The sequence below is a fragment of the Mucilaginibacter glaciei genome, assembly GCF_014773245.1.
Classification (GTDB): Bacteria; Bacteroidota; Bacteroidia; order Sphingobacteriales; family Sphingobacteriaceae; genus Mucilaginibacter; species Mucilaginibacter glaciei.
Genome location: NZ_JACWMX010000003.1, coordinates 230,687 through 288,357, shown reverse-complemented (window position 1 = coordinate 288,357; position 57,671 = coordinate 230,687). Strand labels below are relative to the sequence as shown.

The following is a 57,671-nucleotide window of genomic DNA, read 5'->3' as shown; positions in this document are numbered from 1 at the left end:
TCGTGGTAATCTTTATCGGCAATAATGGGTGCATGCCCGGCCGACTCATGGATGATATCCGGCGCGGGTGTGTATTCAATATGTTTTAACTGCCGGATGTCGGCTGCAATTACCAGCACTTTATAAGCCTGGTATTCCATAAAGGCGGCGGGCGGTATAAAACCATCTACCGTAACCGCACCCCAGCCAATTTTGGCCAGCGCGTTATTCATATCCTGCAGATCGGGGATTTTTTCAATAGTCAGCCCTGCTTTTTGTAGTCCGGGTATGTAAGGATAGTAGGCAACATCTTTCAGGTAACTGTAGTTCTGGCGCATTACGTATCGCCACACCGCATGATCTACCGGGGTATAATGTTCGTAATGCTGGTTTACTATAAACTGCTTTAAATGGCGGGGCAATGCCGCAACCTGCGGGTTATTAAAATCATTAAAATCGCTCATGCCGTAGCTCTTAGGTTTTATTTAGAAAACGTAAAACTATGGATTATGGTTTAACTAAATCAAGCTTTTAACCGATAAAATGACAAAACAACGTGCTTTATTGGGAGTTAAAAATAGGCTGACAAATTAAATATCTTTATCATTGCCAATTTCCAAATTTACTTCGGCTTTAGATAACCCATCCTCTAAACGGCTGGGGCGAAGTACATAATAAACGCCCAGTAGCGCCACTAATATGGAGATGAGATAAAAGGTACCCGGTAAGAAAACGGTAAGGCTTTTTTCCATTGGAAAGAAGCGGCTAAGCCAGGTAAAAACTGTCTCCCGCACGCCCGCACCACCAATACTGATGGGGATAACCGTAGCCAATGCCGAAATAAGGAATGAAAGCAGGTAGGGCGAAAACTTGCCGGTAAAATCTTGTCCTAATAAAATAAACACAATGGCCGATACCTGTAAGGTTTGTACCACAACTGCCTTGGCATGCGCCGCGAAAAAGTACCGGGTGTATTCTCTGAAGAACTTATAAGCCACGAAATAGTAAATAATAGAACCACCGATGAAAATACCTAAAGGTATGCCGATATGGATATCTATCTGCGGGATCAGAAAGATAAGGGCCACAATGATTAACCCGATGGCCCAAAGGCCGCTCAACCTATCAAACATGATAGCCCAGAAAACCTTTTTAGCAGGCAGTTTATACGTTTTATTCAGCAGATATATCTTGTAACCATCGCCGCCTATCCCGCCCGGGAGCAGGAAATTATAGAACAAACCCAGCAGGTAAAGCCGGAAGTTGAATCGGGCATCTAACTTCAACTGGATTGACTTGAAAAAACTGGATAACCGCCAGGACGATATTACAATAGATACAAAAAAACTCACCAGCGCAGCCAGCATCCACCAGTAATTAGCATGGATTAGCCGGTATTTTACCTGCTGAAAATCAACTTTACGAAAAACAAAGTATAATAAAACCGAGGTAACCCCGAATTTAAGCAGCACTTTAGTTATGCTCCACACCCTGTCTTTCCAGGTTTTGGGTTTTACAAGCTGCTCCGCTTCGTCTTCCTCTATTTGTGCCATGTTTTTCATTCAGGTGCAAAGCTATGCTTTTTTTAGATTACCCTGTTTTTGTTCCTGTCTATTTCACAGTTTTTAACAGTTACGGGCTAATCATCATCATGTAACCATGTCATTAAATCCTAAAATCTACAATCCGATATTTCAATAATTGCTAACTTTGCGCCATGGCTAAAGTACAAGTAGGTATTGTGCAAATGACTTGCACCGCAAACAAACAGGAAAACCTGGATAAGGCTATTGTAAAGGTACGTGAGGCTGCAGCAAAAGGCGCGCAGATTGTTTGCCTTCAGGAGCTTTTTACATCGTTATACTTTTGCGATGTAGAGGATTACGACAATTTCGCACTGGCAGAGTCTATCCCCGGCCCATCTACCAATGCTTTATCGGCTGTTGCGGGTGAATTGGGCGTAGTGATCATTGCCTCCCTGTTTGAGAAACGGGCACAGGGTGTTTACCATAATACTACCGCCGTTTTAGATGCCGACGGCCAATACTTGGGTAAATACCGCAAAATGCACATCCCCGATGATCCCGGTTTTTACGAGAAATTTTACTTTACCCCCGGCGACCTGGGCTACAAGGTTTTCAAAACTAAATTCGCCACTATAGGCGTGTTGATCTGCTGGGACCAGTGGTACCCGGAAGCTGCACGCATCACGGCCTTAATGGGTGCCGAGATCTTGTTTTACCCAACCGCCATTGGCTGGGCAACCACGCAGGACGAGGCTACCAACATAGAGCAATACAATGCCTGGCAAACAATCCAACGCTCGCACGCGGTGGCTAACGGCGTTTACGTGGTTAGCGTAAATCGTGTAGGTGAAGAGGCCGGCGTTAAATTTTGGGGAGGATCATTCTTTGCCAATCCGTTCGGCGCTTTAATGCACCAAACCACGCCCGATCAGGAAGAGATTGTAGTAATGGAGCTGGATCTTGATAAATCAGATTACTACCGCAGCCACTGGCCGTTTTTGAGGGATCGTCGTATCGATTCATATCAACCGATAACGAAGCGTTTAATAGATGGCGATTAACTTAACCTATGTCATTGCGAGCGATAGCGCGGCAATCTCAGCATATCTGCATAGCTATGAGATTGCCAAGTCGTTCCGCTCCTTGCAATGACATGGTAGTTTATAAATAATAAAAAGACCGACCAACCCCGTCATTGCGTGGTAAGAGGCAATCCCCGATACGCAGATCCGCTCTGTATGTTTGGAATTACTTTGTACCTAGCCATAACGGTTTAGATAAAACCCCATAATGAACACTATCAACATACCAACCGGATTTCATTTTCCTGCCGAATGGGCTAAACAAACCGCTATGTGGTTAAGCTGGCCGCATAAAGAGGCATCATGGCCGGGAAAACTCCCGCTTATCTATCCCAGATATTGTGAGTTTATAAAAATAGTGTCCGAAGGTCAGCTGGTGCGCATAAACGTTGCCGGTGAACAGATGGAAGTATTTGCCAAACAACAATTGTTAGCCGCCGGGGTGGACCTTAAAAAAATTGAATTTTATCATTTCCCAACCAACGATGCCTGGTGCCGCGATCACGGCCCCGCGTTTTTGGTGAATTATGAAACTAAAGAAAAAGTAATTGTCGATTGGGGGTATAATGCCTGGGGGGATAAATATCCTCCGTATGATCTGGACGATGTGATCCCTACTAAAATAGGCGAACACTTGGGCTTGCCGGTTTACTATCCGGGTATTGTGATGGAAGGCGGCTCTGTTGATTTTAATGGCGCAGGCACCTTGCTAACCACTACTGCCTGCCTGCTCAACAAAAACCGCAACCCGCATTTAAACCAGCAGCAAATAGAAGGGTACCTGCAAAATTACTACGGTGTGGAACAGGTGCTTTGGCTGGGCGATGGCATCATCGGCGACGATACCGACGGCCATATAGATGATATTACCCGCTTTGTAAACACCGATACGGTTTTGACCGTAGTAGAGCAAAATAAGAACGACGAAAACTACCACATCCTGCAAGAGAACCTGCAAACCTTAAAAACCATGCGCCTGCTTAACGGAAAGCAATTGAATATTGTGGAATTACCTATGCCCGAGCCGGTGGTCTATGAAGATCAGCGGCTGCCGGCATCATACGCTAACTTTTACATTGGAAACGCGGCAGTGGTTGTACCTACCTTCCGCTCACATCATGACGATAAAGCTTTAGACATTATCCAGGATTGTTTCCCCGACAGGAAGGTAGTCGGCATCGATTCAACGGATATTATCTGGGGACTGGGGAGTTTTCACTGCCTGAGCCAGCAGGAACCGGCGGTGTAGTTATTGGGGGATGTAATACCAAGGGATATTAAGGCCCCCCCTTTTTGAATTGACCTTTATTGTTGAGCCAATTTGCACCTGTTCATAAAAGCTATTTAGAATTTTGATTTCGCCCGATTCTTTGTAACTCCCCCAATCACTTATTTTAACGTAAGGCACATCCTTAGTTTTATACTTGTCTACAACTGTTGCATCAAATATTTGGGGTGCAGATTGATCAAAACCACAATTGATCATCAGCGTACTACCATATCCATAAAACAAGGCAATAACCAGTAGAATAACAAATTGCGCTGCTCCACCTTTTTTAGTGATGCCTTTAATACTTATCACAATTATTAAAACCGAGCTTATCAATAAAAAGGGAACCCAAACATCGCTGTGGTTAATGATATGATAATCAATTATGGTGACGATCAACAATACCATGCTTGGGATATACATGCCAACATATACCGATGGTAAGGGACTATTATTCTTTGTAAAAAATTTGATCAACCCTTTACCGGAAATAATTAAGAATATCCCTATTAAAGGGTAAAAAAAAGTCATCAAACAAACTATAAAACCGTAATTTCTAAAAAAACAACCAACAAATAAAACACCACCGCCGATATTAAATATCAGGGCTTTTCTCTTCGCGCTTTCAAGCTTTTCATTGCGTTCATTTTCAGAATAGCCTAAAGCATTATCGTTTAAGATAAGTCCCATTTCTTGTTGATATTCTACAGTATCTAAATCTGGGCACAAATTACTTAGTTGAGCTATCATTTCTTCGCTCTTGTCCATGAGTTGCGGTCCATATATCCGCAATTTCTTTCTCTCGCCGTTAATCAAATAAATGATTAAAAGTTTATCCATGACTCTAAAGCCTTTTATACCATCGGCATACACCTTGCAGCTTCCAAATAAGCTTATCACCTCTACAGCATCTTCTGCTATTATAACTCTCTTCATTTTTAGGTATAGTGTCCAAACAGCACCTATAACGAAAGCTAAAACACCACTTATATAGTTAGATGTTGAATGATGTTTTTTCAGACCCTCGCTTGTTAGGAACACCGCAAAACCAAATATTATGGTTATAAATATCCCATACACAATCTTATATAGAACGCTAATCTTATACTCTTTTTCCATTACAATAATTTAGGTTTTTAAATATAGAAAATCCCTAAACTATATTCTTCACTCTTTTCACCGACAATTCCCCCACCCTTACCGACTTCTTTAAATGTATTACCAATTATAGGTTTGCATATGTGTTTTCTTACATTAGTTTTGGTCAAGATTAAAATTAAAACATACCATGTTCAACAATATAGATAACGCAACAAAAACCCCTCGCGGCAAAGTAATGGCCGGGGGCATATTACTGGCAGTAGGCTGTTTCTTACTGCTCAAGCAATTCGATATAGATATCATCCCCGATTCTATCGACCTTTGGCCTTTATGGCTAATTTTCTGGGGCCTGGTGATCGGTGCCCGCAGCAACTTCCAAAAATCATCGGCCATTGTGCTGATCGGCTTAGGCGGTATTTTCATGCTGACAGAGAACCTGCACAACGTGGGCGGCTTTGTCTGGCCGGTAGCAATCATCGGTTTAGGCTTGTGGATCATCTCTAAAAGAGGCTCGCACCATAACCCTGCCGCCGTTAACAGCGATTACTGGGACAGCAAATACCAGGCAACACCTGCCGATAAGCCTTTGGCCAACTTTGGTGATGCGGATTATGACTCGGCAAACGTACCACCGGTAGATCCTTTGAATCCCGGCAGCACCAATGTGCCCCCGCATTCTTACGACGATATTTTGAATGCTACGGCCATATTTGGCGGGGTTAACAAAACCATCTTCTCCAAAAACTTTCGTGGTGGCGATATCACCAATATATTTGGCGGTACAGAGCTTGATTTTACCCAGGCCGATATTCATGGCCGGGTGGTGATCGATATTACCCAGGTATTTGGCGGCACCAAAATAATTGTGCCGGTCAACTGGCAGGTAGTGCCAGATCTGGCCGCAGTATTTGCTGCCGTTGATGATAAGCGCATCAAAAACCCATCGGCCATTAACCACAATAAGGTATTGGTATTAAAAGGTGTATCCTTATTTGCCGGGGTAGATATCCGCAGCTATTAATTTAACCTATTTATCAACTCAATATTTTTATTATGAACTGGTACGTAGCAAAATTAATTTTTAGGGTGATTAGCGGCAACGGCGAACATAACGCGCAGTTTGACGAGCAGCTGCGCCTGATCAACGCCGATACTGAAGTACAGGCCTATGAAAAGGCCAGCAACATTGGCCATGCCAACCAGGACAGCTTTTTGAACGCACAAAAGCAAACTGTTAAATGGCAGTTTATTGATGTGGCCGAGCTAAACGCCATAAACGGACTTGCCGACGGAACCGAGCTTTATTATAACATACACGAAGCACAAGACCCAGACCTGTATATTGCCTGGGCGCATCATAAAAGTGCCCTGCTGGGTGTAAAAAACTAAACCTTACCTAAACAAACAAAGCTTTGGCGGCATCACATATATCGCAATCAAAATTATTAGGGGCTTTTGCTATCTGTGGGTTGGTTTGGGCCGCCCTGCAGGCTTATATCATCCATAGTTTTGGCTTTGTATGGTTTACGGCTATAGTTGATGCTTCTCTTAGCGGGATCTTGCTATCGTTGGCTTGCTGGTTAATTAATAATAACCTGCGGTACTACCAGCCCGATAAAGAAAGCTACGTGTACCTGCTCATCTGGTGCGCCGCCCTTGCCGCCGCCTGTGTCGCCGGTTGTCGTTACCTGTTGCCATTATTTGATATGGGGCAGGTTTATCAAAACTTTTTGGTGCAATCATTAGTGATCAGATATTTCACGGTGTTTTTAGCCATTGGCTGGATGGCCATGATCAGCGCGCTATTTTACTCGCAGCTCGATCATAAAAAAACTGAACTGCGCAAAACAGAAGCCGAAAAACTGGCCCGTGATGCTGAACTTTATAACCTGCGCCAGCAACTGCAGCCACATTTTTTGTTCAACAGTCTAAATTCCATTAATGCCTTGATCGGTTTTAAGCCTGATGAAGCAAGGAAGATGATCCATCAGCTATCGGACTTTTTACGCGGCACCTTGAAAAAGGACGATCAGCTATTGGTGCCCCTCACGGACGAACTATCGCACCTGAACCTTTACCTGGAAATAGAGAAGGTACGTTTTGGCCACCGCCTGCAAACCGAAATAAGCTGCGATAATGCCTGCGGCGAAAAGTTGCTGCCCTCGTTATTATTACAGCCATTGGTTGAGAATGCCATTAAATTCGGCTTGTATGATACCATTGGCGACGTTACCGTAAGCATCCGTGCCGAAGTGGAGGAGCAATACCTGATCATCATGATCCAAAACCCGTACGACCCTAAAACCTCGCGGCCGCGTAAAGGCACCGGTTTCGGCTTAAGCGGGGTGCAGCGCAGGCTTTATTTGATATTTGCCCGTAACGATCTGATGGAAACTCACGCAAATGATAATATATTTACAACCATTATAAAAATACCGCAGCTATGATAACGGCTTTAATTATTGACGACGAGCCCCTGGCACGTATGGTTGTACTGGAATATTTGCAGAATTTTAAGCAGATTGAAGTTTTGCAGGAATGCGGCGATGGTTTTGAAGGGCTTAAAGCCATTCAGCAGCACCAGCCCGACCTGATCTTTCTGGACGTGCAGATGCCCAAGATCAACGGCTTCGAGATGCTGGAACTGGTAGATAACCCGCCCGCTGTGATCTTCGCCACAGCATTTGACGAGTACGCTATTAAAGCCTTTGAAGCACATGCGGTTGATTACCTTTTAAAGCCATTCAGCAAAGAGCGTTTTAACAAGGCGATAGAAAAACTGTTAGCGCAAGCCCCCGCAGGCCCTACGCCGGTTACCAAAACCAACCCGTTGTTGGAAGAAGCCGCACAATCGCCCGCACAAAACGAGCGTATTGTGGTAAAAACCGGCACCAAGGTAAAGATCATTTCGGTATTGGATGTGGAATACCTGCAAGCCGATGACGATTACGTAAGCGTAATCACCGCTGAAGGTTCGTTCCTGAAGAACAAAACAATGGCATTTTTCGAAAAGACTTTAGACCCGCGCCAGTTTGTGCGTGTACACCGCTCGTACATCATTGCCATTAACCAAATTACCCGGTTAGACCCTTATGAGAAGGACAGCCACCTGGCCATTTTGAAATCGGGCGCCAAGATCCCGGTAAGTAAAACCGGCTACGTGAAGTTGAAACAAGTACTGGGCATTTAATCCATTACGATGAATAACTTATTCCTGGGTACTTATATTATTTGGTTTATATCCGAGTTGGTGCTTAACCGCCTGCTCAAATCCAACTATACGGATAAGCAAGGCGAGGATAAGCATTCCCTGCTGTTTATCTGGGTGGTAGTTGTGGCTGCGATCATGGCGGCGCTCTTTACTTCCGTAAGTTTTACAATGGCTATTGCCGAGGATTATATCCGCTATGTGGGGTTGGCGGTAATTATTATCGGCATCATCCTCCGCATTGTAGCCGTTTATACCCTGGGTAAGTACTTTACGGTGGACGTGACTATCCGCGAAGGTCATCAATTGGTGAAAAAAGGATTGTACAAAAACTTCAGGCACCCGTCTTACACGGCATCATTCATCACCTTTATCGGTTTTGGCCTGTCGCTTAACAATTGGTATAGCTTGCTGATCGTAGTAGTTGCAGTATTGGCCGTTTTCCTGATGCGCATCCGGATAGAAGAAAAAGCCCTCACCGGGCAGTTTGGCGATGCTTACCTGCAATATAAAAAAGAAGCTTGGGGATTAATTCCTTTTGTGCATTAATATCACTTCTCCATCTGCCAAACCTTCTCTACCACTTCGGCAGCTGCCATTTCCTTTTTAAATTGGGAGCCACTCTTAAACTGTAAGGTTGAAAGCACACGCGTTTCCAGGCTCAAACTAAAGTTCGTCTCTTCAAACGGCCATGGGTTAATGCTGAGTGATCCGTTTGGCTTTCGCATCAATTTATACTGTTGGGCATCCGGCCCCTGGCTAACTTCAATAACGCGGCTTTCGGGCTGTAAATCGTGCTGGGCAAGCAATAAAGAAAATGCGTCGCACCATTCCATTAATCCGTAAACCCTTTTAATTTCTTTTTGGGTGAGGTTTAATTCTTTACGCCATTTTGCCTGGAGCTTTTTCTGTTCCGCTAAAAACGGTTTTACCGCCGGATTATCTCCTGCCTCGGCTTCATGTAAAAAACACATATGGATAGAAGTAAGCAAAGCGATATAACGGCTTTTGGAGACTGAAAAATCGTGCAATCTCCGGGAGTGTTCCGGCTCAAATTTCTTCATCCCGAAGTTTACGGGGCCGCCCAGTGGGGTGATCAAATCATCGTCTTCCAACTCGGTCTGGGCATCATCATGGTCGGCAATGGCTATCAGCGTTTCTGTCCACCGTTCCGGGCGGTCTTTTTTGCGCCACTGCATAGCAATTTGCGCCGCCAGTACGCCATGCGCCCGTTGTGTTATAATTTCCCAGCCTTGTTCTATGTAGTTGACGATCATATAGTGCCGATTACCCTAAAATATTTAATACATTTATGGTTAATCAATACAAATGAAAAGAGCAATTGTTAACGTACTCCTATTCATTTTGAATATTGCTTTATACTTTTGTCTGGCGATATTAGACGGGTTCATCGTTATTGCCTTATATGGGGAAGGCAATGGAAGCTATGCTTACTATTATAAGTTTTTGTTAACAATCTTAGTGACAGCACAGATTTTATTTTTGATTTTACTGAATTACAATAAGGTGATTATTAAAAATCGGGTGCTATTAATTTGCTGCATATCATCGGTGGTAATCCTATACATATATTTTACACAATTTCTAAGATATTAAATCAATAATACTTTCCAGGCATCATCAACCAAACCCTCTTCCAATAGTTGCTTTGCCTTTAGATGCAACTGCAATTCGCGGGTTTGGCTATCGCCGATGGTAGCATCGAAGATCTCTTTCATTTCATCCCTTTGGGCGTAGGCTTCTATGGCATCATCAGCCGGCAAATACTCGACATTACCTAACTGGCCGAGGTTATTCCCGGTTAATACTTTAGAGTTACGGATAGCATACGGGATCGCATCTACCCCGATGCCAATACTGCTTACCGGTTTGGCTACCTTAAACATATTTGCGCCGGTGATGCGGGCGTACCAGTCGCCGCCAAGGCGGGCTACCAAGTCCATCTTAGCCTGGTCTATCAGGCCGTTCTCGTTCAACACCGCTTCATTGACGTGGATCAGTTTGATCTCTGCGATCACGAGGTTACCTGCGCCGGGTGTATCACCCAGGATAATAATGTCTTTCACTACACACTCCAGTTGCACCGGCGATTCGGCAACGCGGGGCGGTTTAACCAGGTGAGAAGGAAGCTCGGTCAAGCCCGATTTAATGAACTCGTTTACACCCAACCCATATTCTACGCTTGATAGCGAAACTTGCTGCACCATATCGTAATTCACAATATTGATCACACATTCCGGCACCTGCCTGATATTCTCGAGCGTGTGTTTGGTAGTATTATCCCTCACCCTGCGGCTTGGCGAGAACACGCAAACCGGCGGATTAACGCTGAATACATTAAAAAAACTAAACGGACTCAGGTTCACATTGCCATCCGCATCAATGGTAGATGCCAGGCAGATGGGCCGGGGCGCCACCGCATGGTTCAAATACGATTGGATCTGTAATGGGGTAAGATTTTTTGTTTCGAGGGTGAGCATAGTTATATTCAGGCGTCATTGCGAGCGATAGCGAAGCAATCTCCCGATAAGAAAGTGCGCTTTGCAAGCCGCTTGTCCTTTGTAGAGATTGATTCGCTCCTCGCAATGACGCTGTTTCTAATTTATTTTTTTAATGCGAGTATCGAAAAATCATCGCTACTCTTCTTAATTACATTGCCCAACACTCCCAGTCCGGTAATTTCCATTTCTACCAGGTCGTTGGGTTGCAGCCATTGCGGCTTATAGTTGGCATCATTCAAAAGGCCGGTGCCATTCAGCTCTAAAAAACAACCGGTGCCTACCGTACCTGAGCCTATCACATCGCCGGGCAGTACATCGCAGCCGTAGGCACAACGCTCAATGATTTCGGCAAAGGTCCAGTCCATATCAGCCATATTACCGCTGCTTACTTCAACGCCGTTAACATGGCATTTCATACTCAGGTTGTAGGTGACACCTGTGTGGCCTTCCTTAGGCGAGGTCTTGTATTGCTCCAACTCATCGGGCGTAACCAGCCAGGGGCCAATCACGGTGCTAAAGTCTTTCCCCTTAGCCGGACCCAGGTTCAGCAGCATTTCTTCCATTTGCAGGGTACGGGCGCTCATATCATTCATGATCATGTAACCGGCAATATAGCTGTCGGCATCGGCCGCGCGGATGTTACGGCCTTTCTTGTTCAGCACTATGGCAACTTCCAGTTCAAAATCAAGCTTCTGGAAATGGTCGGGCATACACTCGATTTCGCCGGGGCCCTGTATGGCGTTATGGTTGGTAAAGTAAAAAATAGGGTATTGGTCAAACTCGGCAATCATATCTACCTTACGGTTGCGGCGTGCAGCAGCCACGTGCTGCCTGAAGGCGTAACCGTCCCGGCAGGATGTCGGGTGCGGCACAGGTGCCAGCATTTCAAAAAACAACTCTTCCTTAGCCTCTATTTTGCCCGAAAGAATAGCTTCGTTCACCTTTTTGGCATGCTCCATCAGTTCATTGCCGCCCCACAAAAATTCGTTCATGGTATCGGGGATCAGCTTATCGCATGAATTTAAATTATAAATGTGCCCTTTGATGTAAATGCCCAAATGTTCCCGGTCTTCGGTTTTATAGGATACTAATTTCATAAGCAGTTTGGTTTTAATTGGTGATCAAAAGTAGTATTTTTTGTCAGAAAGTCCGTAGGTCGGAAACTCCGCAGACTGATAAACTATTTGCTGCCCTACCTACTTCTTTTAGACTTACGGACTTTCTGACCCTTCACTAAAACTATGCTTGCATATTAATTTACTATACCGTAATTTTGAATACCAATGATGAGCATTAAAAAACAGTTTTACTTTTCCCTCGGCCTCACTTCTATGAGTGATGCCTCTTCCTTCAGGGATGCTGTGCTCGCCATGAATATTTTAGCGCAATACTAACGCCGCTGCAAGGTTTTAACGATGCACGGCTGTTTAAGCCTGTCGTTTAAAACTATTCCTCCTTTCCGTTCGTTTAATCACCAATGATTTTGCGTTATAACTTTTTGTTTTTCAAAACTTTATCGCTTTAAAACATTCCAACATTTAAACCAATCATTCATGCCAATTTACCATACATTAGGTGCTATCCCGCATAAGCGGCATACGCAGTTTCGCAAGCCCGACGGTACTTTATACGCCGAAGAGCTGGTTTCTACCGAAGGATTCTCCAGCCTTTACTCGCTGGTTTACCATGCCTACCCACCCACGATTGTGAAGGAGCTGGGCGAACCGTATTCCGTTGAACCTAAAATAGCGCGGGAGAAACACCTGAAGCACACCAGCCTGATCGGTTTTAATATCCAACCCGAGGATGATTACCTGAAAAGCCGCAAACCGGTGCTGGTAAACAGCGATCTGCATATATCATTAGCCGCGCCGCGTAAAAGCATGACCGACTATTTTTACAAGAATAGCCAGGCAGATGAGGTGATCTTTATCCACGTGGGTACCGGAAAATTAAAGACCGGCTTCGGCGAGATCAAATTTGAGTATGGCGATTACCTTGTTATTCCCCGCGGTACCATTTACCAGCTGGAGTTTGACACGCCAGATAACCGGTTGTTCATTGTTGAAAGCTTCAGCCCAATCCGCTCTCCAAAACGTTATCGTAATGCCTACGGCCAGTTAATGGAGCACTCACCTTATTGCGAACGTGACATCAAACGCCCAACTAACCTGCAAACCATTGATCAAAAAGGCGATTTCAAGATCCTTATCAAAAAACAAGGTTTGATCTACCCCTACACTTACGGTACCCATCCTTTTGACTTTATTGGCTGGGATGGTTTCCATTATCCCTGGGCGTTCTCGATACATGATTTTGAACCGATAACCGGCCGTGTGCACCAACCGCCACCTGTACACCAAACGTTTGAGGGCAATAACTTTGTGATTTGCTCCTTTGTGCCGCGTAAGTTTGATTATCACCCGCTCTCCATCCCCGCGCCCTACAATCACAGCAATGTAGACAGCGACGAGGTATTATACTATGTAGATGGTGATTTTATGAGCCGTAAAAGCGTGGTGAAGGGCCAGATAACCCTGCATCCCGGCGGCATACCGCACGGCCCTGCGCCGGGTTCAGTCGAGAAATCTATCGGCAAGGAATTTACCGATGAGCTGGCCGTGATGATAGACCCCTTCCGCCCGCTGATGCTGACCGAAGATGCCGTACGAATTGAAGATGAAAATTATTATAAAAGCTGGGTGATATAAAAAGAACCAGTACAGCAAGACACAAGAATCAAGACATAATATGGTGTCATTGCGAGCGATAGCGCGGCAATCTGATAGGACAAGCGGATATGCTAAGATTGCCACGTCACTACGTTTCTCGCAATGACATAAAAAAAAATAAAAAAAATGGAAACATTAATATTAGATACCAAACCGACCGCAACAGATTTTTTACCCCTTAACGGTACCGACTATGTGGAATTTTATGTAGGTAATGCCAAACAGGCGGCCCATTATTACAAAACAGCATTTGGTTTCCAAGATCTGGCATACGCAGGGCCGGAAACGGGCGTGCGCGACCGCGCATCATATGTTTTACAGCAGGGTAAGATTCGCCTGGTATTAACCACACCCTTGCATTCAGATCATCCCATTGCCGAACATATCAAAAAGCACGGTGATGGCGTAAAGATATTGGCCCTTTGGGTGGATGATGCTTACGATGCCTTTAAACAAACTACGTCGCGCGGAGCGGAACCTTTCCAAGAGCCGCAAACCCTAACCGATGAGCATGGAGAAGTACGCACCAGCGGCATTAAACTGTATGGCGAAACGGTTCACCTTTTCATCGAACGTAAAAATTACAACGGCCCGTTTTTGCCGGGCTATGTAGCTAAACAAACTACCTACCAGCCACCGGTTACAGGATTGTTGTACGTAGACCATTGCGTGGGTAACGTGGGCTGGCATAAAATGGACCAGTGGGTTAATTTTTACGAGGATATTATGGGGTTCCGTAACATTTTGACGTTTGACGATAAGATGATCTCGACCGAGTACTCTGCACTGATGAGCAAGGTGATGAGCAATGGCAATGGCTATGTCAAATTCCCGATCAACGAGCCGGCCGAAGGCAAGAAAAAAAGCCAGATTGAAGAGTACCTGGAGTTTTACGAAGGTGAAGGCGTACAGCATATGGCCCTGGCAACGGCCGATATTGTTAAAACCGTTACCGATCTGCAAAGCCGGGGCGTAGAGTTTTTGACCGTACCTACTTCTTACTACAAAGAGCTGACCGCCCGTGTCGGCCATATCGATGAGGATTTAGGTCCGCTGGAAGAGTTGGGTATTTTAGTTGACCGCGACGACGAAGGTTACCTGCTACAGATCTTCACCAAACCGGTAGAGGACAGGCCGACGCTGTTCTTTGAGATCATTCAACGCAAGGGTGCAAAATCTTTTGGGGCGGGTAATTTCAAGGCTTTGTTTGAAGCGATAGAACGCGAGCAGGAGTTAAGAGGAAATCTATAATTTTATCTAAGAATTTTAAACCATAGTTATAATTAGGAATAATTCTGCATTTATATCGAAAAAACAGCAAAAAAGCCGGGCGAATTTTCGTTCGGCCTTTTTGGTTAAACTAAAACTATCGTATATATTAGCCTAAACATTTTAGGAGTATCTGAATTTTTTACAGACGATGAATACGAATACAGCCGATACTAAATTCCGGATAATCCCATACCTGATCAGCCTGGTTATTACATTGGGTATAGGGGGTGTTGCATCCATATTTACCCGCCCTGAAATTGCCGGCTGGTACTCCACATTAAAAAAGCCCGGCTTTACGCCACCGCCATGGCTGTTTCCTGTTGCCTGGACATTACTCTATTTCCTTATAGCTACAGCGGCTTACCTTATCTGGAAACGGAGGGATAGCTCAACCACCTACAAAACCGCGGCATATATTTATGCGGTTCAGCTGTTATTAAATTTCTCCTGGTCTATAGTTTTCTTTGGCATGCACCAGGTTTTAGCTGCTTTGATTATCATTATTTTACTGCTGGTAGCTATTATTTTAAACATCAACTGGTTTGGCAGATGCAGCAAAACGGCCGCCTGGCTACTGGTGCCCTACGGACTTTGGGTGGGCTTCGCTATGGTGCTTAACCTGAGCATTTATATAATTAACAAGTAATAAAAAAGACTATTTTTATGCACGCTTACAGAGCGTAAATTCATCAAATGAAAAGATCATTTCTTACATGCTGCCTTATATTCTTAGCTATCAGTTTTGCTTTTGCAGATACTATCAACATTAATCACTTTGTGATAAAAGAAAACCCTTTCGCTAAAGATGAGATAGCTATAGTTGCGACTGACACGGCAGGCATTATCCAGGAAAATGTGAATGGCATCTTTGCTTTTACGGTTAACGGCTTTAGCCAGGAAATGACCTTTGATAAAGGCACCGCATTTTACAGGCATAAGATAGAAAAGTCGAGTTTCGTGTATGCACGTCATGAAAACGACGGCGGTACACACTCTATGCTGTATTACATTTATAAACACGATAGTAAGCTTACCCCGGTTAAGATTAGTTGGATCTTATTGATCTCTATCCCGATAGGTCTTATCCTAATAGGTTACTTATTTAAACGCTTTATTATCATCGCTATAATTATATTCCTGGTATTTTTGTATTTCAACCACCATAGCGGTTTAAGTGTACCCACCTTTTTCCAGAGCGTTATAGATGGCTTAAAGGGAATATTTGTGCATTAGCGTGAGTAGTGAGTAGTAAGTAGTAAGTAGTAAGTAGTAAGTAGTAAAAATCAATGATGAGGAAAGTTGTTTTAAATCAATAAATTACTCAAAAAACAAAAATCACTCAATCACCCTATCGCTAATTAAAACGGCAGGCCTATGCCAAAGTTAAGCTGCATAAAGTTGTAGCTTTCGCCATTGGTGATCAGGTAATTTTTCTTGAAATCACCTGTGTGAAACAATTCGCCAAAATTCTTAACAAGTACCCACTGATCTGAGCCATTGAATTGCGGGTCTTTGAACTTAAATGCGGCATCCAGTCTAAAGATAAAAAAGCTCAAATCGAACCGCAAACCAGTACCAATACCAACGGCGGTAGACTGGAAAAAGTTATTAAATCTGAATTCGCCGTTAGGGTTCTCTACCTGTTTGTGCAACCGCCAAACGTTGCCGGCGTCTACAAAAAACGCACCCTTTAATTTAGTACCGAAAAAGTTATCGGCCATTTTGTACCTGTACTCCGCATTGGCCACAATTTTTATTTCTCCAAACTGATCAAGGTACTTTAAACGGGCGCGCTGGGCTATATCAGTACCATAAACAGCCCTGTTAAACTGGCCGGGGCCCAATGTACGTGGTAACCAAGCACGAATATCATTTGCGCCACCTGTATAAAAGTTCTTCTCAAAAATAAGCTGCTTGCTGTTACCGTACGGAATTCCTATGCCAGGGTTAAACCTGAAGATAAACTGGCGTTCGCCACCCAGGCTGTTATAAAGCCTGTAATCCAGCTCTGTTTTGATATATTGGGCAAAGGTGTAACCGAAAATTGTGCGCTGCCCCAAAGTATCTTTAGGTGTGTTTGCTAACTTACTAACTGCGCTTAAAGTGTTACCGCCAATGTCAAGAGTACCCCTAAAATAGGTGAAATCTGCATAAGAGTTCAACTCTTTGGCATTGTACTGGAAGGTGTATTGGCTACCCGAAGTAAATGTTGTACGCCCGATAAGGTATACATATGAGTAGCGGTTACTGTCTAACAGTGCCTTCCTTGCAACCGGATCTATCGTACCGCTCGAAAACTCGATGCTGATAGGTGTAATTGAATGTTGTTTACGGGCGGTTTCAAAGAAATCGTATGTGATAGAGTTTACAAAACTGCGTCGCTCCACCAAGCCTTTTTGATAAAACAGCCCCAGGCTGGTGGCAAAGGTGGTATGCGGCACGCCAAATTTGGCCAGATTTGGAAAATTAAATGGCGAAATGATCCGCGGATAGCTGAGACTGACGCCCGCCTTAATGTCTTGGTTTTGAATACCATTATTGTCGCTCACGGCGCGCCCGTTATCAAACAATACACTCCAGTTCAATTTCACCTGTAATATAGCAGCCTCTTTGAAAAGATTACGGTTAGTAAAGGTGTTGCCCAGGTTATAACCGTACCGGCCCTGGTTAAACAAAAACTCGGCCTCTACCCGGTCGCTCATCTGCTTTAAGGGTACAATATCAATTTGAGTGTTTAAACGGTTAGTACTATCAGGAAGTTTGGTGTAAGTGGGGCTGGGCACATTACGAAAAACGTTTAACTCAGATAAGCGGCTGGTGGTTAAGGTTTGTTTATCAAGATCATAAATTTCGCCCTTGCGCTGAAATATATAATCGGTTACCGTGTGCGGTTTAAACCTGCCCGAAAAGTCAACAAAACGGTACTGTGAATCAACCTGTATCGTATCCGCTTTGCCCTCCATCCTGCCGTTGCTCTTCGCAATAGTTATTAACGTATTATTGATGCTGTAGATGGGGTGTGCGGGCTTATCTAAGGGGTTGTCAATCGTCATCACTACATCGACTATGCTTTTGTTGTAGCTGCTATCTGGCAGATAACTGATGTACTGGCGATAAAAATCATAATAGCCGTTACGCTTCATTACCTGGTAAAACTGGTCGCGGTCATAAGCAAGGCTATCGGTATCAAATCGGCTACCCGTATTAACGTGCGAGTATGATTTACGTGTGCTGCGATACAAAGCCTGTACTTTAGGATCGGCTATGCTATCTTTAAAATTACGTACATGAAACAAGGGCCCCTGATCTGCCGTAAAAACCAATTCGGCTTTTTTGTTTTTTACTATAATGGAATCGGCAACTTTTGCTTTCACATACCCCTTATTCTGTAAAAACTTTTGGATCTGCAGGCGCGAAAACTCAACCAGGTTACTATCTAAAAGGCGGGGAGCCTCTCCTATATTTTTTTTGCCTTTATTGCTAAACAGGTAATAAAATTGCAGGTTTAACCAGTTATTGGGCTGCTGCTCTTTATCAACATACATTACCGCCGCGTCCGCAAAATCTTTGTCGATGCCTTTTAGCGTAAGCTTGCGCACCAAAGCCTGGTTATCTTTAATTCCACGTGTTGTACTACAGCCGGGAATGATAATAACCGCCAAAATACTTAATATTGCAAGACGTAAAAAAACGGGTGTATTATATGCTTTCAAAATCTCAGATCAGTTTACTAACGTCCTTACAACATAAAAAGTTTCGCCGCGAACATGGTTTATTTATAGTTGAAGGGCACAAATCAATAGCTGAATTTGTTGAATCACACTATCAGATAGATACCATTTTTCATACGTACGGCAATTCCCCAAAATTGCTTAAATTATCCCAAAAAATAAACTTTCAGGAAATTTCGTTAAACGATCTTCAAAAAATCAGCTCGCTAAAAACACCCGCCGATATAATTGCCACCATTAAGGTACCGCAATTAACAGTTTCGGAGCCCATGAATTTAAAAAATAAATTTTCGTTAGTATTAGATGGCATCCAGGATCCGGGCAATATGGGCACCATTATCCGCACTGCAGATTGGTTTGGCATCACCAACGTCATCTGTTCAGAAGACTCTGTAGATGCCTACAACCCTAAAGTGGTACAGGCGACCATGGGCTCACTGGCCCGCATAAATATTAGCTACACAGATCTGGACGATCTGTTGAGCCATGTTAACCTGCCTGTGTTTGGTGCACTGCTTAACGGCCAAAATATATACACGACAAATTTTGGTACCGAAGGATTGATAATTATGGGCAACGAAGGCAACGGAATTAGGCCCTCAGTACAACAATTGGTCACTAAAGCGGTTACTATACCGCGCATTGGTAATGCCGAATCATTGAACGTTGCGATAGCTACCGCTATATTTTGTTCGGAAGCGGCAGGAAAATCGTATAAATAAATTGATTGGCAACAAATAATTACTATTTTTGCAGTCCTTAAAAATGGTCGGGTGGCCGAGTGGCTAGGCAGAGGTCTGCAAAACCTCGTACAGCGGTTCGAATCCGCTCCCGACCTCAAGGTTAAAACATTTAAATAAAAAAGATCATGGGCGTTACTCGTTTAAAAAGAAAAGATAGAAGAAACAAAACTTTCTCTCGTTTAGAAGTTCAGTTTTTAAAATTAGCTACCAACATTGAATTAGGCAGCCGTTCTGCAGAGAAAAAAGATAGCCAGATAGCAAAAAACAACGCTGTTTTAGCTATTGCTGCAGGCAAATAATTCTTCTTTTTTAAGAAATTAAAAAGGCGTTTCGATGTATCGGTACGCCTTTTTTTGTTGGGTTTTTTTGCAGAAATCTACAAACTTTTTAATCTTGTTAAGATACGTTTGATCAAGCCCGGGCCTTCATAAATAAAACCTGTATATAACTGCACTAATGATGCGCCAGCTTTAATTTTTTCGGCAGCGTCGTCTGCAGAATGGATACCTCCTACACCGATAATGGGAAACGCGCCCTCTGATATTTGATGCAGGTACGCAATTACTTCAGTCGACCGTTCGGTTAACGGTTTGCCGCTTAATCCACCCGTTTCCGATTTATGCGCGGATATTAACCCGTGACGGCTGATAGTTGTATTTGTGGCAATAATGCCCGCAATGCCAGTTTGCTTTACGATATCGGCGATGTCATTCAATTGCTCATTACTTAGGTCAGGAGCGATTTTTAAAAGAATTGGCCTGCTTACGCCATTTTTAATATTCCGTTGCTGCAGCGTGGCTAAAAGCTGCATTAGCGGCTCCTTTTCCTGCAACTCGCGCAAGCCCGGGGTATTGGGCGAGCTTACATTTACCACAAAATAATCAACCACATCAAACAACCTGTCAAAGCACTTGATATAGTCGTTCACCGCATCTTCGTTCGGGGTAATTTTATTCTTGCCGATGTTCCCTCCTATGATCAATGCTTGCTGGCCGGGCCTTAAACTTTTGCGGTAAGCAGCAATACGTGCGGCAGCTACGTCAACGCCAAGGTTATTAAAGCCCATCCGGTTAATAAGCGCAGCATCTGCCGGCAGGCGAAACATACGGGGCTTATCGTTACCGGGTTGCGGCAAGGGCGTAACTGTTCCAATTTCTATGAAGCCGAAACCCAGGTTACCCATCTCAGCAATTAGTTCGGCATTTTTATCAAAACCGGCGGCAAGACCCACTGGGTTTTTAAACTTCAGCCCAAAAACTTCTTTTTCCAACTGCTTATCTTCAGTGCTCCAAACAGCCCGGCTTAATGACTGCCCACCCGGCAAACTGTTAAACCGTTTTAAATTTCGAGTTACAAAATGATGAACGTTCTCCGGATCGAACAGGAACAAAAGAGGCTTAAGCAATTGATACATGGTGCGAATTTACCGTTTTTAATTTTTACGGTTAAACATCATCCATAAAATTGTAATTTAGTTGAACCAATTAAATCATTAACATCTACCAGTTTTATGCAGAACTTTTTCAATAATTCACGCCGCAGGTTTATCAAAACAGCAGCAGTTGGCACCGCCGCAGGTTTAAGCATCCCGCAACTTGTATCGGCAGATGTTACATCGGCTAAAAGCGCCCGTTTAAATATAAATGACGTGATACTTTTTCAAGGCGATTCTATAACAGATTGGGGCCGCGACCATAAAGCTATCCAGCCAAATACTACAAGTATGCTGGGCAGTGGCTACACCATTTTAGCCGCTGCCGAACTGCTAATGAAACATCCGGATAAGAATTTTAAGATCTATAATCGCGGCATAGCCGGCAATAAAGTTTACCAGCTTGCCGAACGTTGGGACGCAGACTGCATTGCGCTAAAACCAAATGTGGTAAGCATTCATATCGGCGTCAACGACTATTGGCATACGCTGCTTAACGGATATAAAGGCACCGTAGAAACTTACACTGCTGATTATAAAACACTTATTGAACGCACGCAAAAAGCCTTACCGGGTGTAAAGATTATCATTTGTGAACCATTTGCCTTAAAGGGTACAAAAGCGGTAACGGGTGCCTGGTACCCAACGTTCGATCTGTTCCGCAAGGCCGCAAAAGATCTTGCCGACCAATATGACTTGCCCTTTGTAGCCTACCAGGCAGCTTTTGATAAAGCTATGCAAAAAGGCGGCGATGCTAATTATTGGACTATAGATGGTGTACACCCCAGCGTGGCCGGCGAAAAACTAATGGCGCAAACCTGGCTCGAAGCTGTGAAAGGGTAGGTCAGTACCAAAGTAGTACAGCTACTAAAGGAGTATCGGTATAAAGCCCGGCATTCTTCTAAACCCGTTATGCTCAATCATTTCATCCTTTATATTTTCTCCCTGCAAAACTGTATCTTTGCGGCAAATGATAGCTATAAATAACCTTACGTTCGAGATTGGTGCGCGCGCCCTGTATGATGAAGCTAACTGGCATATAAAACCGGGAGAAAAAATTGGCCTGATAGGTGCAAACGGTACCGGTAAAACAACGCTTTTAAAGATCATCGTTGGTGATTATTCGCCAACATCGGGAACTATATCTATGGCCAAGGACCTTACCATGGGTTACCTTAACCAGGATTTGCTTTCCTACTCGTCTGATAAGAACATTGTACATGTAGCCATGGAAGCTTTTGAGCGCCAAAACCAACTGCATGACGAAATTGAGGTATTATTAAAGAAACTGGAAACCGACTATAGCGAAGACCTTTTAAACAAATTGAGCGATAAGCAGCATGAGTTTGAACTGCTTGACGGCTATAACATAGAATACAAGGCACACGAAATTTTAGCGGGTTTGGGCTTTAGCGAGTCAGACTGCCAGCGTAAGTTAAGCACCTTCTCCGGAGGGTGGCGTATGCGTGTAATGCTGGCCAAGATACTCTTACAGGCACCCGATATTTTATTACTGGATGAGCCTACCAATCACCTGGACTTACCTTCTATTCAATGGTTAGAAGATTACCTGAAGGCATTTAGCGGCGCGATCATCATCGTATCGCACGATAGGTGGTTTTTGGACAAAGTGATCAACCGCACGGTAGAATCGCGCAAGGGCAAACTGAACGTTTATGCGGGTAATTATACTTTCTACCTGGAAGAAAAGGCGCAGCGTGCCGAGATCCAGCGAGGCGAATTTAAAAACCAGCAATCAAAAATAAAGCAGGAGGAACGCCTGATAGAGCGTTTCCGCGCAAAGGCTTCCAAAGCAAAAATGGCGCAGTCGCGTATCAAGATGCTCGATAAAATGGAGCGTGTTGATGATGTGGATGACGATAACCCCGAAGTTAATTTCAGCTTCCGTTTCAGCAGGCAATCCGGCAGGCACGTGGTTACGATGGAGCACATCACCAAAAAATATCCGGCGATAGATATTCTGGATAATGCCGAAGCTATCATAGAAAAAGGTGATAAAATAGCGTTGATTGGTGCCAATGGTAAAGGTAAATCCACCTTGTTACGAATTGTGGCCGGGGCCGATACGGAATATGAAGGTATGGCCCAAACCGGCCATAATGTTACGCAAACCTTTTTTGCGCAGCACCAGTTGGAATCTTTACACCTCGAGCATCAGATATTGCAGGAATTGCAGTCGTTCGCGCCGAAACATACCGATACGGAATTGCGCTCGATCTTAGGATCGTTCCTGTTCACAGGCGATGATGTATTTAAAAAGATTAAGGTACTGTCGGGTGGCGAGAAATCACGCGTAGCGCTGGCTAAGGCGCTTACTGCTGATGCTAACTTCCTGGTACTGGATGAGCCTACCAACCACCTGGATATGGCATCGGTTAACATACTGATCCAGGCGCTGCAACAGTATGAGGGTACTGTGATCGTGGTATCGCACGATAGGTACTTTTTAGATAATGTGGCCAATAAGATCTGGTTTATTGAGGATCAAAAGATCAAACAATACCCGGGCACTTATGCCGAATACGATGAATGGAACGACAAACGTAAGTTAGAACCTAAAGCTGCAGCACCTGTCCCTCAGCCTAAAAAGGAGGAGAAAAAGCCCGAGCCGGTTAAACAGCCGCAAAGCGAAAACAAAATCCAGCAGCTTAAGATGCTCAATGTGGATTTGACTAAGATTGAAACCACCGTTGCCGACCTGGAAAAGGAAGTAAAAAGCCTGGAAGCTCAGTTAGCCGATGATAAGATCTTTAACCAGACCGAAAAGCTGAAACAGATCAATAACAACTACCAATTAAAGAAAATGGAACTGGGCGAATTTCAACAAAAATGGGAAGCTTTAGCCGACCAGATCATGGAATTGGAAGGGTAAAAGTAAACCATATCATTGCGAGAAGCGGAGCGATGTGGCAATCTCGTCGCCACGGATTACCGCTTTGCAAAGGATGAGATTACCGCACAGTCGTTCGCAATGACATGGTTGTAAATAAATAATAAGTTAAGCGCGATTACGTATTATTGTAACAATGAAAAACGCCCTCCTACTTTTCATCGGCGCGCTTTTTATCGCAAGCAACTTAAACGCCCAAACACCCTATGCCAACGGCGTTTACCGGCACGAGATCAAAAGCGTTGAGTTTTATAATACATCCAAACAATCCTCCTTCCCTATCATCGGTTTAAACTCAACCGACCAGGTGGTGTTGGGCTTTGACGACTTAAGCGGCAGCAGCCGCACCGTTAACTACACTATTGAGCATTGTGATGCCAACTGGAATTCGTCGCGCCTGTCCCCTGCCGAGTACCTGCAATCCTTTACCGAAGACAGGATCTTTGATTACACGTACTCATCGGGCACGTTTCAAAAATATACGCATTACGAGATCAAACTACCCAATCAAAACATAGCCCCAAAGCTACCTGGCAACTACATCCTGAAAGTTTACGAGAATAACGACCCTACCAGGTTATTGCTTACCCGCAGGCTTTACGTGGTCAATTCAAAGGTGTCTATAGCGGCAAATGTGTTGGCTTCAAATAATGTGGCATTACGGCGTACCAATCAAAAAGTGAACTTTACGGTGCAGTATGCCGGTTTAAATGTACAAAACCCTAATACAGATCTCCGGGTGATGGTGATGCAGAACACCCGGCCAGAGACCGGCAGATTAAACGCCACGCCCACCTATGTACGTAACAACCAACTCGTTTATAATGATGTTACCATTAATGATTTTGCAGGCCGTAACGAGTTCAGGCACTTCGATATCCGCACCTTAAAGTTAAACTCTGAACGGGTGGCCAGGATCTATAAAGACACCGCCAATACCGTGATGCTTTTAGGCGACCCGCCCCGCGATTTACCCAATTATACTTTGCTGTATGACAACGACGGTAAATTCTTTATTTACAACCAGGATGGCCGCGATTCGCGCACCGACGCTGATTATGCGCACGTATATTTTAGTCTTGCCGCCAACCGCCCGCCAGACGATGGCACTCCGTACATCATCGGCCAGTTTAACGATTACAAGATTGACGAGAATAGCCGCATGGAATTTGACAGCCGCGGCCGCTTTTATACGCATTTGCTCTTAAAACAAGGCGTGTATGACTATCAATATATTTGGGTGAGCAATGCCACCAAGAAAATAGATGATACATTGTTAGAAGGCAACTACTTTGAAACCGAGAACGAATATCAATTGCTGGTTTACTACCGCCCGCCCGGCTCCCGCTGGGAAGAATTGGTGGGCTACAGCTTGCTGAATACTGCAAAGCCGTAAAAATATCCGCACCAAAACCTATCTTTGCCGTATGAACGGAAAAGCGCCTAAAGAATCATTCACTATCATGAACGAGTTGGTATTGCCCAACGATACCAACACCTTTAATAATTTGATGGGGGGACGTTTACTTTACTGGATGGATATTGCCGCTGCTATATCCGCGCAAAAACATTGTAACCGGGTAGTAGTAACGGCATCGGTAGATAATGTATCTTTTCATCACCCAATTAAATTAGGTGATGTAATCACTATCGAAGCAAAAGTAAGCCGGGCGTTTACCACCTCTGTTGAAGTTAAGATGGATGTATTTGCAGAGAATATCCCATCGGGCACGCGCAAAAAAAGTAATGAAGCTTATTACACCTTTGTCGCTTTAGATCAGGATGGCCATACCATACCTGTCCCTGCGCTTATACCGGAGACTGATACCGAAGTTGAACTATTCGAAGGCGCATTACGCCGCAGACAGGTACGGCTAATTTTAGGCGGAAAAATGAAACCGGATGACGCTACCGAACTGAAGGCATTGTTCTTTGGCACTGAAAAGAAATAAGCCGAAGCTTATTGAGCCGACATTTCCAGGATCCTGTCAAACTCTTCGCGCTTTACCGGCATTACAGATAAACGGCCCTGCCTCACCAGCCCAATATCTTTTAAACGCTCGTCAGCTTTTATTTCTTCTAAAGTTACGGCGCGTTTAAGGCTTTCCACCGGCACCAGGTCAACCACTACCCAATTCTTATCATCGGTGGTGGGATCCTGGTAGGATTCTTTTACTACGCGGGCAATACCTACAATTTCCTTGCCCTCGTTGCTGTGGTACCACATCACCAGGTCGCCCTCTTTCATGTCGCGCAGATTATTACGTGCCTGGTAATTACGTACGCCATCCCAAAACGTACGGCCCTCCTGGTTGAATTTTTCCCAACTATATTTAAACGGTTCTGATTTTACAAGCCAATGGTTCATGTAGTATGTTTGAAGCTGCAAAAATGAGAAAAATACGAGACATTGAAAAGTGGCCCAAGTATTTGTGTTAGTGGTCTTGGCCTCTTTTTATAAATTTATAATAAAGGTATTCCGCATAGCCTACGCTTATATAATCAGGGAATTTCCAGTTTGGGTAGTAGTGCTTTTTGATGTACTTTAAAAAACTAAAGAATATTACGCCGGCAATAAGAATTCCTGCGAGACTTAAAATAATGATACCTGTAGTATAATAAATATTCATACGGTGATTTTAGTTAGCCCCTATTACGCTAAAGCAGCACAATAGGTTAGCTTAACTTTCAATCAAATATTAACGAGTGTTAAAGTGAAACATCCACCCGCTGAAACGCACCCATCAATGGAGAATTTTAAACATCAGCTCTTTCATCAAACCGCCATGATCGGTGTTTGAGTCAACACCTTTACTTTTCACGTCATACTCGCGCAGGTAACTGATCACCTGGAAAGTTTTACCCAGGTTATAGCCCCGCGCTGCCTGCTCATAATCCTTTAAAAAATAAGGACTAACACCAAGCTCTCTTGCCAGGTTTTGCGGCGTGCGGTCTTTTATGTAATGATAGGCAAGCACTTTGCTAAAAAAGTTATTCAGGTTGCCTAAAACAAGCACTATAGGGTTGGCTTTGGGGTTGGCTTCAAAGTAATTCACTATCTGGTTTACCTTGTAAATTTCTTTGCGGGTAAGTGCCGATTGCAGCTCAAATACATTGTACTCTTTGCTAATTCCAATGTTATCATGAATATGTTTGAGGGTGATCTCTTCGCCGGGGCTAACGTTAAGCACAAGCTTCTCTAACTCATTAGCTATTTTGGACAGGTCGTTCCCTAAATATTCCGATAACATGGCCGATGCCTGCGGGTTGATCTTATATTTTTTGCCGGTAATATAACTTTCTATCCAAGCCGGGATCTTACTATCATATAAAGCCGCCGATTCAAATATCAGCCCGTTCTTATCAATCGCCTTGTAGGTTTTTTTGCGCTTATCAAACTTGCCGTATTTATAGCAAAACACCAGGATAGTGCTTGACAACGGGTTTTCGAGATAAGCCAAAAGCGGGTTAATGCTCTTTTTGTCGTCATCGTCTTTACCCCACTTCATATCCTGGGCTTCCTTCACCAGCACCACCTGGTAGTCACTCATCATTGGGTAACGTTTAGCCGCGTTGATGGCCGTCATTACGTCGGTATCTTTTCCATACAATACGGTTTGATTGAAGCCTTTTTCAGCATCTGACAGTACTTGATGTTCCACATAATTACTTATCAGATCAATAAAATAAGGTTCTTCACCGTGCAGCAGGTACAGCGGTTTAAATTTGCGGGCTTTAAGATCTTTTATAATTTCGGGCGCAGTCATGAGGATAAGTCAAAAGTAAAAAACTAAAAAGCGAAAAGTGCGGGTTGTGGAATAATAAACTACTTTTTTGAATTTTTACTTTCTACTTTTGGCTTTGTAATGGACCTGCTAATTCCGCTCAACCTCCCACCCCACCCCTTTAAGTTAACCGACCATAACGGCCAGTTAAGTTTGTTTGATGAAATTAGGAAACGCACCATTATCCTAACCCCAGAAGAATGGGTTAGGCAGCATTTTGTACAATATTTAATTAAACATAAGCAGTACCCTAAATCATTAATTAAACTGGAAGGCGGGCTCAAACTGAACGGTCAAGCCAAACGAACAGACATTGTAGTATTCAATTCAACGGGACAAAAGATTTTACTGGTAGAATGTAAAGCCCCCGGTGTATCTATCAACCAGGCCACGTTTGATCAGGCCGCACGTTATAACATTGTGCATAAAGTGCCACTACTAGTAGTAAGCAACGGGCTACAACATTATTATTGCCTTATAGATTTCGACACGGAAACTTATAAATTTTTAGAAGAATTACCCAATTACAAGACCCTGTAACTGGTTTTAAGCGTTTACGAGGCTTTGGATCTTGTCCATCAGTTCTTCTGGTTTAAAGGGCTTGGCTATGTAGCCATTCATCCCGGCGGCGGTTACCTGGTCTTTGATATCAAACAACGCCGACGCGGTTAACGCAATGATAGGAATGTTTGCTTTGGCGGGGTCAGGCATTTTACGGATCTCGATAGTAGCATCAAAACCGTTCATTACCGGCATTTGCAAGTCCATTAATATAATATCAAAGTTTCCGTACTGTATAATTTCTACCGCGCGCTCGCCATTCTCGGCAATGGTAGGTATTATCTTCCACTTACTGAACAGCTTCTTCATCAGCATCACGTTTACCGGGTTATCCTCGGCGATCAGCACGCGTAAAGATCCGCTTAATACCTCCGCCTGCTCGGGAACGACTGGCGGAGAGGCCGCAGAAACAGGCGAACCATTAGCCGGTAAGACTGCCGATCCGTTAGCTAAAGGTGCCGATAAAGTTTGCATAGCCGGGGCGCGTCTTTCAGCAGGGGTTACCTCGGTCGAAACCGGGAACTCCATATTAAATGAAAATTCTGAGCCTTCGTTTACCTTACTGTTAACGTGCATGTGTAAGCCTTGCAACTCTAACAGCCTTTTTACAATGGCCAAGCCCAATCCCGTACCACCATACTGGCGTGTAGTACTAATAGACTCCTGGGTAAACGGCTCAAATATACTTTCCAGGTTATCTTTTTTAATCCCGATACCGGTATCTTTTACAGAAAAGCCAATAGTAATATTGTTATGTCTATCTTCCAAACAGGTTACCCGCACCCATATATTGCCCTGTGCGGTAAATTTAATAGCGTTGCTTATCAGGTTAAAAATGATCTGGGTCAAACGCGTTGGGTCGCCAAAGATCACTTTTTTGCGCAGGGCACTGTCAACATCCAGCTTAAATAATAAGCCTTTTTCTTCGGCTTTGATGATCTGCCCGCCGCATATGTTGTGCATCAGATCTACAAGGTTGAATTTGATCTTTTCGAATACTACTTTCCCTGATTCTATCTTGTTGAAATCGAGCACGTCATTTACAATGGCCAGCAAATTGTTGGCAGAGAACTTCAAGATATCGAGGTTCTCGTTCTGATCAGGGCGCGGGCTGTTCATCATCAGCAAATTGCTCATCCCGATCACCGCGTTTAACGGTGTACGGATCTCATGCGACATGGTAGACAAAAATTCCGATTGTACCTGCGATGATTTTTCGGCCTTTACAATTGCCTTTTCAAATTCAATGTTCAAAGCGGCCTGCTCCTCGCCCGTTTCCTTGAGCATCTTTATATTTTTTATGAAGGCGGTATAAAAGTGGCTGTGGATAAAGATGATCAATATAAAATTGGCGAATACGCCAATAATAGTAGTCGACTCGTCAGACTTTTCGGGCTTAAAATCAATGTAATAGTTATGATCATACTTCATCACCAGGAATAGCAGTACGGGCAGTAAGTTAAACAACGAAAAAAACATGCCCCAGTTTTGCCCTAGCATATAAAAGCTAAACACAATTACCAGAATGATGATCTGGATAGTGATGAGGTTTACATCCTGCATGATAAAAAACACCGAAAACAAATTAACCAGCGTACCCACTATAAGCAGCATATGCGATATAATGCGCCACTCGGGCTTGTAGGTAAGGTATTTAAATAGCCCGGCAACAACAACCAGTAGAATGGCTGTGGTGTATGTCATGATGGGGAGCCCCTGTAACGAAACGCTTAAAAAGAGCGCGCCCAGCGCGACAAAGCATAGCACACAGCCATAATATAACAAGCGAATGCGGGCCTGGTCAAGAATTGACTGGTCTTTATTTAGAATTTTATAAATTGAAAAATTGAAAAAATCCACTCGTTAATAAATTGCAGGGTCTAATTTACAGCTGTTACAAATTGGTCGTTTAATATACGTTTTTTGCAACAAACAGGTCGCGCTAAGCATTAGGGTACTGCAATTAATTTGCCAAAACAACTTATGTTGTTGGCACTTACCTAAAAAACTGAATTCTTAAATGCTACTCGTCGCGTAACCCTCTCAAATTTGCTCTGACCATTTCCAGCCTTGCTTCGGCGTCAGCTTTCTTTTTTAATTCGTTTTCAACAATCTCCGATTTAGCATTTGCAATAAAACGTTCGTTGCTTAACTTAGCTTGAACTGATCTTAAAAACCCAATTAAATAATCTTCTTCTTTTTCAAAACGTTCGATTTCCGCAGCAACATCAACGTTTAAATTAAGAGTAATAAAAAATTCGTCTGTTCCAATGATGAAATTATTCGCTCCATTAACCGCTCCATTAACCTCTGTTAATTGACTTATATTGCCCAACTGTTTAATTATCGGCCAATATTTTTTCTCATAATCAATTTTTGATGTTACTTTAACAGCCAAGGGTAACGCCATGTTAGGCGACAACCCTTTACTGCTGCGAATATTTCTGACTTGTGTTATAATTTGCTGTATAACTTCCAATTCAGTTTTCAATTGGGTATTTACTTTCCCGTTAGTTGGTAATTGTGCTACAATGCAACAGTCCAGGTCTTCCCGCTGGCCAAATAATTCGTCGTGCCAAAGTTCCTCAGTTAAAAATGGCATGAAGGGGTGCAGCACCTTTAAAATATTTTCAAAGAAAGCTATGGTGGCCCGATAGGTGGGTTCATCTATACTTTGCTTTTCTACCCCTTGCTGATAAACGGGCTTAATCATTTCCAAATACCAGGCACAGAAATCATCCCAAACCAATTTATAGGTTGCCATTAAAGCTTCCGACAGGCGGTACTGGGCAAAATCGCTTTCGATATCAATTAAGGCCTGGTTAAACCGGCTCTCGAACCAGTTGATCGCAACCTGGTTGTTTGATACCAAATTGGGGTCAACCTGCCAGCCTTTTATCAGTTTAAAGGCATTCCATATTTTGTTGGCAAAGCCGCTACCCTGCTTGCAATATTTTTCATCAAACATCAGGTCGTTTCCTGCGGGCGAGCATAACAGCATACCTACACGAACGCCATCGGCACCATACTGGTCTATCAGGTCTAAAGGATCGGGCGAGTTACCTAAAGATTTGGACATTTTTCGGCCCAGTTTATCCCGCACTATCCCGGTTAAATACACATTGTTGAATGGTTTTTGTCCGCGCAGCTCATATCCAGACATGATCATCCGGGCCACCCAAAAGAATAAGATCTCGGGAGCGGTTACCAGGTCATTTGTGGGATAATAGTAGTTGATCTCAGCATTATCCGGGTTACGCACACCGTCGAATACCGATATAGGCCACAAGCCCGATGAGAACCATGTATCTAAAACATCTTCCTCCTGCGTTAGGTCACTCAAAGTAAATTTAGGGTCGATAGCCTGGGCTTCAACCAATGCTTCTTCCTTAGTTTTTGCTACCACGAATTCTCCATTTGGCAGATAGTACGCCGGGATCTGTTGACCCCACCATAACTGGCGACTGATATTCCAGTCGCGCACGTTTTCCATCCAGTGCCGGTAGGTATTAATAAATTTTTCGGGGATCAGTTTCACCTCGCCATTCAGCACATAATCCAAAGCAGGGCCGGCTAGCTCTTTCATTTTGCAAAACCACTGCATAGACAGTTTGGGCTCGATAGCGGCATTGGTACGTTCGCTGAAACCAATTTGTGAGGTATAATCCTCCATTTTGTCCAAAGCACCGGCTTCTTCCAATAATACCGCGATCTTTTTACGGGCAATGAAACGGTCCTCGCCTATCAGGATCTGCGCCTTTTCGTTCAGCGTTGCATCATCATTTAAAATATCGATGATCTGTAATTTATGTTTCTGCCCCAACTCGTAATCGTTCAGATCATGCGCCGGGGTAACCTTTAAACAGCCTGTACCAAAATCCATAGTTACATACTCGTCCAGTATCACCGGGATCATGCGATTGATTAAAGGTATATATACCTGCCTACCGTGTAAATGTGTGTAACGCTCGTCATTCGGGTTAATACATATCGCCGCATCGGCCATAATGGTTTCCGGGCGAGTGGTAGCTATCGTAAGATATTCGGTAGGATTAGCGACATGATTTGTTTCTTTCTGAACATTTGTCGATACAACCTCATACTTAATGTAATACAGCTTTTGGTTTACTTCTTTACGGATAACCTCTTCGTCACTTACCGCGGTTTTACCTTGCGGGTCCCAGTTAACCATGCGTACGCCACGATAGATCCAGCCTTTTTTATGCAGGTGTACAAAGTAATCGATAACAGATTCAGACATATCCTCATCCATGGTGAACTTGGTACGTTCCCAATCGCACGAGGCACCTAATTTTTTCAGCTGCTCAAGGATGATACCGCCGTATTTATCTTTCCATTCCAGGGCATAAGCCAGGAACTCATCGCGGCTTAAATCTTTTTTGTTGATACCGCGTTCTTTGAGCATGGCCACTACCTTTGCTTCGGTGGCAATGCTGGCATGATCTGTACCGGGAACCCAGCAGGCATTTTTGCCCTTCATACGGGCGCGGCGTATCAGCACATCCTGTATAGTATTGTTGAGCATATGGCCCATATGAAGTACGCCAGTAACATTTGGCGGCGGGATAACGATGGTATACGGCTCGCGCTCATCAGGCACCGACCTGAAAAAGTTATGTTCTAGCCAGTACTTGTACCATTTATCTTCTGCTTGTTTGGGCAGATATGTTTTAGCAATATCCATAGTTTGCAAAAATAACTATTTGCCGCTAATGATGGAATTTAACTTACAGATTGTCTTGAAGGCCCTTAGCTCGGTTAAGCATAACGCAGATTGAACCAACCCGGCAAATCCATTGAAAGCAGATAGCAGTTTCGGATTAGTGCGGGCGGATTTGGAAAAGTTAAAAAACTGTGCTTCCTGCTCCCGAGAAGGAGAAAGGAGTTAGGTTGAAAAAACGTCATATTAAAAACCGCAGAAAAATATCTGCCTATAACTTTATCGGTTTGCTTGAACGTACCAACGTAAACATAATGCCCCATGCCGCAATGTATGCCAGCGAACAGATGATAAACATAATGTAATAGGCCTTGGGCAATTGATTTAACTTTTCGTAGTAAACAAACATGCGTTTTTGCACTAATAGTGTTAACAGCACAGCACCTACCCCGCCTGCCATGCCGCCAATACCGGTTACAGATGCCACCGCCTTTTTAGGAAATACGTCAGATACGGTGGTAAATATATTAGCGCTCCAAGCCTGGTGCGCAGCAGCAGCCAAACCTATCAGCAATATGGCAAACCACATATTCATACTGCCCAGATACTGGGTAAGTACAATAGGTATAATAAGTAAGGCATAAATGAGCATAGACGTTTTTCGCGCATTAAACACCGGCCAGTTGCGTTTCATTAATTCGAGCGGCAGCCAACCGCCGCCTATACTCCCAAAACTCGACATTACATATACCAGTGCCACCGGAACAGCTACCTGCGTAGGCCCCAAACCATATTGCTTGTTCAAAAAATCAGGCAGCCAGAAAAGGTAGAACCACCAAATAGGGTCGGTCATGAATTTACCGATAACAAAGGCCCAGGTTTGCTTGTAAACCAATAGTTGTCGCCAGGTAATACGGGGCTCATCAGCAGATACCGCCACCGCCGCCAGGTCATCTACATCACTGTGAATATAATCGAATTCCGCTTTAGATAACCGTTTATGCTGGGCAGGAGGCTGATAGATCATGAACCAAAGTACCAGCCATACAAAGCCCAATGCGCCGGTTATGATAAAGGCTACCTGCCAACCGTAAGTTTCGGCAATGAACGGAACGGATAACGGGGCGATAATTGCCCCTATGTTAGAGCCTGAGTTGAAGATCCCGGTAGCGAAAGCCCGTTCTTTGCGTGGAAACCACTCGGCAGTAGTTTTTATTGCTGCAGGAAAGTTGCCTGCTTCGGTTACTCCTAAAAAAGTGCGCGCAAATATAAAACCCAATGTACTGGTAACTGCTGCATGCAATACCGCGGCAACACTCCATAAACCAGCAAAAATACCGTAGCCTATCTTTGTGCCCAACTTATCTATCACCCGGCCAACACCCAGCATACCCAAAGCATAAGCTACTTTAAAGGCTATCTCGATATCGGCATAGTCGCCAGATGTCCATTTAAATTCGGTAGTGAGGTAGGGCTTTAACAGGGCTATTACCTGCCGGTCCATATAGTTGATGGTTGTAGCAAAAAACATCAACCCGCAAATGGTCCAGCGGTAGTTGCCTGTAGATTTTTGTTCCATAGTTTAGATAAATTGGTTTCAATCAGTCGCCCAAAATAACACCTCAATACAAAGCTTGCGCTACTGCGTTGGTTGTATTTAAATGAATTTTAGTAGCTCAGGTTAATTGATTATGCGATATTACCAGTTTACGCCGACTATCTGCTAATCGCCCTGCAAAAATCTACGAAAACGTTATAGCACAAAAAAGCCGACACTAAACAATGCCGCTATGATATTAAAACTTGTGTAATAAAAGAGGGGCCGCTTACTGAAGGCGGCCCCATAATTAACTATTACGAACTATTAAGAATCTCGTTAAAGAATGTAGAATATTTTTGCCTGGTTATATGACGCACCCGCCGGCACTTCGTCATCCTGCTTGAAGTTCTCTTTCAGCATTTGCTTAATGTCCCGCTCAATGGTGCGCGATATGGTAGTGGTTGGTGTATCGGTAGGTTTATTCTCGAACGGATCTTGCAGGTGAATAGCCATTGCCTCTATCAGGAAAAAAGATGATGCTATCGCAATAACCAAAGGCACCTCCACCACGCCGAAAAACTCAATCAAACCAAATGGCAGCAACAAGATGAACAACAATACTGAGAAGTGTATGTACGTGCTATATGTAGCCGGGAATACTGTGTTCTTGATCCGCTCGCAACCGCCCATTTCGTTGCTGAAACGAGAAAGTGTTTCATCCATTTGTACTTGCTGAAATTCATTGATCCAACCGAGCTTATAGGCACTGCGCAAATCGGCACCCTGCAGTTCAAGTAATGCCATCGGTACGTTATTATACTTTTTAATGTGCTCTATATCTTCGGTACTGATCAGCTTTTCCAAGCCCTGTAAAGAGTCTTGCCCTCGTAAATGATGACTTAAACTATGGCACCAGGCAATTTGCCGTTTGGCCATACGCTCGCAAAAGGCTTTTTGCTCGGCCTCGCCGTACGGGCTGTCTACAAAAGTTAATAATTGGCGGGTAAGGGTACGTGTATCGTTTACAACACCGCCCCATAAGGTGCGCGCCTCCCACCACCTGTCATACGCTTGGTTTGATTTGAAAGCCAGTAGCAGCGATATAATGGTACCCAAAATAGTGGGCACCGCAATAGGGATAGAGATACGGGTTACATGAAAATTGTTATATATAATGGCAATGAATACCGAGTAAACCGTTACCATCAACACTTCTTTTTTTATCTTCCCAAAGATGTAACGTACGGGAATATTTTCTTTTAATAACATAGGATAAGATTTAGCGATGATTTAAATTTCTGCCAATTGCTGCTGGCGGTACGCAGGCGCAAACTCGGTTTTCTTAACCCTTGCATAAGTTTTGTTTGTAGTGCTGATAATCGGCAACCCCGTTTTACTTACCAACACCGATGGATCGATACTTGATTTATGGATAGGGTTAGCGGCACTGTTTTGGTCATAAGCAACTGCATCCACTTCGTTGGCTTCTAAAAAGTTCCTGAACATGCTTAAGGTGCTACCATAAAAAAACTCTATCCTTACGCTCTTTATTTGCGGGTACTGGGCTTGCATGCGGGTAAGGCGCTCGTAAAATGCATCGTTTACCTTTTCATATTCGCGGCTGCGATTGCTTAACATAAGCAGATCGGTAACAGAGTCTGATAATTTAAAAAGGTGTATAAAAATCAAGTTCAGGTCTTCGCCCTTTAGTTGGCTGCAAACAGCGTCCACGCTGTTTAATGATATGGCCTGGTAATCTGTTGGGATTAATATGGTTTTCATAGGTTATGATGTTAGATGTTAATGCTGTATTGATTACTTATACAAATCAACATCACACTCATTAAAACCTGATGAGAGGGTTATTAGAAGTTCATTAGAATAATTGCTGTACAAACGTACAATCAAAGGGGATTATGCCTATATTTTTTATCCGAATCAGGAAATCCTTTTTAATCTTAATCATTTATTAGAAACTGTTAAGAAGGCTTCTGCGCGAAATGGAGTTACAAGCGTTATTAAGCCACCGGCAATGTTACTTGCATACGAGTGCCTACCTGCACTTCGCTGCTTATAGATATGGTACCCTTGTGCAGGCGGATGATGTTTTGGGTAAGCGGCAGGCCTATTCCATACCCTTTAAATTGCCCTGTGTTGGAGGCACGAAAAAATGGTTCAAAAATCTTTTGCTGCTCGTCAACAGGGATACCAATGCCCATATCGACCACATTGATGGTAATGTTAAATGCATCGGCTGATAGCTTTATCGTGACCGGCCGGTTATCTGAATATTTACATGCATTCAGCACAATGTTGCTCAATGCCAATTGTAATAGGTTACTGTTGCCGTACGTGTATAAAAGAGCGGCATTATCCGGCAGGGCGGCAAAATCAATGTCTATCACGCTGTCGCGGTCTATCCGCTTAGCAGATTCGGCCACTTCAATCACCAGTTCATCCACCCGGATCTTTTGCCAATCCTGTTTTTTACCGTCAAAACCGGTTTGCGCCAAGCCAAGCAAACTGGCTAAAATGTGGCCCAGCTTTTCGGCTTCCTGAAGTATCGTTTTCGCCGATACCCGGGCTTCGTCAGTTATGCGGTCATCTTTTAGCAGTAATTGTGTTTCACCGCTGATAATGGTAAGCGGAGTACGCAACTCGTGCGACGCGTTACTGACAAAGTTGTTCTGTGTTTCAAAAGCTGTCTCTAACCGGGTAAGCATATTATTAAAAGTGAGTACAAGTTCGCCTATCTCATCCTTGCTTTTCAGCTCGTCCAGCCGCATGTGCAGGTTGTTGGCACTAATGTTTTTCACCCGTTTAATAATCCCCCTCACCGGCTGTACGGTATAGTAGGAGAAAATGGTTCCCGCCACGTAGGTGAGAATGATGGAGACCACAAAAATAATCAAAAGCACTTTTTTCAACTCTTCCAATTCCTTAAAACCGTAAGGATCGGTAGCAGCAACTATCACGATGTATTTTTGCCCCTTTATCTTAAACAGGCTTCCTGCATAAAAATGGTTCTGCTCGGTATACCGGGCTTTGCGCTGGGTAAGTATCTTATCATAAAATTGATCGGGCAGGTCAATTGCCTTCTTGTAAACCGGCTTTCTGTTGGTATCAAGCTTCATGATATACTCTGTTTCGTTTGCCAGCTTCTCCAGGTAGCGGGTACGTACCTGCTCATAGGCCAAAGATTCCTTATTGGGGTTTATCCTGATCTCGGCAGCCAGATTAACGCGTGCCTCCAGCCGTTTAAAAAAATCTTCAAAATTAAATTCAGATACAAAGTAAAAGATCGAAGCGTTGAGCAGTACCAATCCAATGGTTGATATAACTACAAACAGCAGCGTTATTTTAGTTTGTAATTTCATCCCCTTTGTCTTCTTTAAAAATATAACCCATACCAAATACCGTGTGGATCAATTTGGTATCATAACCGTTATCAACCTTTTTACGCAGGTAGTTCACATATACATCTACCACGTTGGTACCCATGTTAAAATCAATATCCCAAACATTTTCCAATATCTGTATGCGGGATAGCACCATGTTCTGGTTCTTTACAAAATACTCCAGCAGGTTATATTCCGTAGCAGTTAAGCTAATGCCATTACCGTTTCTTTTAACCAGTTTTGACACGGTATCAACTTCTAGGCCGGCAATACTTACTACACTCTTGGGTGTACTTGCTGCTTTGCTACGGCGCACCAGCGTACGGATGCGGGCCTCCAGCTCGGCAAATTGAAAGGGTTTGGCCAGGTAATCGTCGGCGCCGCTGTTGAGGCCGGTAACAATGTTTTCGGTGCTTGACAGCGCTGTTAGCATCAAAATAGGTACTACATCGTTTTGTTTGCGTACTTCCTTACAAACTTGTACGCCATTCATCCCCGGCAGCATAATATCCAGCAGGATGATATCAAATTGGTGGTTCAGTGCCATATCCAGGCCCATAAGGCCATCGGCGGCGACGCTCACCTCCATACCGGCAACTGTAAGGCCACGTGTGATCACTGATACCAGGCCCGGCTCATCCTCAATAAGCAATACTTTCATATCAAGCTAATAATAATAAAACTAACATTAATTATTGTGCCCAAAAAATCACAAACAACACAGCTTAATACTCATTACACTATTTTGTTAGATATATCTCTGATCATCAAATCGAGTTCCTTGGCGCTGGACACCATCATCCCGACTATACTTTTTTCCTGGCTGTTCATGTCCGCTCCCTCCAGCAGATCTGCTAATCCAATAATATTTGCCAATGGTTTACGAACAACGTGCGATTGGATAAAACCAATTTCATTTAACTGGTCGTTTTTACCAACTATCTCTAAAGTTGCATCTTCCAACTTTATCTGCGTATCTATATACTCAGTAATGTTATAACCGATACAAAAAATTCCCGCCGGCTGTTCGGAAATATCGCAATAAGCGCTCATTTCCCACTGTGTTACAACAAACCCTCCTTTACCGTCATGCTTACGCAAAGTTGCCGGAAAAAGCTCCCCCGGTTGTGCTAAGCACTTCATGCCGACTTCTGCACAAATGCGAATATCATCGGGATGCAGGGTTACCGAAAAGTTCTTACCTAATAGCGAACCATTTGACTGATCAAAATTGCGGTTGTAATTATTACTAACAAACACATACTTGCTATCCAGGTTGATTGCAATGGTGTAGAAAACCGATGAATTGGCTAAAAAACCAGTTATTTGCCGAAAACGCTTCATAAAGTAAAAATAGAACTTCTAATTAATTAAGTATATGAGAGTTGAATATGATTTTATGACTAACTAACGGAAAGGAAGAGGGTTTCGATTTAGTGCCTGTTATAATTACGTTTAAGGGTATACTCATGATTTGATAGCGTATTAACAAATAGAGGTAAAAAAGTTTAATGCTCGGATACAAATTAAAAATCTTGAGAAAGTTTAGTCGCAGTTTTGTCCCCTCAATAAATTGTTCATCTTCAATGTTTTTTGTAATATTGGTGTAGTCCTGAATCCGTAAATCCCCTATTACAATTCAACTGTATGACCACTGCTTTTAAGTCCTTTGCTGTAATACTCCAGTTAGCTTTTTGGTTTGTATTATTTTCAGTTATCCTGTTTATTTCCATTTACAGTGCCGATGTACCCGCCGCGCTTAACCGCATAGTACTGCTGTTTATTTGCCACCTGATAGATTTTTATATTTGTTACAGTGTAATCACGCCGCTTTTTATCGAAAAACGCAAATTCGAACTGGCGGGCGCGGCCCTACTGCTTTTGTTTTGCCTGATCACCCCCGTTCGCATCTGGATAGAACATGAATTTGCTTCGACCCGCTTTTTCGGGCTGGGCACCAACCCGCACCATGTTACCCTGGGGCTGGCCATATTGGTTGAGGCCGCCGTTGCGGCGTTTGCCATTGTAGCCCGTTTAGCCGCCACCAATTACGGGCGAATATTGAAAAAAGATGAAGAAGACCGTATCAAACTGCAAAACCAGCTAAGTTTTTTAAAGGCGCAAATGTCGCCTCATTTTTTACTGAATACCGTTAATAATATTTACACGCTCTCGCTGAGCCGGTCTGAACAGGGGCCCGACTACCTGTTCAAGCTATCCTCCATACTGCGTTACCTGCTTCATGAATGCAACGAGTGCGTTACCCTGAAGCAAGAAGAGACCGCACTGAACACCTATGTGGAATTATTTAAGCTGCAACAAAAAGGGAAGCTTAATTTAAAAATTGAATTTGATGTGCAGGACGAAAACCGCCGGGTAGAACCCATGATATTGATACCCCTTTTGGAGAATGCCTTCAAACATTCGGGGTTGGGCCTCCATGAAAATGCTTATGTTGAAAGGTTACCCAAATGGCTAACCAATTAATCATTTACAGCAGCAACAGTATATTTAAAAAGCAAAATGGCGAACCGGGGGGCGTAGACCTGAACACTATCCGTAAACGTTTAACAGACACTTATCATGAGCAGCACGATTTTCATGCAGATGCCACGGCCGACAAATTCACTATCCAGATAACGCTGATACTTACTTAACAACGGCGCGTTTAGTTTTCTTCATTGAATCTTTACGTAACAGATTTATAACTACATAAGCACCTATCATAGCTGGGAAAAACAGCAGAAATGAGCGTTGCAGCAATGTAAACACAGGTAGCAGTGCATACGGCACTATTTTGCCGAACAATACCGAAATCCCTACCTCGGCGAAGCCGCTGCCGCCGGGGCTCGGCGCAAAGTAGATCATAAACTGAATAAGCACCTGGATAGATATTACCTGCACTAAACTGGCGTTTACACCCAGCCCTAATAAAATCACATATTGCAGGCAATATTTGTTAAGGTAAAGCATTGTGGTGATCAATAAACTTGTTGGAAACAGCGACGGGTTTTGTTTTAAGATCACGCTGCAGGTTTGCTGATATTTATGGATACCGGCATAAGACGTATCGGCCCATTTGGTGAGTTTGGCTTTACGATCAGGGAAAAGTTTTGACAGGCCACCCGCAATTTTACGGATGATGATACCCACCCAAACCGGTTTCCAGAACGCCAGCAAAAAAGCCAGCAAAAACATCAGGAAAAAAGTGAAGCCATAGCGCAGCATAGCAGGAATGATACCGCTGATAGCTGTTGTATCCATCATCATAATAGCTACAAAGCCGGCCAATGGCATAAATATTAAGGTAGCACCAAGATTAATTAAATTAATGGCGAATGAATCTATAAAGGTTACTCCTGCGCTGGTGTAAACATAAATTTGTGCAGGCCCTGCGCCACCATGTGCAGGCGTAACCGCCCCCATAAACATATTAGCTACATTGGCCCTGAAACTTACCCAGGCAGATACCTCGGGGTTTAACTTGCGAATGTAGATATGGTTACGCCAGCCACCCATCGTTAAATCGGCGGCAAGCATTACAAAGCAAACGACAATGTATTTATAGGAAATGTGGGATAAGGCGTTGAGCGTACTGCCGGTATTAGTGTAAAAGAAAATGCCGGCTATGGTTATCACCGTGATAAGTGCAAACCAAAAAACACCTTTTATAATGATGTTTTTGTTAAACACTTTTTGTACTTCCTGTTTTTGTTCCGCTACGGCCGTTTGTTCGGGAGACGCTATCATTTACACTATTGGTAGAAACTTAATTACTACCGGCAGTGCACGTTTTATCTGGTAACTTCTGCAGCGAAGAATTTTTTCATCCCTGCCAGGTTATCAGAGTTGATCAGATCAACCCCGCAAGCCCTTAATGTTGCCCAAACTGCCGGTTTTTGAGGGATGGCCCAAAGCCTCACCTTTTCGCCTGCAATGTGCGCATTGTTAACAAAATTACAAAGTTTTTCTTTTTGAATAGTTGTAATTGGTTTCTTACCATTCCAATTCAGGATCTTGGAATACTTAGCGCTGGCCATTAAACATAGATCGCTGATAAAATTACCCGATTGCGACTTCTTAAGATCATCATCTATAAAAGCGTAACGTACACCTTCTCTGGCCATGAGCTCATAAGGTTTATGGCCAGATATGATCACAGTAACGGCCCGCTCTGTAATTACACCATTATCATAACTGGTTAAAATAGTTTTGTACTTATCCAGTTCTTCGGCAAGTTTTAAATAGGTTTTATTAGCGTCGGTTTTAATATCAATCATCAGGATTACAGGTTTGGTGTAACCCTCGTAAATACTCTCCTGAACAGCAAACCTGTTGAATAAAGGTTGGAGATATAAATTATCTAATGTTTTACCCTTACGAAAATACGGCAGGAAGTGAGCTACCGTAAGGTTACCCTTATGCAGAAAGATATCAGCCTCGATATTGCCGATACCATAATTAAGGGCATCATACAAGGGGCGCTTATGCTTGTAATCGTTATGGGCGAACGCACTGGTTAAAACATCCTGAGCATTTGCATTAACTAAGCCTAACATTAAAAATGTTAGCGTTAAAATATACCACTTTGCAGACTTTACCATTCTTGGGGTGAGTTTAAATAGTTTGATCGATCAGGTAACCAAATCTAACTTAAAAAAATTACACCCAGATTAAAATAACATTAAATTGTCATATTTTAATTGTATTCTAATCTTTACAAAGCTGTAGTTCGTAAATACTTAATTCAAAGCCTCACCTTCTGACGATTTTGGGGTAATTCCTTTCCACTTAAGAATGGTGTTGAATAGGTCTGCTGTACGTGCGGCGTGGTCTGCCCAACCCTTTTGGTTATAGATGAGGGGAACATGAATATGATGCTTATGCAAGGACCCATGAGAGCCGACATGCTCAGGATATTCCCAAAACTTGCGCAGGTCATGACCCACGGCTGCACTAATTACAATATCACCTGCACGGCGGCTTTGAAACAATTGGTAGATCTGGAAAACAGCGTCAGGGTAATCGGTATCAAATGTAGATTCTAAAATAGCCCTGTGGCCGGTGGCGGTTATTTTTCCACCATATTTTAAAACATCGGCAGTGAGCGGCTCATATGTGAACACATCGTCTAAAACAGAGATCTTCGCTTTTCCGTTTTTATTATGAACTATGAAAGTTTGCTCTTCATTGCCACGATAGATAGCAAAATCTACAGCATCTTCCATTATCAGCAGTTCCAGCTTATCGTTTCCCATAGCATTCAGAATGCCCTGCTCACGTAAAACTTCATCACCATTATGGTTGAGTAAATGAATACTCCCAAAGGAGTTACCCGATATCATGACCGCCGATTTTGGGTTACTTTTCCATATCACGGGGTAGTAAACAGATTTTAATCCGTTATTGGTCATCCAGTCGCCCAGATCCAGGTGTTTGGTAGTTGGGGTTAAGCCATGGTCTGATGTCATTACAAAAAGGGTATCATCCCACCAGCCTTTTTCTTCCAGTTTGGCACGCACTTCGCCCAAGCTGTTATCTACAATTTTATAAGCTTCTATTGTACGCTCATCGCGAATGTGGTGGTAATGCGAATCCCAATCCACACTCGGGAACACCGCGAACAAGAAATCGAAATCCTTATCTGTATTAAGCAGTTCCATTATCCGGCGGTGGCCCTCTATATCTACCGGATGATGGCGCAGTTTAAAGTGCGCGCGGGTATACATCCATCCCTTGCCCTTTTTACCCAGATCATATTCATCGGGCACGTTACGGGTGATCATGTTATACAGATTATATGACTCGCCCATCAACTCAAATAGCGTTGGCTTATCAGCAGGCATATCGCTGTTGAACCAAGCGGCTTCAGGCCCGCAATAGCTGCGCATGGCATTCTTATTAAACCGGGTGCGCTTAAACTCCTTTTTGTCAAACCAGCGGATGCCGGTAATATCCATCGTGCCAGGGAAGTGCCCTGTTAAAAATGGCAGGTAAGCCGGCCCCGTGGTTGACGGGAAACAGGTAGTAGCCTTGCGGTACGTCCCTTCATCTATAATTCGCTTTATATTAGGTAATAAACCCTGTTCTATTAGTTCAGGTAATACCTCGGTGTGAGCGCCGTCTATTAAATAAAACAGCACTCGCTTTTTGCTTTGCATTCGTAATAAAAAATAGGTAAAAAAATACGCAAGCCATTAACGCACGCGTTTTAGCAGGGGGTTTACAAATGTAAATTAAATAAATAAATAGTTTTCCAGGCCTATCCAGCTGTCGGGTCATATTGTAAAATTCTTGATGGGATAAGCGAGATTTTTATTAGCATTGCAATTGTTTAGAACCATTATTATTGAAACGCGCCGTAGCCATAGTTTTACTCATTATTCACTTTTTTAATTTGGGTGGATATATGCTGCTGCACCTCTACGCGCTGGACAGATCTGACAGGTTCATGAACGAATTGATCAGCAAAGACCTGTATAACCCTAACGCGCTTATCGAGATCAAGGTGAAGCAAAACCTGCCTGGCATTAATGAGTGGAGCGACTATAAAAACGTGAATGGCCAGATTCAATTTAAGGAGGCGTGCTACAATTACGTGAAGCTTAAATTCACTAAGGATACGCTGTATGTAATGTGCGTACTTAACTATGAGAAAACTAAGCTGATCAAAAGCAACATCATTTACGCCAAAGAGATTAACGATATCCCGCAGGATAATAAGGATAATAGCGCGCAGGTTAAAAAAGGTGGAGCAGATAATAACTATCGCAATACGGTTATCGAATACCGGTTCCTTTCGTTTATTAATCTGCCGCCGTTAGTTGTCAAACCCCTGGCCACTGGTATCACCGAACAATACATCCCTGTTGACGGCCAGCCCCCGGAATATTTAAGTTAATACCTATTTATTGCGAACAATTATCTGCACGGCCTATGGCTTTGCAATCGCTATTGTATTTAACTTATTTTTCTAAATTATTAAATTTCACATGAGACATTTATATATCGTGCTGATAGCTGCTATTACGATAACAGCCACGCAACAGATACAAGCCCAAACCATTAGAAAAGATACCGTAAAACTGGATAGTGTCATTATTAAAGAATCGCGCAGCAAACACCTGCCCGATGTAATTGGCACCAATATTTTTGCAGGCAAAAAAACCAACATCATTTATACCGACCCCGGCAAAGCAAACCTGGCTGGCAATACAGCACGTACCCTTTTTTCGCAAGTGCCGGGCATCAACGTTTGGGAAATGGACGGTGCAGGTTTACAGATCAACATCGGTACCCGCGGTACCGACATGCACCGCTCCATAGAAACCAATATGCGCCAAAACGGATATGCAACCAATTCAGATGCTTTTGGCTACCCGGAGAACCATTACAACATACCTTTCCAGGCGATAGAGCAGGTGCAGATACTGCGCGGCTCGTCGGCTTTACAATTCGGCCCACAGTTTGGCGGCATGTACAACTTCAAAATTAAAGAAGGCGACAGCACAAAGGCATTTGGATTTGAAACCGAGCAATCGGCAGGGTCTAACCGATTTTTTAACTCTTACAATGCCATTGGCGGTAAGGTAGGCAAGGTTAGCTATTATGCCTACTTCAGCGCGCGCAGCGGTGATGGCTGGCGGCCCGATGCTGCGTTCAATTCCCACGCCTATTATGCCAACATTAAATATCAATTCAACACTAAAGGGAGTATCGCGTTCCAGTTTTCGCGAAGTGACTATGTGCAGCAAATTGCAGGTGGGCTAACAGATGCGCAATACGCGGTTAGCAGCAGGCAATCTAACCGGTTCAGGAACTTCTTTAACCCGGTGATCAACATCCCGGCTATTGTCTTCAACTATGATTTCAGCAACGATACCAAACTGGAGATCAACACCAACATGATCATCGGGCAGCGTAACAGTGTACAATTCATCGCACCATCAAATATAAACGATACACTGAATACAGCGCTTAAAACCTTTAACCCGCGCCAGGTCGACCGTGATTACTACCACAGTATTGCTACCGAAGCACGCTTGTTACACAGTTATAAACTGGGCGAACTGAAAAGTACCCTGAGCGCAGGAGTTAGGTTTTCTAATGGTGTAACCAAACGTAAGCAAAAAGGGTTGGGCACAACCGCAACCGATTTTGACCTGACGCTCACTAAGGATTATGGGATAGATCTGCGGGCGCAAACCATTAACTATGCGGCCTTTGTAGAGAACATTTTCCGGATAACGCCTAAATTCTCTGTTACGCCGGGTGCCCGGTATGAGGTGATCAAAACGGATCTGACAGGGGTGATAGTTAACCGTACAGTACCGGTAAATTATCAGGCTACCCGTAAATTCCCGCTATTTGGCACCGGGTTACAATACCAGGTGAATAACAGCAGCCAATTATATGGTAATATTTCGCAGGCTTACCGACCGTACCTTTACGCCGCCGTTACCCCCGCCGACCAGTTAACCATTGTTGATCCTAACATTAAAGATACCCGCGGTTGTGACATTGACCTGGGCTACCGGGGGCATATCAACACCTTTTTAACTTTTGATGTAAATGCCTTTTACGTTTATTACGGTAACAGGCCCGGCACACTTACCATTAAAGATGGCGCAAATGCAAATCACTTGTATTTAACAAATATAGGTAACGCAGTTGCAAAAGGTATTGAGGCTTATACGGAACTATCGCTTATCCGTGCGTTTAATCCAACATCGGGCAGCGACCTGCGTTTGTTTAATACTTTGGCTTATACACATGGGCGGTATACCAGCGGTGCTATTAATAATGCAGGCGTAAACGCCAGCCTGGTTGGCCACAAAATTGAAGGCACACCCGATTGGACTAACCGCACCGGGCTTACGTACTTAAACAATCATGTTACAACAAGTTTGCTGGTAAGTTTTGTAAGCAAAAATTTTAGCGATGCTAATAACACCGTAGCTAATGTAACCGGTGCCACAGGGGTAGTACCTGACTATCATGTAGTTGATTTTGCTTGTAACTATCGTTTCCTGAAAGTTTACCATGTTAATTTTAATTTGAACAATGTGCTTAATGCCAAATACTTTACCCGCCGCATAAACATGTACCCGGGGCCGGGCATTTTACCTGCCGATGGCATCGCGTTTAATATTGGTTTGGGAATGAAGATTTAAGTTTTACCGGCATCCAAATTGGATGATTATAAAAGACGAAGCGCAACCTATTTAGAGTTGGACTTCGTCTTTTATCAAATTTCTTTGAAAACAGGCCTGTTACAGATGCTTCTTTACCACCTCGAACAGGTCGGCAAGATCAAATGGCTTCTTCAGGTAGCCGTCAGATTGTCCCGCTTCTGCTATCTCGGCAATGTTACTCACGGCTGACACAATAACTACCGGGATATGACTGGTTTTTGGGTCTGATTTAAGTTGTTTGCTTAATTGCTGGCCGCTGGCGTCGCTTTTCCAATCGGTAAGCCAGTTATCCAATAATATAAGGTCGGGATTATGTTGATCAAGTGACTTTAAGATTCGGGCATTGTCTGACGATATTACATCATACCCCTCCTGCTCAAGGGCATAAGTAACTGTGTCCCTTATGTCTTTATCATCTTCAATAACTAAAATTCTTTTATTAGCCATAACGCAATCCGCCGAAGTATTTATTTTATCTAAACTTACTATTAAGTAATAAGCACGTTAATATACTAATACTATAACACTGTACCGCTATTAATGTTTAAACAGAAGGTGCATTATCTGCAAAAAGGGGCTATACAATCCGTGTAAGTATCTTTACGTCGGCCTGCTGTTCTAAAAGTGCGGGTAAAATATGTACGAAGTATTTGTAATGCGGGGTTTCCATATGAGCAGAAAGGGCATCATCGTCAGTCCATTCATCAACCACCACAAAACGGACAAACTCATCTTTATACTGGTAGATATCGTACGCAATGCAACCGGGCTCAGCTTTAGAAGCATCCATCAGCTTTTTCAACTCGATGTTAAACGCCGCAACTGCATCTTTTTTGCATTGTAGCGAGGCAAGTAGGCTCACACTCATCTTTTGGATAGTTATATAGTTTAAACGGCCAAAATGATTTTTTTGTTTACAAGTGGTTTGTAATTTTATTTATACAAACTGCCTGTATCAGCCTTCGAGAACCTATCAGATGGATCCGTCGAGGTTAAAGCAGTTCCGGCAACGGGCTTCGTAAGTTTCTTTTTCGCCCAACAGTATCTTGCTTTCATTGGGCACTAAGCGGTAAGAGTAAATAGCCTGCTGCCCGCATTTAACACAAACCGCATGCAGTTTAGTAACCGAGTCCGCTATAGCCATTAATTCCGGCATACAGCAAAAAGGGCGGCCCTTAAAATCCATATCCAACCCGGCAACAATAACCCGCACACCTGCGTTAGCAAGGGCAATACAAACCCCGGGTATCCCATCATCAAAAAACTGAGCTTCATCAATCCCAACCACCTGTATATGATCGGCAAGGGGCAAAATAGCCGATGCACTATCCACCGCTTTTGATGGGATTGAATTGAGGTTATGTGATACCAGGGCACTTTTATCATAGCGGGTATCGGCCACCGGACTAAAAATTTCGACATTAACTTTGGCAATACGGGCACGGTTAACGCGCCTTATCAACTCCTCTGTTTTGCCGGAAAACATTGACCCGCAGATAACTTCAATACTCCCCCCAATCTCATTCCGCCTTTTAAAAATTTCTTCGGTGTACAATGTGTTCAAACTTTTGTGAACGGCTAATATCAGAATTTTATAGTATTTTTGATTAGCAATTTCCTAACAAATAGAGCCATGAAGCAGCCGGAAGTATTCAAAAAGATAGGCGGTATTATAAAAGAATTACAAGAACAATATGACTACCTGCAATCTAATGCAGAAACCCTAAATGACCTTGAACTGGAGCTTTTTGTTGCTAACACCCACTTTTTAAAAGACCATGCCGAAATATTGCGTAAGCTAAATTTATTGAAGCAGGCACAACAACCCGAGCTGCCCCTGTTTACCGAAAAAGCAGTACCTGTCCCCGCCATTGAGGAAAAGAAATCAATTGCCGATGAGCCTAAATATTTCGAGCCCGTAGTACAGCAAAAAGTGGTGGAGCGTACACCCTTTAAGCCCGAAATAGCCAGGCCAGCCCCAAAAGAGCCTGTTCAATTTGAACTGATCCCACCCGTTAAAGAAGAACCAACCCCGCAGATAGATTTGAGCACCAATGGCGACAACTACGCATTTGAACGCGAAGCAGAACTTGAAACCATTAGGCATGAATTAATAATGGATGATGCGGAAACCTGGGAGGAGGACGAAGAGACACTTGAAATTGAAAGTGAAAAGTTAAATGAGGAACCAACCAATACCCTTGCGCCGATAATTAAACCCGAAGAGCAAGTGACGGAAGCTGAAGAACCCATCCCTACCAACCCGGAACCGGTGGTAGAGAATCAGCCAAAGACCGAAGCTGCGCCGGAGCCGGAACCCGCCAAAGATGAAAAGCCTTTGAGTCTTAACCAGCGGATGGCTGCACAGTTAAAAGACAAAAGATCATTTGCCGCCGAAGCTGCACAGCCTGCCGAAGCACCGATAGCCGATATGAAGGCTGCCATTAGCCTGAATGATAAAATGTTATTTATTAAGGAGCTCTTTAACGGCTACCCATTATCATATAGCGAAGCTATTGAAATAGTGAACCGCTTTAAAAGTTTTGAAGAGGCCGACCGCTTTTTACGCACCAACTACGTCACCAAAAATAACTGGGAGGCCAAAACTATCGCGTTCGAGAAATTTTATGCTTTGCTGAAAAGGCGTTACGCGTAAATAACCCCCATCCGGTTCGAGTCCAGTTTGAGCAGGATGAACAGCAGGATGGTGAAACTCCACAGCGACGACCCACCGTAGCTTATAAAGGGCAGCGGGATACCTATCACCGGCATCACCCCGATAGCCATTGCTATATTAATGATAACGTGGCAAAAAATAATAGAAGCTACACCATAGCCGTAAATGCGGGAGAATGGCGCACGCTGCCGCTCAGCTATATGTATAATCCGCAACACCAGGAAAAGGTAAAGCCCCATCACTACCACAGACCCGGCAAAACCCCACTCTTCGCCCACCGTGCAAAAAATAAAATCGGTACTTTGGGCAGGAACGAAAGAGTACTTGGTTTGTGTACCCTGCAAATAGCCCTTACCCCAAACCCGCCCAGATCCGATAGCGATCTTAGCCTGGTTTTGATTGTAGCCCACATGTTTCTTATCCTGCGACAAACCCAATACAATATCGATACGATCGCGCTGGTGCTTTTTAAGCCCTTTATTATAAAGCGGTTTTACTGCAAATACAAACCCTATGGCCACTAAAGCACCTATTATTACCTTTAATACAAGCGGGCGGTTTCGTTTAACAATCAGCACCACCAGCACTGCCGCGATCACAACCGCAGCTACTACCGACGCTGCATTAAATACCAGGGAACTCACAAATAAAGCGATCAATAACCCACCGATAATAAGAAAGTAGGACGATAGCCCTTCGCGGTACAATACAAATATTAATGAGCAAAACACAAGGGTCGATCCGTCATCGGGCTGCATCTTTATCAATACCATTGGCAGCAAAATAATGGCACCTGCTATCAGGAATGATTTTGGATCGGTAACTTTCACATTGGTAGCACTCAGATAACGGGCCAGCAGCAAACAGGTAGCAAACTTGGCAAACTCCGATGGTTGCAGCTTAAAACCGCCACCCAAATCTATCCAGGCCTGGTTACCACCCACACCCCGGCCCACAACCAATACCAGTATAAGCAATAAAATAGTTACGACATATAACGCAGGCGATAATGCGGAAAGAAAGCGGCTCTCTAACAGCAAAATAAATGTGCCAATAACCAAGCCCGACATGATAAAAATGAACTGGTGCCCTGCGCTGGTGCTAAAATCAAAAATACTCGGATGATTATCATCAAACACCGCAGCATGGATATTAAACCAGCCGATAGTGCAAAGGCACAGGTATATCAACACAGTTACCCAGTCTACATTGAAAAAGAAACTGCGCTGATTATTCATTGCTTCTCCTGTTTGGCAACATCGCCGTTTCCTTTAAACTATTTTGTTGTTTAACCGGTATCGATTTCAACTTTACCTTTTTTAACGAATCTAAAGAAGCCGCCTTTTTCAAACTATCTGCCGAAGGCTTTTTGGAAACCGGCGGCGTTTTTGGGGTAATAGCGGGAAGCAAATTACTGTTCATGTAATACTCAGGCGTGATACCTGTCGGGCGCTTGCTGATGCTGCCACGCAAATATTTCTCTACCATAAAACTGGCAATAGGCGCAGCCCATGTTGCACCCTGGCCGGCGTGTTCTACAATTACCGCAATGGCTATTCTGGGATTTTCGCGCGGCGCAAATGCCACAAATACCGAATTATCTACTTTATTCGTAATCTGCGCCGTACCTGTTTTTCCGCACATAACTATGCCGGGGATACGTGACCCCACAGCCGTACCATGGTCAACCACGCTTTGCATTCCGTTGATAACCGGCTCAAAATATTGCGAATCTACACCTACATAGTTACGTACTGTGTACTCATGTTTAATTACCTTTTTATCGCCGATGGCGCGGATTAGATGCGGTTTATAGTAGTAACCGTGATTGGCTATCGTAGCCTCGATATTTGCCAATTGCAAAGGAGTTGCCGATAATTCACCCTGCCCGATACCTAAGGATATGACGGTGCTGTAACGCCAGCCGCCTTTATGATAAACCTTGTCGTAAAACGAGGCTTTAGGCAGTAATCCACGGCCTTCGTTTGGCATGTCTAAACCAAGTCTGGTTCCTAAACCAAACTTAGCCACATTGTCCCTCCATTTTGTATATGAGGTGTCTGTCTTTCGTCCGCCGGCCCCATTTACCAGTTTTTCGAAAACCATAAAAAAATAGCCGTTGCATGATTCGGCCACGGCCCTGCTCAAATCAACAGTACCATGCACCTCACCGTGGAAGCATTTAATACGGCGGTTACCGGCTACATAATATCCGGGGCAATTGTATGTTGTTTGCGGAGTTATTACGCCCTCCTGCATCGCAATCAACGCGCTTAATGGTTTAAATGACGAACCCGGCGGATAGTATGCCTGCACCGGACGAACAAAGAAAGGCTGATACGGATCTTTATATAAAGCCGCCGCATTATTTCCGCGCTCGCGGCCAACCAGCAAATTTGGGTCATAGGTGGGGCTGCTCACGTAAGCTAATATCTCGCCGGTTTTGGGGTCGATTGCAACGATACTGCCTACTTTGTTTTTCATTAACGCTTCGCCGAATTTTTGCAGCTTGAGGTCTAATGATGATTCCAGCCGTTCACCGGCAACTGCCACTGTATCATATATACCCTCAGCATATTTTCCTTTTACGTTGTTACGGGAATCGACCATGGAACGAACTATGCCGCGTGTGCCACGCAGCAGGGTTTCATAGGAACGTTCTACACCGGTAATACCGACGTAATCGCCGGGACTGTAATAACCTCCCGACCTTTTTATAATTGCGTCGGTCGCCTCGCCTATGTAGCCCAGAAACTGCGCTGCGGCTGAATCGGGGTAAGTACGAATGATCCTTTGCACGGGCATAAAGCCGGGGAATTCAGATAATCTTTCCTGAAACGATGCATATAACTGCGCAGACAGCTGCTTTTCAAAAACAGAAGCACGATACGGGGAATATTTAACGGCTTTTGCCATCCTTTTATCGTAACCATCTTTATCTATCCCTAAAAGCTTGCAAAACTCAACTGTATCAAAAGCCTTTACCTGTTTAGGGGTTACCACAATATCATAAATAGGCTGATTTTGCACCATCACAACCCCATTCCTATCCAATATAAAACCACGGGCGGGATATTGCACAAACTTGCGTACAACGTTTTGGCTGGCGTAAAGCTCATAACGGTCATCAACCACCTGGATATAAAACAGGCGGGCCAATAGCAGTAATATAAAAGTGATAAAGATGCCGGCGATCACATATCGCCGTTCAAAAAAATTGTTCATTTACGCTCTTTCTTTCTGAAAAATAACAAGCCCGACACCAGCATTAAAAATACGGTAAATATTGAACTCAATAAAAAGCGGGTTAGTGTATATTCTAACTCAGAAAAGCGAAAAACTTCCAGGTTGAATAAGAAAAAGTGATGAAATAAGGTGAGGATGAGCGCGTAACTAAAAAACCAGCGGAACCCCATTATACTCAATGTAGGTTCGGGCTCGTTATCAAAGCCGTCTTTTTGTACAGTTACGCTAATGAACAGAATACGTACTAAAGCTAACAGCACGCAACTGGCGGCATGCAGCCCCGGTGTATCATAAAACGCATCAATTGTTAAACCCAAAATAAATGCCAGCGCAAAAAGCAAAACGTTGGGAATTTCGAAAGGTAACAGTAGTATAAAAAGGATATACAGGTACGGCGTACTCAAATTATAAAGTGCGATATTCTTCAACAAAAAAACCTGCAGGAATACTAACAGCACAAACCTGATGAGGTTGATGATAATTACTCTACTCATCTTTTTTCTCTTGGGCCTCCAATCCCGCCTGCTCCTGGGCAAACCTGTTTACTATCACATACACATATTGCAGCTTACTAAAATCTACCGCAAGGGCAACCTCCATATTCAGGAAAAAACCGCCACCTTTAGCATTTAGCTTACTCACCTTGCCCAACGGGATGCCTGCAGGGAACAGTGAAAGGTCTGACGTTACCACCTGCTCGCCAATTTTTGGCCGCGCATTGTTTGATACATCTATCAGTAAACCCTTGTGCGGGTCAACATCCTCGCCCCATTCCAGGTAGCCAATTTCTTTATGAGCAGCCAGCATGGCACTAAAGCGGGTATCTTTATGCAGTAAGGATTGTACAATGGCCATATGCGGCCCAACAAAAACTACTTTGCCTACTACTCCGGCGTCAGTAATTACGCCCATGCCTTTGGCTATCCCGTTATTGCTTCCCCTGTCAATGGTAATGTAGTTATTACGTTTGTTTACCGAGTTATTGATCACCTTGGCGGCTATATACTCATATTGCTGTTTGTAATTGGTGTCGATAACCCTTTTTTTACCGGCAGTATCTAAATAAAGCGACGTTTTTAGCTGGTTGCGCAGCCGGGCATTTTCGCGGACCAGGTTATCATTTACATCGCGCAGGGAAAGATAGCCCTTCAATTCATCGGTACGTGCGTAAAGGTTGCCTGTTACTTCGGCGGTACTGTTGATGAAGCTGGCCTTTTGAAAAGAATTGTACTTAATGTAGATAATGAAGGAAGCGATCTCGAAAATGAGAAACAGGAAGAATGCGTTGTACTTAGTGATAAATATCAGGAGGTTACGCATTGTCAGAGATTAGTGATTAGGGATCAGAGATTAGATGAAAGGGCTTACCTAATCTCTAATCACTGACCTCTAATCTCTTAAAAATTATTGCATTAAGAATTTAAAGTTACCTATGTTTTTAAGGGCGGTACCTGTACCACGTACTACGGCGCGTAGCGGATCTTCGGCAACGTGTACCGGTAGTTTGGTTTTAGCAGCAACGCGCTTATCTAAACCACGCAGCAACGCACCACCGCCTGTAAGGTAAATACCTGTCTGGTAAATATCTGCAGAAAGCTCGGGTGGGGTAATCTCTAAGGCCTTCAGGATCGCTTCCTCAATTTTCGAGATTGATTTATCGAGGCAGTGTGCAATTTCGGTATAAGATACGGTGATCTGCTTAGGTACACCGGTCATCAGATCGCGGCCCTGCACGGCAAAATCGGCAGGTGGCTCACTCAGCTCCGGCAATGCAGCGCCTACTTCTATCTTAATCTTTTCGGCAGTACGGTCGCCAATCATAATGTTGTGCTGGCGTCGGATGTACTGAACAATGTCGGAGTCAAAGTTATCTCCCGCTACTCGGATAGACTGGTCGCACACAATACCCGATAACGCAATAACCGCAATCTCGGTAGTACCACCACCAATATCGATGATCATGTTACCCATAGGCTCCTCAACGTCAATACCGATACCTACAGCAGCAGCCATTGGTTCATAGATCAGGTAAACTTCTTTAGCGCCGGCAATTTCCGCGCTGTCACGTACGGCACGTTTCTCTACCTCGGTGATGCCTGATGGGATACAGATAACCATCCGCAGCGAAGGGAAAAACCAGCCCTTACCCTGATTGATCATCTTGATCATCCCGCGGATCATTAGCTCGGCAGCGTTAAAATCGGCAATTACACCGTCTTTTAACGGGCGCACGGTACGGATGTTATCGTGGGTTTTACCTTCCATCTGCATCGCCTGGCGGCCAATAGCAATTACTTTGTTGGTTGTACGGTCAAAGGCCACAATAGAGGGCTCATCAACAACAACTTTATCATTATGTATGATAAGGGTGTTTGCGGTACCCAGATCAATAGCGATTTCTTGAGTGAAAAAATTAAATAAACCCATGTGGCGTTATTTCAAATATTTTGCAAAGTTAATAATAATAGTGACTACCAATTTTCTCGAACCGGTTAACAGCGTGCAACTCCCGCGAGTTTAAAAACCGTTAGTTTTAATAACTCCTATTTTTAGGAATTCGTGCCTTACCCGGTTTTTTTATTCGGTGATACTTCGGTGTAAGTTCGTGTAATTTATTGAATTAGTGTGATTTCTTTTTGATGATTTTGTTATAACTGGATAGCCCCTTTGCTTTTCCAATTCACCATTCGCCTACCACAACACGCTATGCCTTAGTGTTTAAAATGGCGTACCCCTGTGGTTACCATAGCAATACCCTTTTCATTACACTTGTTGATAGAATCCTGGTCTTTTATTGAACCGCCCGGTTGTAAAACGGCGCTGATACCGGCATCAGCAGCAATCTCTACACAATCAGGGAACGGGAAGAAAGCATCAGAAGCCATAACCGCTCCCTTAAGTTCAAAACCAAAACTTTCGGCCTTGATAATAGCTTGCTTTAAAGAATCAACCCTTGATGTTTGGCCTACGCCGCTCGCCATTAACTGGTTGTTTTTGGCAAATACAATAGTGTTTGATTTGGTGTGTTTAACAACCTTGTTGGCAAAGTGAAGATCTTTCAATTCGTTGTCAGTAGCTTGTTTGTCGGTCACCGATGTCATTTTTGCAGGGCCTTCAACCACCAGGTCTTTATCCTGCTCAATAACACCATTCAGCAAGGTTTTAAATTGCTTTAACGGCAACTCTACCGGCTGGCGGATCAAAACTATGCGGTTCTTTTTGGCAGAAAGGATCTTTACCGCCTCGTCTGTGTAAGCAGGCGCAATCAGCACCTCGTAAAAGATCTTGTCAATCTCCGTTGCTGTAGCTGCATCTATTTCATCATTAGCTATGATGACACCGCCAAAAGCCGAAACCGGGTCGCAAGCTAAAGCATCTATCCAGGCTTCTTTAATGAATGACCGCGAAGCGATACCGCAGGCGTTGGTGTGTTTTAAGATAGCAACTGTAGGCTCGGTAAATTCATCTATCAAGGCAACAGCCGCGTCAACATCGACAAGGTTATTATAGGATAATTCTTTACCGTTCAGTTTATTAAACATCGCATCAAGGTTACCGTAGAAGGTGCCTTTTTGATGCGGGTTTTCGCCGTAACGTAAAACCTGACTGGTTTGGATGCTTTGTTTAAAAACAGGCATCGGCTCGGTCTGGTCGAAGTAGTTAAAAATGTGGGTATCGTAGTTTGATGAGATATTGAAAGCCTTTTGAGCAAAACGACGACGTTGATCTATTGTTGTTGCACCTTCCTGTGATTTCAGGATCTGCTCTAATTCCGAATAATCATCCTTCGATGCCAGGATCACCACATCCTTAAAGTTTTTAGCTGCTGCGCGGATCAACGAGATACCGCCAATATCTATCTTCTCGATGATATCTTCGGCACCCGCGCCAGAGTTTACCGTTTCTTCGAACGGGTAAAGATCAACGATCACCAGGTCTATCTCCGGGATCTCGTATTGCGCCAGTTGCTGCTGGTCGCTCTCCAGGCCACGTCGTGATAAAATACCGCCAAACACCTTTGGATGCAGGGTTTTTACCCGGCCACCTAATATAGACGGGTACGAGGTAAGATCCTCAACAGCAATCACATTAACACCCAAATCTCGGATAAAAGTTTCGGTACCACCTGTAGAATATATATTAACACCCAGGCGGTTCAGCTCGTGTATGATCGGCTCCAGGTTGTCTTTGTAATAAACAGAAATAAGGGCATTTTTTATTTGAACAGAATGGCTCATTTGTGATGCGTTTTTTGAGCCGCAAAGGTAGGGATTAGGGATTAGAGATTAGAGGTTAGAGACTAGTTTTTTTAACGAATTAGTTTAAAACCACAACGATGGCAAAATAATGTGCCGTTAGGCTGCTTTTGCTTGCTTTTTTAAGTAAGCTATGTAACCGTTTATCATCTTAGAACATTCCTCACAATCATGCTTCAACTGCTCAAAATCCTCCTTTTTAATAAAAGAGTTATCCAATGCAATAATCAAATGGTCAATCGTTTCTACAGCTGACCCACGGGCGATAATCAAAAATTTCGATGCATCTAAATAATGAAAGCGTCCATGGCCTTCAGCGATGTTATTTCCAATAGATCTGGACGAACTGATAATTTGATCGGTAAGACGATACTTTTCTTCGGGCGGGAATGCTTTTATTATTTCAGAAATATTGTTTCTCAGAATTCTGGACTTTTTCCAAACTTCTAAATCCATAAAACTACCCATGTAGGTTATTTAATTTTCAACTAATCTCTAACCTCCGACCGCTAATCTCTATGACCTCATCTTCTTTAACAACCCCTCAATAACTTTCGGGAAGTGTTGATGCTCTAACTGCTGGCCTTTAAATTTTACCATCTCCAGGTTATCGCCGGGCTCAATCTTAAAACGCGACTGATGGATGATCTCGCCTTCGTCAAATTCGGCATCGGCAAAGTGGATCGTAATGCCCGACTCTTCTTCTCCTGCGGCTAAAACTGCTTTGTGCACATTATCGCCATACATACCCTTACCGCCAAACTTAGGCAGCAATGCGGGGTGCAGGTTAATGATCTTATTAGGAAATGCTTTTAAAAGGCTTT

The 57,671-nt window shown here is 43.6% G+C and carries 56 protein-coding genes and 1 tRNA gene (2 of these 57 running past the window's edge); 24 read left to right on the top strand and 33 right to left on the bottom strand.

The genetic code is table 11. The features are described 5' to 3' along the window. Together IDJ76_RS08865 and IDJ76_RS08860 are read right to left on the bottom strand one after the other, a co-directional pair. On the bottom strand, window positions 1-443 hold the 5' portion of the coding sequence (locus IDJ76_RS08865; RefSeq protein ID WP_191162895.1) for an aromatic amino acid hydroxylase. 1,318 nt of this gene lie to the left of the window's left edge; the window shows 443 of its 1,761 coding nt (coding positions 1-443); the start codon lies at window positions 441-443; its stop codon lies off the left edge, out of view. A 126-nt stretch (window positions 444-569) separates the two neighbouring features. Next, complete coding sequence (locus tag IDJ76_RS08860; protein ID WP_191162893.1) at window positions 570-1,532, bottom strand: lysylphosphatidylglycerol synthase transmembrane domain-containing protein; 963 nt, start codon at window positions 1,530-1,532, stop codon at window positions 570-572. A 164-nt stretch (window positions 1,533-1,696) separates the two neighbouring features. On the opposite strand from IDJ76_RS08860, the gene IDJ76_RS08855 reads away from it, so the two are divergent. Together IDJ76_RS08855 and IDJ76_RS08850 are read left to right on the top strand one after the other, a co-directional pair. Continuing rightward, a complete protein-coding gene (locus tag IDJ76_RS08855) occupies window positions 1,697-2,566 on the top strand; it encodes a carbon-nitrogen hydrolase (RefSeq protein WP_191162891.1) in 870 nt (289 codons plus the stop codon). A 229-nt stretch (window positions 2,567-2,795) separates the two neighbouring features. Further along, the gene (locus IDJ76_RS08850; RefSeq protein ID WP_191162889.1) at window positions 2,796-3,836 is read left to right on the top strand and encodes an agmatine deiminase family protein; all 1,041 of its coding nucleotides are present in this window, start codon (window positions 2,796-2,798) and stop codon (window positions 3,834-3,836) included. On the opposite strand, the gene IDJ76_RS08845 is transcribed toward IDJ76_RS08850, so the two are convergent. Then, window positions 3,837-4,976, bottom strand: coding sequence for a hypothetical protein (locus IDJ76_RS08845; RefSeq protein WP_191162886.1), 1,140 nt, complete (start codon window positions 4,974-4,976; stop codon window positions 3,837-3,839). Between the two features lie 169 nt (window positions 4,977-5,145). On the opposite strand from IDJ76_RS08845, the gene IDJ76_RS08840 reads away from it, so the two are divergent. From IDJ76_RS08840 to IDJ76_RS08820, 5 genes are read left to right on the top strand one after another with little or no spacing between them, the layout of a single operon-like run. Then, complete coding sequence (locus IDJ76_RS08840) at window positions 5,146-5,979, top strand: LiaF transmembrane domain-containing protein (protein WP_191162884.1); 834 nt, start codon at window positions 5,146-5,148, stop codon at window positions 5,977-5,979. 32 nt (window positions 5,980-6,011) lie between these two features. Continuing rightward, window positions 6,012-6,347: a DUF4288 domain-containing protein gene (locus IDJ76_RS08835; protein ID WP_191162882.1), complete on the top strand. Its 336-nt coding sequence runs from the start codon at window positions 6,012-6,014 to the stop codon at window positions 6,345-6,347. Window positions 6,348-6,370: 23 nt separating this feature from the next. Then, window positions 6,371-7,405 (top strand): sensor histidine kinase, encoded by a 1,035-nt coding sequence (locus tag IDJ76_RS08830; RefSeq protein ID WP_224746258.1) that lies wholly within the window; start codon window positions 6,371-6,373, stop codon window positions 7,403-7,405. Next, a complete protein-coding gene (locus tag IDJ76_RS08825; RefSeq protein WP_191162880.1) occupies window positions 7,402-8,148 on the top strand; it encodes a LytR/AlgR family response regulator transcription factor in 747 nt (248 codons plus the stop codon). Before IDJ76_RS08830 ends, IDJ76_RS08825 begins: the two co-directional genes overlap by 4 nt. A 9-nt stretch (window positions 8,149-8,157) precedes the next feature. Beyond that, window positions 8,158-8,715, top strand: a complete 558-nt coding sequence (locus IDJ76_RS08820) for a methyltransferase family protein (RefSeq protein WP_191162878.1) — start codon at window positions 8,158-8,160, stop codon at window positions 8,713-8,715. Window positions 8,716-8,717: 2 nt separating this feature from the next. Here the strand turns inward: IDJ76_RS08820 and IDJ76_RS08815 are convergent, their stop codons facing one another. The 3 genes from IDJ76_RS08815 to IDJ76_RS08805 all read right to left on the bottom strand — a co-directional run bounded on the left by IDJ76_RS08815 (window position 8,718) and on the right by IDJ76_RS08805 (window position 11,785). After that, on the bottom strand, window positions 8,718-9,443 hold the full coding sequence (locus tag IDJ76_RS08815; RefSeq protein ID WP_191162876.1) for a DUF3891 family protein: 726 nt from the start codon (window positions 9,441-9,443) through the stop codon (window positions 8,718-8,720). A gap of 336 nt (window positions 9,444-9,779) precedes the next feature. Beyond that, window positions 9,780-10,667, bottom strand: coding sequence for a flavin reductase family protein (locus IDJ76_RS08810; RefSeq protein ID WP_191162874.1), 888 nt, complete (start codon window positions 10,665-10,667; stop codon window positions 9,780-9,782). A 122-nt stretch (window positions 10,668-10,789) separates the two neighbouring features. Beyond that, entirely contained in the window at window positions 10,790-11,785 is a 996-nt protein-coding gene (locus IDJ76_RS08805; protein WP_191162872.1) for a fumarylacetoacetate hydrolase family protein, read from the bottom strand. A gap of 456 nt (window positions 11,786-12,241) precedes the next feature. On the opposite strand from IDJ76_RS08805, the gene IDJ76_RS08800 reads away from it, so the two are divergent. From IDJ76_RS08800 to IDJ76_RS08785, 4 genes are all read left to right on the top strand, one after another. Beyond that, complete coding sequence (locus tag IDJ76_RS08800) at window positions 12,242-13,399, top strand: homogentisate 1,2-dioxygenase (RefSeq protein ID WP_191162870.1); 1,158 nt, start codon at window positions 12,242-12,244, stop codon at window positions 13,397-13,399. Between the two features lie 147 nt (window positions 13,400-13,546). Beyond that, complete coding sequence (hppD, locus tag IDJ76_RS08795; protein ID WP_191162868.1) at window positions 13,547-14,671, top strand: 4-hydroxyphenylpyruvate dioxygenase; 1,125 nt, start codon at window positions 13,547-13,549, stop codon at window positions 14,669-14,671. A gap of 169 nt (window positions 14,672-14,840) precedes the next feature. After that, the gene (locus tag IDJ76_RS08790) at window positions 14,841-15,338 is read left to right on the top strand and encodes a TspO/MBR family protein (RefSeq protein WP_191162865.1); all 498 of its coding nucleotides are present in this window, start codon (window positions 14,841-14,843) and stop codon (window positions 15,336-15,338) included. 47 nt (window positions 15,339-15,385) lie between these two features. Further along, on the top strand, window positions 15,386-15,925 hold the full coding sequence (locus tag IDJ76_RS08785) for a hypothetical protein (protein WP_191162863.1): 540 nt from the start codon (window positions 15,386-15,388) through the stop codon (window positions 15,923-15,925). Window positions 15,926-16,050: 125 nt separating this feature from the next. Here the strand turns inward: IDJ76_RS08785 and tamL are convergent, their stop codons facing one another. Then, window positions 16,051-18,354, bottom strand: coding sequence for a translocation and assembly module lipoprotein TamL (tamL, locus tag IDJ76_RS08780; protein ID WP_191162861.1), 2,304 nt, complete (start codon window positions 18,352-18,354; stop codon window positions 16,051-16,053). A 41-nt stretch (window positions 18,355-18,395) separates the two neighbouring features. Here tamL and IDJ76_RS08775 point away from each other — a divergent pair, with 41 nt between their 5' ends. The 3 genes from IDJ76_RS08775 to IDJ76_RS08765 all read left to right on the top strand — a co-directional run bounded on the left by IDJ76_RS08775 (window position 18,396) and on the right by IDJ76_RS08765 (window position 19,465). After that, entirely contained in the window at window positions 18,396-19,145 is a 750-nt protein-coding gene (locus IDJ76_RS08775; RefSeq protein ID WP_191162859.1) for a TrmH family RNA methyltransferase, read from the top strand. A gap of 45 nt (window positions 19,146-19,190) precedes the next feature. Further along, window positions 19,191-19,261 (top strand) — tRNA-Cys (locus IDJ76_RS08770). Between the two features lie 30 nt (window positions 19,262-19,291). Next, window positions 19,292-19,465 (top strand): spore protein, encoded by a 174-nt coding sequence (locus IDJ76_RS08765; protein WP_078347886.1) that lies wholly within the window; start codon window positions 19,292-19,294, stop codon window positions 19,463-19,465. A gap of 77 nt (window positions 19,466-19,542) precedes the next feature. Here IDJ76_RS08765 and IDJ76_RS08760 read toward each other — a convergent pair whose 3' ends face one another. Next, the gene (locus IDJ76_RS08760; RefSeq protein WP_191162857.1) at window positions 19,543-20,580 is read right to left on the bottom strand and encodes a quinone-dependent dihydroorotate dehydrogenase; all 1,038 of its coding nucleotides are present in this window, start codon (window positions 20,578-20,580) and stop codon (window positions 19,543-19,545) included. Between the two features lie 96 nt (window positions 20,581-20,676). On the opposite strand from IDJ76_RS08760, the gene IDJ76_RS08755 reads away from it, so the two are divergent. The 4 genes from IDJ76_RS08755 to IDJ76_RS08740 all read left to right on the top strand — a co-directional run bounded on the left by IDJ76_RS08755 (window position 20,677) and on the right by IDJ76_RS08740 (window position 25,461). Continuing rightward, window positions 20,677-21,441 carry an SGNH/GDSL hydrolase family protein gene (locus IDJ76_RS08755; protein WP_191162855.1) on the top strand — a complete coding sequence of 255 codons (765 nt, stop codon included), beginning with the start codon at window positions 20,677-20,679 and terminating at the stop codon, window positions 21,439-21,441. A gap of 127 nt (window positions 21,442-21,568) precedes the next feature. Then, window positions 21,569-23,491: an ABC-F family ATP-binding cassette domain-containing protein gene (locus IDJ76_RS08750; protein WP_191162853.1), complete on the top strand. Its 1,923-nt coding sequence runs from the start codon at window positions 21,569-21,571 to the stop codon at window positions 23,489-23,491. 154 nt (window positions 23,492-23,645) lie between these two features. Continuing rightward, entirely contained in the window at window positions 23,646-24,905 is a 1,260-nt protein-coding gene (locus IDJ76_RS08745; protein WP_191162851.1) for a type IX secretion system plug protein, read from the top strand. Between the two features lie 31 nt (window positions 24,906-24,936). Continuing rightward, window positions 24,937-25,461 carry an acyl-CoA thioesterase gene (locus IDJ76_RS08740; RefSeq protein ID WP_191162849.1) on the top strand — a complete coding sequence of 175 codons (525 nt, stop codon included), beginning with the start codon at window positions 24,937-24,939 and terminating at the stop codon, window positions 25,459-25,461. Window positions 25,462-25,469: 8 nt separating this feature from the next. On the opposite strand, the gene IDJ76_RS08735 is transcribed toward IDJ76_RS08740, so the two are convergent. The 3 genes from IDJ76_RS08735 to holA all read right to left on the bottom strand — a co-directional run bounded on the left by IDJ76_RS08735 (window position 25,470) and on the right by holA (window position 27,276). Then, window positions 25,470-25,877 carry an EVE domain-containing protein gene (locus IDJ76_RS08735; protein ID WP_191162847.1) on the bottom strand — a complete coding sequence of 136 codons (408 nt, stop codon included), beginning with the start codon at window positions 25,875-25,877 and terminating at the stop codon, window positions 25,470-25,472. Between the two features lie 67 nt (window positions 25,878-25,944). Further along, a complete protein-coding gene (locus IDJ76_RS08730; protein WP_191162844.1) occupies window positions 25,945-26,139 on the bottom strand; it encodes a hypothetical protein in 195 nt (64 codons plus the stop codon). Window positions 26,140-26,253: 114 nt separating this feature from the next. Continuing rightward, window positions 26,254-27,276 carry a DNA polymerase III subunit delta gene (gene holA / locus IDJ76_RS08725; protein WP_191162841.1) on the bottom strand — a complete coding sequence of 341 codons (1,023 nt, stop codon included), beginning with the start codon at window positions 27,274-27,276 and terminating at the stop codon, window positions 26,254-26,256. A 99-nt stretch (window positions 27,277-27,375) separates the two neighbouring features. Between holA and IDJ76_RS08720 the strand changes: the two genes are divergently transcribed. Then, on the top strand, window positions 27,376-27,834 hold the full coding sequence (locus tag IDJ76_RS08720) for a type I restriction enzyme HsdR N-terminal domain-containing protein (protein WP_191162840.1): 459 nt from the start codon (window positions 27,376-27,378) through the stop codon (window positions 27,832-27,834). A gap of 6 nt (window positions 27,835-27,840) precedes the next feature. Here the strand turns inward: IDJ76_RS08720 and IDJ76_RS08715 are convergent, their stop codons facing one another. From IDJ76_RS08715 to IDJ76_RS08680, 8 genes are all read right to left on the bottom strand, one after another. Continuing rightward, window positions 27,841-29,559 carry an ATP-binding protein gene (locus IDJ76_RS08715; protein WP_191162837.1) on the bottom strand — a complete coding sequence of 573 codons (1,719 nt, stop codon included), beginning with the start codon at window positions 29,557-29,559 and terminating at the stop codon, window positions 27,841-27,843. 319 nt (window positions 29,560-29,878) lie between these two features. After that, window positions 29,879-32,560, bottom strand: coding sequence for a valine--tRNA ligase (locus IDJ76_RS08710; protein WP_191162835.1), 2,682 nt, complete (start codon window positions 32,558-32,560; stop codon window positions 29,879-29,881). Window positions 32,561-32,807: 247 nt separating this feature from the next. Then, complete coding sequence (locus tag IDJ76_RS08705; protein WP_191162832.1) at window positions 32,808-34,115, bottom strand: MFS transporter; 1,308 nt, start codon at window positions 34,113-34,115, stop codon at window positions 32,808-32,810. Between the two features lie 297 nt (window positions 34,116-34,412). Next, window positions 34,413-35,345 carry a bestrophin family protein gene (locus tag IDJ76_RS08700; protein ID WP_191162830.1) on the bottom strand — a complete coding sequence of 311 codons (933 nt, stop codon included), beginning with the start codon at window positions 35,343-35,345 and terminating at the stop codon, window positions 34,413-34,415. A gap of 21 nt (window positions 35,346-35,366) precedes the next feature. Continuing rightward, complete coding sequence (locus IDJ76_RS08695) at window positions 35,367-35,858, bottom strand: hypothetical protein (protein WP_191162828.1); 492 nt, start codon at window positions 35,856-35,858, stop codon at window positions 35,367-35,369. 236 nt (window positions 35,859-36,094) lie between these two features. Further along, a complete protein-coding gene (locus tag IDJ76_RS08690; protein WP_191162826.1) occupies window positions 36,095-37,453 on the bottom strand; it encodes a HAMP domain-containing sensor histidine kinase in 1,359 nt (452 codons plus the stop codon). Next, complete coding sequence (locus IDJ76_RS08685) at window positions 37,437-38,135, bottom strand: response regulator transcription factor (protein ID WP_191162824.1); 699 nt, start codon at window positions 38,133-38,135, stop codon at window positions 37,437-37,439. Before IDJ76_RS08685 ends, IDJ76_RS08690 begins: the two co-directional genes overlap by 17 nt. Window positions 38,136-38,209: 74 nt before the next feature. Further along, window positions 38,210-38,818: a PAS domain-containing protein gene (locus tag IDJ76_RS08680; protein ID WP_191162822.1), complete on the bottom strand. Its 609-nt coding sequence runs from the start codon at window positions 38,816-38,818 to the stop codon at window positions 38,210-38,212. Window positions 38,819-39,121: 303 nt separating this feature from the next. On the opposite strand from IDJ76_RS08680, the gene IDJ76_RS08675 reads away from it, so the two are divergent. Further along, entirely contained in the window at window positions 39,122-39,961 is an 840-nt protein-coding gene (locus IDJ76_RS08675; RefSeq protein ID WP_191162820.1) for a sensor histidine kinase, read from the top strand. Then, window positions 39,946-40,131: a hypothetical protein gene (locus tag IDJ76_RS08670; protein WP_191162818.1), complete on the top strand. Its 186-nt coding sequence runs from the start codon at window positions 39,946-39,948 to the stop codon at window positions 40,129-40,131. The genes IDJ76_RS08675 and IDJ76_RS08670 overlap by 16 nt, the downstream gene beginning before the upstream one ends. Here the strand turns inward: IDJ76_RS08670 and IDJ76_RS08665 are convergent. The 3 genes from IDJ76_RS08665 to IDJ76_RS08655 all read right to left on the bottom strand — a co-directional run bounded on the left by IDJ76_RS08665 (window position 40,124) and on the right by IDJ76_RS08655 (window position 43,635). Further along, the gene (locus tag IDJ76_RS08665; protein ID WP_191162816.1) at window positions 40,124-41,224 is read right to left on the bottom strand and encodes a flippase-like domain-containing protein; all 1,101 of its coding nucleotides are present in this window, start codon (window positions 41,222-41,224) and stop codon (window positions 40,124-40,126) included. The genes IDJ76_RS08670 and IDJ76_RS08665 overlap by 8 nt on opposite strands. A gap of 44 nt (window positions 41,225-41,268) precedes the next feature. Then, complete coding sequence (locus IDJ76_RS08660) at window positions 41,269-42,033, bottom strand: phosphatidylinositol-specific phospholipase C/glycerophosphodiester phosphodiesterase family protein (RefSeq protein WP_191162813.1); 765 nt, start codon at window positions 42,031-42,033, stop codon at window positions 41,269-41,271. A 183-nt stretch (window positions 42,034-42,216) separates the two neighbouring features. Then, entirely contained in the window at window positions 42,217-43,635 is a 1,419-nt protein-coding gene (locus IDJ76_RS08655) for an alkaline phosphatase family protein (RefSeq protein WP_191162811.1), read from the bottom strand. A gap of 188 nt (window positions 43,636-43,823) precedes the next feature. Here IDJ76_RS08655 and IDJ76_RS08650 point away from each other — a divergent pair, with 188 nt between their 5' ends. Both IDJ76_RS08650 and IDJ76_RS08645 read left to right on the top strand, forming a co-directional pair. Next, window positions 43,824-44,375, top strand: coding sequence for a hypothetical protein (locus IDJ76_RS08650; RefSeq protein WP_191162809.1), 552 nt, complete (start codon window positions 43,824-43,826; stop codon window positions 44,373-44,375). Between the two features lie 91 nt (window positions 44,376-44,466). Beyond that, window positions 44,467-46,647 (top strand): TonB-dependent receptor family protein, encoded by a 2,181-nt coding sequence (locus IDJ76_RS08645; protein WP_191162807.1) that lies wholly within the window; start codon window positions 44,467-44,469, stop codon window positions 46,645-46,647. Between the two features lie 99 nt (window positions 46,648-46,746). Here the strand turns inward: IDJ76_RS08645 and IDJ76_RS08640 are convergent, their stop codons facing one another. From IDJ76_RS08640 to IDJ76_RS08630, 3 genes are all read right to left on the bottom strand, one after another. Beyond that, window positions 46,747-47,115, bottom strand: coding sequence for a response regulator (locus IDJ76_RS08640; RefSeq protein ID WP_191162805.1), 369 nt, complete (start codon window positions 47,113-47,115; stop codon window positions 46,747-46,749). Window positions 47,116-47,245: 130 nt separating this feature from the next. Beyond that, complete coding sequence (locus IDJ76_RS08635) at window positions 47,246-47,536, bottom strand: putative quinol monooxygenase (RefSeq protein ID WP_191162803.1); 291 nt, start codon at window positions 47,534-47,536, stop codon at window positions 47,246-47,248. 105 nt (window positions 47,537-47,641) lie between these two features. Further along, window positions 47,642-48,223 (bottom strand): thymidine kinase, encoded by a 582-nt coding sequence (locus IDJ76_RS08630; RefSeq protein WP_191163161.1) that lies wholly within the window; start codon window positions 48,221-48,223, stop codon window positions 47,642-47,644. A 78-nt stretch (window positions 48,224-48,301) separates the two neighbouring features. Between IDJ76_RS08630 and IDJ76_RS08625 the strand changes: the two genes are divergently transcribed. After that, on the top strand, window positions 48,302-49,324 hold the full coding sequence (locus IDJ76_RS08625; RefSeq protein WP_191162800.1) for a hypothetical protein: 1,023 nt from the start codon (window positions 48,302-48,304) through the stop codon (window positions 49,322-49,324). Here the strand turns inward: IDJ76_RS08625 and rodA are convergent. The 8 genes from rodA to purN form a co-directional block, all read right to left on the bottom strand. Then, window positions 49,315-50,583: a rod shape-determining protein RodA gene (gene rodA / locus IDJ76_RS08620; RefSeq protein WP_191162798.1), complete on the bottom strand. Its 1,269-nt coding sequence runs from the start codon at window positions 50,581-50,583 to the stop codon at window positions 49,315-49,317. The two genes, IDJ76_RS08625 and rodA, sit on opposite strands and share 10 nt — an antisense overlap. Continuing rightward, window positions 50,576-52,570: a penicillin-binding protein 2 gene (gene mrdA / locus IDJ76_RS08615; protein WP_191162796.1), complete on the bottom strand. Its 1,995-nt coding sequence runs from the start codon at window positions 52,568-52,570 to the stop codon at window positions 50,576-50,578. Before mrdA ends, rodA begins: the two co-directional genes overlap by 8 nt. Then, window positions 52,567-53,085, bottom strand: a complete 519-nt coding sequence (locus IDJ76_RS08610; protein WP_191162794.1) for a rod shape-determining protein MreD — start codon at window positions 53,083-53,085, stop codon at window positions 52,567-52,569. The genes mrdA and IDJ76_RS08610 overlap by 4 nt, the downstream gene beginning before the upstream one ends. Further along, complete coding sequence (gene mreC, locus IDJ76_RS08605) at window positions 53,078-53,911, bottom strand: rod shape-determining protein MreC (protein WP_191162792.1); 834 nt, start codon at window positions 53,909-53,911, stop codon at window positions 53,078-53,080. Before mreC ends, IDJ76_RS08610 begins: the two co-directional genes overlap by 8 nt. An 84-nt stretch (window positions 53,912-53,995) precedes the next feature. Further along, window positions 53,996-55,018, bottom strand: a complete 1,023-nt coding sequence (locus tag IDJ76_RS08600; protein ID WP_067054626.1) for a rod shape-determining protein — start codon at window positions 55,016-55,018, stop codon at window positions 53,996-53,998. A gap of 284 nt (window positions 55,019-55,302) precedes the next feature. Then, window positions 55,303-56,829, bottom strand: a complete 1,527-nt coding sequence (gene purH / locus IDJ76_RS08595; protein WP_191162790.1) for a bifunctional phosphoribosylaminoimidazolecarboxamide formyltransferase/IMP cyclohydrolase — start codon at window positions 56,827-56,829, stop codon at window positions 55,303-55,305. Window positions 56,830-56,946: 117 nt separating this feature from the next. Beyond that, complete coding sequence (locus IDJ76_RS08590) at window positions 56,947-57,303, bottom strand: four helix bundle protein (RefSeq protein ID WP_224746257.1); 357 nt, start codon at window positions 57,301-57,303, stop codon at window positions 56,947-56,949. Window positions 57,304-57,363: 60 nt separating this feature from the next. After that, window positions 57,364-57,671, bottom strand: the 3' portion of a protein-coding gene (gene purN, locus IDJ76_RS08585) for a phosphoribosylglycinamide formyltransferase (RefSeq protein WP_191162785.1). Its footprint extends 271 nt past the window's final position; only the last 308 of its 579 coding nucleotides appear in the window; its start codon lies beyond the right edge, outside the window — the gene reads right to left on this strand; it ends in the stop codon at window positions 57,364-57,366.

Coding starts and splice junctions, on each gene's coding strand:
- IDJ76_RS08720 (WP_191162840.1), top strand. CDS start 27,376: ATGGACCTGCTAATTCCGCTCAACCTCCCACCCCACCCCTTTAAGTTA.
- IDJ76_RS08640 (WP_191162805.1), bottom strand. CDS start 47,115: ATGGCTAATAAAAGAATTTTAGTTATTGAAGATGATAAAGACATAAGG.
- IDJ76_RS08665 (WP_191162816.1), bottom strand. CDS start 41,224: ATGATAGCGTCTCCCGAACAAACGGCCGTAGCGGAACAAAAACAGGAA.
- IDJ76_RS08705 (WP_191162832.1), bottom strand. CDS start 34,115: ATGGAACAAAAATCTACAGGCAACTACCGCTGGACCATTTGCGGGTTG.
- IDJ76_RS08660 (WP_191162813.1), bottom strand. CDS start 42,033: ATGTTAGGCTTAGTTAATGCAAATGCTCAGGATGTTTTAACCAGTGCG.
- IDJ76_RS08765 (WP_078347886.1), top strand. CDS start 19,292: ATGGGCGTTACTCGTTTAAAAAGAAAAGATAGAAGAAACAAAACTTTC.
- IDJ76_RS08675 (WP_191162820.1), top strand. CDS start 39,122: ATGACCACTGCTTTTAAGTCCTTTGCTGTAATACTCCAGTTAGCTTTT.
- IDJ76_RS08655 (WP_191162811.1), bottom strand. CDS start 43,635: ATGCAAAGCAAAAAGCGAGTGCTGTTTTATTTAATAGACGGCGCTCAC.
- IDJ76_RS08735 (WP_191162847.1), bottom strand. CDS start 25,877: ATGAACCATTGGCTTGTAAAATCAGAACCGTTTAAATATAGTTGGGAA.
- IDJ76_RS08755 (WP_191162855.1), top strand. CDS start 20,677: ATGCAGAACTTTTTCAATAATTCACGCCGCAGGTTTATCAAAACAGCA.
- IDJ76_RS08820 (WP_191162878.1), top strand. CDS start 8,158: ATGAATAACTTATTCCTGGGTACTTATATTATTTGGTTTATATCCGAG.
- IDJ76_RS08610 (WP_191162794.1), bottom strand. CDS start 53,085: ATGAGTAGAGTAATTATCATCAACCTCATCAGGTTTGTGCTGTTAGTA.
- IDJ76_RS08715 (WP_191162837.1), bottom strand. CDS start 29,559: ATGACATACACCACAGCCATTCTACTGGTTGTTGTTGCCGGGCTATTT.
- IDJ76_RS08645 (WP_191162807.1), top strand. CDS start 44,467: ATGAGACATTTATATATCGTGCTGATAGCTGCTATTACGATAACAGCC.
- IDJ76_RS08750 (WP_191162853.1), top strand. CDS start 21,569: ATGATAGCTATAAATAACCTTACGTTCGAGATTGGTGCGCGCGCCCTG.
- IDJ76_RS08730 (WP_191162844.1), bottom strand. CDS start 26,139: ATGAATATTTATTATACTACAGGTATCATTATTTTAAGTCTCGCAGGA.
- hppD (WP_191162868.1), top strand. CDS start 13,547: ATGGAAACATTAATATTAGATACCAAACCGACCGCAACAGATTTTTTA.
- IDJ76_RS08835 (WP_191162882.1), top strand. CDS start 6,012: ATGAACTGGTACGTAGCAAAATTAATTTTTAGGGTGATTAGCGGCAAC.
- IDJ76_RS08700 (WP_191162830.1), bottom strand. CDS start 35,345: ATGTTATTAAAAGAAAATATTCCCGTACGTTACATCTTTGGGAAGATA.
- IDJ76_RS08670 (WP_191162818.1), top strand. CDS start 39,946: ATGGCTAACCAATTAATCATTTACAGCAGCAACAGTATATTTAAAAAG.
- IDJ76_RS08840 (WP_191162884.1), top strand. CDS start 5,146: ATGTTCAACAATATAGATAACGCAACAAAAACCCCTCGCGGCAAAGTA.
- IDJ76_RS08690 (WP_191162826.1), bottom strand. CDS start 37,453: ATGAAATTACAAACTAAAATAACGCTGCTGTTTGTAGTTATATCAACC.
- IDJ76_RS08825 (WP_191162880.1), top strand. CDS start 7,402: ATGATAACGGCTTTAATTATTGACGACGAGCCCCTGGCACGTATGGTT.
- IDJ76_RS08810 (WP_191162874.1), bottom strand. CDS start 10,667: ATGCTCACCCTCGAAACAAAAAATCTTACCCCATTACAGATCCAATCG.
- IDJ76_RS08590 (WP_224746257.1), bottom strand. CDS start 57,303: ATGGATTTAGAAGTTTGGAAAAAGTCCAGAATTCTGAGAAACAATATT.
- rodA (WP_191162798.1), bottom strand. CDS start 50,583: ATGAATAATCAGCGCAGTTTCTTTTTCAATGTAGACTGGGTAACTGTG.
- IDJ76_RS08775 (WP_191162859.1), top strand. CDS start 18,396: ATGCTTTCAAAATCTCAGATCAGTTTACTAACGTCCTTACAACATAAA.
- mrdA (WP_191162796.1), bottom strand. CDS start 52,570: ATGAACAATTTTTTTGAACGGCGATATGTGATCGCCGGCATCTTTATC.
- IDJ76_RS08680 (WP_191162822.1), bottom strand. CDS start 38,818: ATGAAGCGTTTTCGGCAAATAACTGGTTTTTTAGCCAATTCATCGGTT.
- IDJ76_RS08635 (WP_191162803.1), bottom strand. CDS start 47,536: ATGAGTGTGAGCCTACTTGCCTCGCTACAATGCAAAAAAGATGCAGTT.
- IDJ76_RS08760 (WP_191162857.1), bottom strand. CDS start 20,580: ATGTATCAATTGCTTAAGCCTCTTTTGTTCCTGTTCGATCCGGAGAAC.
- holA (WP_191162841.1), bottom strand. CDS start 27,276: ATGACTGCGCCCGAAATTATAAAAGATCTTAAAGCCCGCAAATTTAAA.
- IDJ76_RS08740 (WP_191162849.1), top strand. CDS start 24,937: ATGAACGGAAAAGCGCCTAAAGAATCATTCACTATCATGAACGAGTTG.
- mreC (WP_191162792.1), bottom strand. CDS start 53,911: ATGCGTAACCTCCTGATATTTATCACTAAGTACAACGCATTCTTCCTG.
- IDJ76_RS08685 (WP_191162824.1), bottom strand. CDS start 38,135: ATGAAAGTATTGCTTATTGAGGATGAGCCGGGCCTGGTATCAGTGATC.
- IDJ76_RS08785 (WP_191162863.1), top strand. CDS start 15,386: ATGAAAAGATCATTTCTTACATGCTGCCTTATATTCTTAGCTATCAGT.
- IDJ76_RS08845 (WP_191162886.1), bottom strand. CDS start 4,976: ATGGAAAAAGAGTATAAGATTAGCGTTCTATATAAGATTGTGTATGGG.
- IDJ76_RS08860 (WP_191162893.1), bottom strand. CDS start 1,532: ATGGCACAAATAGAGGAAGACGAAGCGGAGCAGCTTGTAAAACCCAAA.
- IDJ76_RS08850 (WP_191162889.1), top strand. CDS start 2,796: ATGAACACTATCAACATACCAACCGGATTTCATTTTCCTGCCGAATGG.
- purH (WP_191162790.1), bottom strand. CDS start 56,829: ATGAGCCATTCTGTTCAAATAAAAAATGCCCTTATTTCTGTTTATTAC.
- IDJ76_RS08790 (WP_191162865.1), top strand. CDS start 14,841: ATGAATACGAATACAGCCGATACTAAATTCCGGATAATCCCATACCTG.
- IDJ76_RS08710 (WP_191162835.1), bottom strand. CDS start 32,560: ATGGATATTGCTAAAACATATCTGCCCAAACAAGCAGAAGATAAATGG.
- IDJ76_RS08745 (WP_191162851.1), top strand. CDS start 23,646: ATGAAAAACGCCCTCCTACTTTTCATCGGCGCGCTTTTTATCGCAAGC.
- IDJ76_RS08855 (WP_191162891.1), top strand. CDS start 1,697: ATGGCTAAAGTACAAGTAGGTATTGTGCAAATGACTTGCACCGCAAAC.
- IDJ76_RS08800 (WP_191162870.1), top strand. CDS start 12,242: ATGCCAATTTACCATACATTAGGTGCTATCCCGCATAAGCGGCATACG.
- IDJ76_RS08695 (WP_191162828.1), bottom strand. CDS start 35,858: ATGAAAACCATATTAATCCCAACAGATTACCAGGCCATATCATTAAAC.
- IDJ76_RS08805 (WP_191162872.1), bottom strand. CDS start 11,785: ATGAAATTAGTATCCTATAAAACCGAAGACCGGGAACATTTGGGCATT.
- IDJ76_RS08600 (WP_067054626.1), bottom strand. CDS start 55,018: ATGGGTTTATTTAATTTTTTCACTCAAGAAATCGCTATTGATCTGGGT.
- IDJ76_RS08815 (WP_191162876.1), bottom strand. CDS start 9,443: ATGATCGTCAACTACATAGAACAAGGCTGGGAAATTATAACACAACGG.
- IDJ76_RS08625 (WP_191162800.1), top strand. CDS start 48,302: ATGAAGCAGCCGGAAGTATTCAAAAAGATAGGCGGTATTATAAAAGAA.